At 63.9% G+C, this 48,682-nt stretch carries 50 protein-coding genes, 1 tRNA gene, 1 other RNA gene and 1 pseudogene; 22 read left to right on the top strand and 31 right to left on the bottom strand.

Annotated elements, in window-relative coordinates:
* Nucleotides 1-38: 38 nt before the first annotated feature.
* From A3840_RS19470 to A3840_RS13655, 8 genes are all read right to left on the bottom strand, one after another.
* Entirely contained in the window at nucleotides 39-533 is a 495-nt protein-coding gene (locus A3840_RS19470; RefSeq protein ID WP_131798329.1) for a hypothetical protein, read from the bottom strand.
* 35 nt (nucleotides 534-568) lie between these two features.
* Nucleotides 569-1,243 carry a hypothetical protein gene (locus tag A3840_RS13625; protein ID WP_131798330.1) on the bottom strand — a complete coding sequence of 225 codons (675 nt, stop codon included), beginning with the start codon at nucleotides 1,241-1,243 and terminating at the stop codon, nucleotides 569-571.
* 124 nt (nucleotides 1,244-1,367) lie between these two features.
* On the bottom strand, nucleotides 1,368-2,126 hold the full coding sequence (locus A3840_RS13630; RefSeq protein ID WP_067457778.1) for a metallophosphoesterase: 759 nt from the start codon (nucleotides 2,124-2,126) through the stop codon (nucleotides 1,368-1,370).
* Nucleotides 2,123-2,332, bottom strand: a complete 210-nt coding sequence (locus A3840_RS13635) for a DUF7695 domain-containing protein (RefSeq protein WP_067457783.1) — start codon at nucleotides 2,330-2,332, stop codon at nucleotides 2,123-2,125. The genes A3840_RS13630 and A3840_RS13635 overlap by 4 nt, the downstream gene beginning before the upstream one ends.
* Nucleotides 2,329-2,574, bottom strand: a complete 246-nt coding sequence (locus A3840_RS13640; protein WP_067457785.1) for a hypothetical protein — start codon at nucleotides 2,572-2,574, stop codon at nucleotides 2,329-2,331. Before A3840_RS13640 ends, A3840_RS13635 begins: the two co-directional genes overlap by 4 nt.
* Before the next feature lies 1 nt (nucleotide 2,575).
* A complete protein-coding gene (locus A3840_RS13645; protein ID WP_082903897.1) occupies nucleotides 2,576-4,177 on the bottom strand; it encodes an AAA family ATPase in 1,602 nt (533 codons plus the stop codon).
* Between the two features lie 264 nt (nucleotides 4,178-4,441).
* Nucleotides 4,442-4,517 (bottom strand) — tRNA-Lys (locus A3840_RS13650).
* 128 nt (nucleotides 4,518-4,645) lie between these two features.
* Nucleotides 4,646-4,843 (bottom strand): hypothetical protein, encoded by a 198-nt coding sequence (locus A3840_RS13655; RefSeq protein ID WP_067457796.1) that lies wholly within the window; start codon nucleotides 4,841-4,843, stop codon nucleotides 4,646-4,648.
* Nucleotides 4,844-5,174: 331 nt separating this feature from the next.
* Between A3840_RS13655 and A3840_RS13660 the strand changes: the two genes are divergently transcribed.
* Nucleotides 5,175-6,287, top strand: coding sequence for a pyridoxal phosphate-dependent aminotransferase (locus A3840_RS13660; RefSeq protein ID WP_425388853.1), 1,113 nt, complete (start codon nucleotides 5,175-5,177; stop codon nucleotides 6,285-6,287).
* Here A3840_RS13660 and A3840_RS13665 read toward each other — a convergent pair.
* From A3840_RS13665 to A3840_RS13705, 9 genes and pseudogenes are all read right to left on the bottom strand, one after another.
* Nucleotides 6,272-7,216, bottom strand: coding sequence for an endonuclease/exonuclease/phosphatase family protein (locus A3840_RS13665; RefSeq protein WP_131798331.1), 945 nt, complete (start codon nucleotides 7,214-7,216; stop codon nucleotides 6,272-6,274). The two genes, A3840_RS13660 and A3840_RS13665, sit on opposite strands and share 16 nt — an antisense overlap.
* Before the next feature lie 29 nt (nucleotides 7,217-7,245).
* Complete coding sequence (locus tag A3840_RS13670; RefSeq protein ID WP_067457803.1) at nucleotides 7,246-7,467, bottom strand: GNAT family N-acetyltransferase; 222 nt, start codon at nucleotides 7,465-7,467, stop codon at nucleotides 7,246-7,248.
* A 493-nt stretch (nucleotides 7,468-7,960) separates the two neighbouring features.
* Nucleotides 7,961-9,520, bottom strand: coding sequence for a 2-isopropylmalate synthase (locus A3840_RS13680; protein WP_067457812.1), 1,560 nt, complete (start codon nucleotides 9,518-9,520; stop codon nucleotides 7,961-7,963).
* Nucleotides 9,521-9,636: 116 nt separating this feature from the next.
* On the bottom strand, nucleotides 9,637-9,759 hold the full coding sequence (locus A3840_RS20165; protein WP_281180581.1) for a hypothetical protein: 123 nt from the start codon (nucleotides 9,757-9,759) through the stop codon (nucleotides 9,637-9,639).
* Between the two features lie 144 nt (nucleotides 9,760-9,903).
* Nucleotides 9,904-10,320: a PhzF family phenazine biosynthesis protein gene (locus tag A3840_RS20200; protein WP_342669899.1), complete on the bottom strand. Its 417-nt coding sequence runs from the start codon at nucleotides 10,318-10,320 to the stop codon at nucleotides 9,904-9,906.
* 37 nt (nucleotides 10,321-10,357) lie between these two features.
* Nucleotides 10,358-10,591: pseudogene (locus A3840_RS20205) on the bottom strand (PhzF family phenazine biosynthesis protein); the annotation flags it as partial.
* Nucleotides 10,588-11,085 carry a heme-degrading domain-containing protein gene (locus A3840_RS13695; protein ID WP_067457829.1) on the bottom strand — a complete coding sequence of 166 codons (498 nt, stop codon included), beginning with the start codon at nucleotides 11,083-11,085 and terminating at the stop codon, nucleotides 10,588-10,590. The pseudogene A3840_RS20205 and the gene A3840_RS13695, both read right to left, overlap by 4 nt.
* Nucleotides 11,086-11,511: 426 nt before the next feature.
* Entirely contained in the window at nucleotides 11,512-12,531 is a 1,020-nt protein-coding gene (gene ilvC, locus A3840_RS13700) for a ketol-acid reductoisomerase (RefSeq protein ID WP_067457831.1), read from the bottom strand.
* Between the two features lie 29 nt (nucleotides 12,532-12,560).
* Complete coding sequence (locus A3840_RS13705) at nucleotides 12,561-13,208, bottom strand: TetR/AcrR family transcriptional regulator (RefSeq protein ID WP_067457833.1); 648 nt, start codon at nucleotides 13,206-13,208, stop codon at nucleotides 12,561-12,563.
* A 152-nt stretch (nucleotides 13,209-13,360) separates the two neighbouring features.
* On the opposite strand from A3840_RS13705, the gene A3840_RS13710 reads away from it, so the two are divergent.
* The 4 genes from A3840_RS13710 (at nucleotide 13,361) to A3840_RS13725 (ending at nucleotide 16,814) form a co-directional block, all read left to right on the top strand.
* A complete protein-coding gene (locus A3840_RS13710) occupies nucleotides 13,361-14,449 on the top strand; it encodes a phosphatase PAP2 family protein (RefSeq protein WP_067457836.1) in 1,089 nt (362 codons plus the stop codon).
* Nucleotides 14,450-14,563: 114 nt separating this feature from the next.
* Nucleotides 14,564-14,764, top strand: a complete 201-nt coding sequence (locus A3840_RS13715; protein ID WP_067457838.1) for a hypothetical protein — start codon at nucleotides 14,564-14,566, stop codon at nucleotides 14,762-14,764.
* 427 nt (nucleotides 14,765-15,191) lie between these two features.
* Complete coding sequence (locus A3840_RS13720) at nucleotides 15,192-16,310, top strand: NADH:flavin oxidoreductase/NADH oxidase (protein ID WP_067457840.1); 1,119 nt, start codon at nucleotides 15,192-15,194, stop codon at nucleotides 16,308-16,310.
* 66 nt (nucleotides 16,311-16,376) lie between these two features.
* A complete protein-coding gene (locus A3840_RS13725; protein WP_082903899.1) occupies nucleotides 16,377-16,814 on the top strand; it encodes a hypothetical protein in 438 nt (145 codons plus the stop codon).
* Nucleotides 16,815-16,850: 36 nt separating this feature from the next.
* Here the strand turns inward: A3840_RS13725 and A3840_RS13730 are convergent, their stop codons facing one another.
* From A3840_RS13730 to A3840_RS13750, 5 genes are all read right to left on the bottom strand, one after another.
* Nucleotides 16,851-18,773, bottom strand: a complete 1,923-nt coding sequence (locus A3840_RS13730; protein WP_067457842.1) for a potassium transporter Kup — start codon at nucleotides 18,771-18,773, stop codon at nucleotides 16,851-16,853.
* 163 nt (nucleotides 18,774-18,936) lie between these two features.
* A complete protein-coding gene (locus tag A3840_RS13735) occupies nucleotides 18,937-19,548 on the bottom strand; it encodes an NADPH-dependent FMN reductase (RefSeq protein WP_067457844.1) in 612 nt (203 codons plus the stop codon).
* 241 nt (nucleotides 19,549-19,789) lie between these two features.
* Complete coding sequence (locus tag A3840_RS13740; protein WP_067457849.1) at nucleotides 19,790-20,533, bottom strand: pyridoxine 5'-phosphate synthase; 744 nt, start codon at nucleotides 20,531-20,533, stop codon at nucleotides 19,790-19,792.
* A gap of 89 nt (nucleotides 20,534-20,622) precedes the next feature.
* Nucleotides 20,623-21,177, bottom strand: coding sequence for an acetolactate synthase small subunit (gene ilvN, locus A3840_RS13745; protein ID WP_067457852.1), 555 nt, complete (start codon nucleotides 21,175-21,177; stop codon nucleotides 20,623-20,625).
* A gap of 89 nt (nucleotides 21,178-21,266) precedes the next feature.
* A complete protein-coding gene (locus tag A3840_RS13750) occupies nucleotides 21,267-23,036 on the bottom strand; it encodes an acetolactate synthase 3 large subunit (protein WP_067457853.1) in 1,770 nt (589 codons plus the stop codon).
* A gap of 382 nt (nucleotides 23,037-23,418) precedes the next feature.
* Here A3840_RS13750 and A3840_RS13755 point away from each other — a divergent pair, with 382 nt between their 5' ends.
* Entirely contained in the window at nucleotides 23,419-24,915 is a 1,497-nt protein-coding gene (locus A3840_RS13755) for an inorganic phosphate transporter (RefSeq protein WP_067457854.1), read from the top strand.
* Here A3840_RS13755 and A3840_RS13760 read toward each other — a convergent pair.
* The 4 genes from A3840_RS13760 to A3840_RS13775 all read right to left on the bottom strand — a co-directional run bounded on the left by A3840_RS13760 (nucleotide 24,908) and on the right by A3840_RS13775 (nucleotide 26,706).
* Nucleotides 24,908-25,375 carry an NUDIX hydrolase gene (locus A3840_RS13760; RefSeq protein WP_082903901.1) on the bottom strand — a complete coding sequence of 156 codons (468 nt, stop codon included), beginning with the start codon at nucleotides 25,373-25,375 and terminating at the stop codon, nucleotides 24,908-24,910. The genes A3840_RS13755 and A3840_RS13760 overlap by 8 nt on opposite strands.
* A gap of 133 nt (nucleotides 25,376-25,508) precedes the next feature.
* Nucleotides 25,509-25,724 carry a cold-shock protein gene (locus A3840_RS13765; RefSeq protein WP_035087182.1) on the bottom strand — a complete coding sequence of 72 codons (216 nt, stop codon included), beginning with the start codon at nucleotides 25,722-25,724 and terminating at the stop codon, nucleotides 25,509-25,511.
* 279 nt (nucleotides 25,725-26,003) lie between these two features.
* Nucleotides 26,004-26,279 (bottom strand): hypothetical protein, encoded by a 276-nt coding sequence (locus tag A3840_RS13770; protein WP_067457855.1) that lies wholly within the window; start codon nucleotides 26,277-26,279, stop codon nucleotides 26,004-26,006.
* A 67-nt stretch (nucleotides 26,280-26,346) separates the two neighbouring features.
* Nucleotides 26,347-26,706 carry a DUF423 domain-containing protein gene (locus A3840_RS13775; protein ID WP_067457923.1) on the bottom strand — a complete coding sequence of 120 codons (360 nt, stop codon included), beginning with the start codon at nucleotides 26,704-26,706 and terminating at the stop codon, nucleotides 26,347-26,349.
* 78 nt (nucleotides 26,707-26,784) lie between these two features.
* On the opposite strand from A3840_RS13775, the gene A3840_RS13780 reads away from it, so the two are divergent.
* Nucleotides 26,785-28,209 (top strand): MATE family efflux transporter, encoded by a 1,425-nt coding sequence (locus A3840_RS13780; RefSeq protein WP_067457858.1) that lies wholly within the window; start codon nucleotides 26,785-26,787, stop codon nucleotides 28,207-28,209.
* Here the strand turns inward: A3840_RS13780 and miaA are convergent.
* Nucleotides 28,206-29,099 carry a tRNA (adenosine(37)-N6)-dimethylallyltransferase MiaA gene (miaA, locus tag A3840_RS13785; protein WP_067457861.1) on the bottom strand — a complete coding sequence of 298 codons (894 nt, stop codon included), beginning with the start codon at nucleotides 29,097-29,099 and terminating at the stop codon, nucleotides 28,206-28,208. The genes A3840_RS13780 and miaA overlap by 4 nt on opposite strands.
* A 27-nt stretch (nucleotides 29,100-29,126) precedes the next feature.
* Between miaA and serB the strand changes: the two genes are divergently transcribed.
* Together serB and A3840_RS13795 are read left to right on the top strand one after the other, a co-directional pair.
* A complete protein-coding gene (serB, locus tag A3840_RS13790) occupies nucleotides 29,127-29,999 on the top strand; it encodes a phosphoserine phosphatase SerB (protein ID WP_067457864.1) in 873 nt (290 codons plus the stop codon).
* Between the two features lie 73 nt (nucleotides 30,000-30,072).
* Entirely contained in the window at nucleotides 30,073-30,624 is a 552-nt protein-coding gene (locus A3840_RS13795; RefSeq protein WP_131798332.1) for a YkgJ family cysteine cluster protein, read from the top strand.
* On the opposite strand, the gene A3840_RS13800 is transcribed toward A3840_RS13795, so the two are convergent.
* Nucleotides 30,621-30,860 (bottom strand): YdeI/OmpD-associated family protein, encoded by a 240-nt coding sequence (locus A3840_RS13800; RefSeq protein WP_067457868.1) that lies wholly within the window; start codon nucleotides 30,858-30,860, stop codon nucleotides 30,621-30,623. The genes A3840_RS13795 and A3840_RS13800 overlap by 4 nt on opposite strands.
* Nucleotides 30,861-31,009: 149 nt before the next feature.
* On the opposite strand from A3840_RS13800, the gene A3840_RS13805 reads away from it, so the two are divergent.
* The 11 genes from A3840_RS13805 to A3840_RS13855 all read left to right on the top strand — a co-directional run bounded on the left by A3840_RS13805 (nucleotide 31,010) and on the right by A3840_RS13855 (nucleotide 38,430).
* Nucleotides 31,010-31,594, top strand: a complete 585-nt coding sequence (locus tag A3840_RS13805; protein ID WP_067457871.1) for a DUF1003 domain-containing protein — start codon at nucleotides 31,010-31,012, stop codon at nucleotides 31,592-31,594.
* Between the two features lie 9 nt (nucleotides 31,595-31,603).
* Nucleotides 31,604-32,398 carry a thymidylate synthase gene (locus tag A3840_RS13810; protein WP_067457874.1) on the top strand — a complete coding sequence of 265 codons (795 nt, stop codon included), beginning with the start codon at nucleotides 31,604-31,606 and terminating at the stop codon, nucleotides 32,396-32,398.
* Nucleotides 32,395-32,715, top strand: coding sequence for a nucleoside triphosphate pyrophosphohydrolase family protein (locus tag A3840_RS13815; protein ID WP_067457877.1), 321 nt, complete (start codon nucleotides 32,395-32,397; stop codon nucleotides 32,713-32,715). Before A3840_RS13810 ends, A3840_RS13815 begins: the two co-directional genes overlap by 4 nt.
* A 61-nt stretch (nucleotides 32,716-32,776) precedes the next feature.
* Complete coding sequence (locus A3840_RS13820) at nucleotides 32,777-33,781, top strand: DUF4424 domain-containing protein (protein WP_067457880.1); 1,005 nt, start codon at nucleotides 32,777-32,779, stop codon at nucleotides 33,779-33,781.
* A 90-nt stretch (nucleotides 33,782-33,871) separates the two neighbouring features.
* A complete protein-coding gene (locus A3840_RS13825; RefSeq protein WP_067457883.1) occupies nucleotides 33,872-34,378 on the top strand; it encodes a GNAT family N-acetyltransferase in 507 nt (168 codons plus the stop codon).
* The gene (locus tag A3840_RS13830; protein WP_067457886.1) at nucleotides 34,375-34,893 is read left to right on the top strand and encodes a dihydrofolate reductase; all 519 of its coding nucleotides are present in this window, start codon (nucleotides 34,375-34,377) and stop codon (nucleotides 34,891-34,893) included. Before A3840_RS13825 ends, A3840_RS13830 begins: the two co-directional genes overlap by 4 nt.
* Before the next feature lie 63 nt (nucleotides 34,894-34,956).
* Nucleotides 34,957-36,057 carry an FtsH protease activity modulator HflK gene (gene hflK, locus A3840_RS13835; protein ID WP_067457889.1) on the top strand — a complete coding sequence of 367 codons (1,101 nt, stop codon included), beginning with the start codon at nucleotides 34,957-34,959 and terminating at the stop codon, nucleotides 36,055-36,057.
* Between the two features lie 2 nt (nucleotides 36,058-36,059).
* Nucleotides 36,060-37,169 carry a protease modulator HflC gene (gene hflC / locus A3840_RS13840; protein WP_067457892.1) on the top strand — a complete coding sequence of 370 codons (1,110 nt, stop codon included), beginning with the start codon at nucleotides 36,060-36,062 and terminating at the stop codon, nucleotides 37,167-37,169.
* 57 nt (nucleotides 37,170-37,226) lie between these two features.
* Nucleotides 37,227-37,581: a transfer-messenger RNA gene (ssrA, locus tag A3840_RS13845) on the top strand.
* A 108-nt stretch (nucleotides 37,582-37,689) separates the two neighbouring features.
* Nucleotides 37,690-38,175, top strand: a complete 486-nt coding sequence (locus tag A3840_RS13850; RefSeq protein WP_067457895.1) for an SspB family protein — start codon at nucleotides 37,690-37,692, stop codon at nucleotides 38,173-38,175.
* A 12-nt stretch (nucleotides 38,176-38,187) separates the two neighbouring features.
* On the top strand, nucleotides 38,188-38,430 hold the full coding sequence (locus A3840_RS13855) for a ribbon-helix-helix domain-containing protein (protein WP_067457901.1): 243 nt from the start codon (nucleotides 38,188-38,190) through the stop codon (nucleotides 38,428-38,430).
* Here A3840_RS13855 and A3840_RS13860 read toward each other — a convergent pair.
* Both A3840_RS13860 and A3840_RS13865 read right to left on the bottom strand, forming a co-directional pair.
* Nucleotides 38,396-42,019 carry an AsmA family protein gene (locus A3840_RS13860; protein WP_067457904.1) on the bottom strand — a complete coding sequence of 1,208 codons (3,624 nt, stop codon included), beginning with the start codon at nucleotides 42,017-42,019 and terminating at the stop codon, nucleotides 38,396-38,398. The two genes, A3840_RS13855 and A3840_RS13860, sit on opposite strands and share 35 nt — an antisense overlap.
* Before the next feature lie 137 nt (nucleotides 42,020-42,156).
* On the bottom strand, nucleotides 42,157-44,316 hold the full coding sequence (locus A3840_RS13865) for an esterase-like activity of phytase family protein (protein ID WP_067457908.1): 2,160 nt from the start codon (nucleotides 44,314-44,316) through the stop codon (nucleotides 42,157-42,159).
* Nucleotides 44,317-44,522: 206 nt separating this feature from the next.
* Here A3840_RS13865 and A3840_RS13870 point away from each other — a divergent pair, with 206 nt between their 5' ends.
* On the top strand, nucleotides 44,523-46,856 hold the full coding sequence (locus tag A3840_RS13870; protein WP_067457913.1) for an ATP-dependent helicase: 2,334 nt from the start codon (nucleotides 44,523-44,525) through the stop codon (nucleotides 46,854-46,856).
* 176 nt (nucleotides 46,857-47,032) lie between these two features.
* Here A3840_RS13870 and A3840_RS13875 read toward each other — a convergent pair whose 3' ends face one another.
* Nucleotides 47,033-47,323 (bottom strand): putative quinol monooxygenase, encoded by a 291-nt coding sequence (locus tag A3840_RS13875; RefSeq protein WP_067457916.1) that lies wholly within the window; start codon nucleotides 47,321-47,323, stop codon nucleotides 47,033-47,035.
* Between the two features lie 117 nt (nucleotides 47,324-47,440).
* Here A3840_RS13875 and A3840_RS13880 point away from each other — a divergent pair, with 117 nt between their 5' ends.
* On the top strand, nucleotides 47,441-48,310 hold the full coding sequence (locus tag A3840_RS13880; RefSeq protein WP_067457927.1) for a 50S ribosomal protein L11 methyltransferase: 870 nt from the start codon (nucleotides 47,441-47,443) through the stop codon (nucleotides 48,308-48,310).
* The last annotated feature ends 372 nt before the right edge of the window (nucleotides 48,311-48,682 follow it).

Here is a 48,682-nt window from a genome sequence, read left to right on the forward strand (position 1 = left end):
ATTGTCGCCAGCGTCTCATCCAGATTGCCGCGCTATAGTTATGCATACGTTCCGGCAGTCGAACCACCTCCCACAGATGCCTGGTCATGATCTTGTTGACCTCGACGTCGGCCTTCTGTCTCATCACCGCACCGTCCTCGAGTTTGGCGAATGTGAACCACATCGTTCGTAACATGTCTCGAACCTCGGCTTCCGGTGGCGTGCAGTAGATGTGCGACATAGACGACCAGCCTCCCGCAGGGCACGTGATTGTACCAGATTTGATAATGGCGCCCGTAATCCGGTCCATCGAACCCGAACTGGACTTTCGGCATTTCCTCGAACGAAAACGGCCCGCCGTGCATCATGATGTTGATGTGCTTCGCGAAAGGCCCGAAGTCGTCCCAGACGATCCGGTGCTCTGGACGGAGCAAGGCAGTGCCGTCCGCTTCCACCGACGCCGGCGGGTTGTGCTTTGGCTCTCGTCGGTCGCCCTTGCCGATGCCGTCAATGATGCTCTTGTATTCACGCTGCAGCTTGTTGCCGCCGAACATGCCTTCCCCCTACCCCTCAGAAAGACTTGCTATTATCACACGTCCTTCGCTCGATTTGCTGTGATGTCGGCACGGAACGAGAGCATCTGCAATTCGTGCGCCGTCTTCAAACGTTCTGCGAGCCTGACCAGGTCGTGCACCCATTCCCCAAGCTCCAAGCGTGTCACTACACCCGCATGGATTCGCTCCATATCGTGGGCGTAGGTCGTCGAGTACTCTATCGAAAGCAGTGTGTGCTGTTCTTCTGTCTGGAATGATGCTTGGCCATAGATGTCGCCTTGGAAATTGTTGCGTGTCCATTTCAAGACGTATGGCCTGCCCTCGATCGATAGCAGCAACCCAGTGTGCTCTGTGCCCTCGTCGGATCGTTTGTCCGCAGCTCTGATGACAACATCAACAGCCGGCGTCTTGTACTTCTCATCGATATGGATCCAAGAGGCGTGGTGCTTGAGTGCCTCAATGGCGTACGCTAGTGCATGCCGGACCCCCAACCTGTCTGCCGTCTCTTGCGCTCGCTGCAGGCGATCCTCATCGGCCGAGATGGACTGGTGCACGGGGTCGATCTGCTCGGCGGCTTCTCGCCTCAGTCCCTCTTTCAGCAACCGGACGCTCTCCTCCAGTAAATCCATCGCCGTGGGTTCCTCGGTCGGATCGGGCTCAGGCTGAGCGGCCAAAGGCTTCGCTATTTCTTGACGTTTCCAGAAGCTCATGGATTGCCCCCATTCGGCGACAATCTGGCCTGCCCACGACCTGCTGACAACCTGCCAGCAGATCGCCAGCAGGTCATTTCGAGCCAGCATCCTGAATTAGCTATCAAATTCAAAGCGCTACCACTCATACTTCGACGACAAAATCCTCGATAAAGTTGCTGTTCTCGCCCCAATCCGGCCCCTGATACCCGCGCGGGTTCGCAAGAACGCGTGTGTTTCCAACGCGGTAGTCGAGATGCTGGTGGACGTGCCCATGCACCCATAGGCTCGGCTGGTATTGATGGATCATCCCTTCGAGATCGGACGCGAACGCGGCGTCGGCCACGTCTACACCGCCGGCGATGGATCTGCGGCTGGGGGCGTGGTGGGTGACGATAACGGTCGGGCCGTCGTGCGGCTGCGACAGCACGGCCTCGATCGCGCTGCGGTGGCGAAGGTAGGCGTCGCGGGTGTCTGTCGGCCAGATCAGCTCGCCGTCCGGCCGGCGCACCTGCTGGTACTCGGGCATGTGGCGGGCTGCCCACGCTTCGCTGGCATAGACGTCGTCTGCCAGACCGAAGTCCGTCCACAACGTCGCGCCGACGAAGCGGACGCCGTCGATGACAACGGACTGGCCCGACGACAGCACGTGGATGCCGCGATCGAGAAGATCTTCATTTCCGCGATCCCAGGCATCGAGCGCGACGTCGTGGACGTCGTGATTGCCGGGCACGAAAACGATCGGCGCCGGCGACCATCGAGCCAGCATCAGCAGCGATTGCTCGGTCTCGGCAGCCGCTTTGTCGACGTCGCCAGCGATGATCATCGCATCATGCCCTGGGATGCGATTGGGGACCCAGAACAGACTGTCGGCGTGGAGATCGGAGACGATCCACAGCCTCATTTGCCATCCTCCCGCGGTTTTGTGATCGACGTGTCCTCCCAGCGCGCATCGGCTTTGTAGACGCGCCGCAGGTACTGATCGCCGCCGTCGACGGCGACGTTCCCGCAGCGGCAATACTTGAAATCGTGCCGGTGCACGCTCACGATCTCGTCGCGGCAATCGAGGCATCTGACGCTGTTGCGGATGATGATGTCGTCATAATTCATTCCTGTTCTCCTAAGACGTCCTCGGCACCGGCGACGCCGACCTGAGCCAGCGCTTCGAGCAGCAGCGGCAGCCATGGCTTGCCGGCGCCGGCAGTCAGCAGGGCGCGGACAGTGATCGGTGTCGGATGGTCCAGCGCCGCCTTGGCCAGATCGGCCACGATGAGGTCGCGCTGCGCGATCATGCCGACCGCGACGCGATATGCGCCGATAGCGAGTCGGCGATCGGACCCACGAATGACCATGTCAGCACCTCCCCATGATCAGCTCGCGCCCGTCGACGAGCGTCGTGATGATCCGCGTGAGCTGTCTCAGCGACCCCCCGGGCCACGCCTGCCGAACGAGGTCCATTTCGTCCTCGGCGAGATCCGCGAACCAGCGCCGATCTACGCCCCTCTCTCGGGCGATGCGATCAACGATCTGGCGCGACAGCACGCCTAAATGCGCCCACGTCGGCTCGGGCATGACCAAAATCCGCATGCGGTCGCGCAGCGGCGCCGGGATGCCGTCCAGGCTGTTGGCGGTGGCAAAATGGGAAACGAAGCTCAGATTGACTTCGGCCTCCAACGCGAGGTCGCGGAAGCGCTTGGCTTGATCGGCTTCGAGCAGAGGTAGCATCGCGTCCAAAGGGCTGCCATTTTGACTGCCTGTCGACGCCTTCTCGACTTCGTCCCAGACCACGGCCACGCTGGCGCTCTTTGCGCGCTTGATGACCTGCAGGGGTACGCATTCCCGTGCAGTGCTCCATTGAGCCGACGTGCCAACGAGTGAGCTATCAGCCATGCCGGCCAAGTTGTACAAGTCGTTCGGCAGCCCGATCTGGTCGCAGATCGCGCGCGCCAGCGAGCTCTTGCCGGAACCCGGAGGCCCAACGAATAGCGTCGGGCGAAACTTGACCTCCTCGCGGAGGGCAAGGTCGCCAAGTACAACGTCGATGACATCAGCGGCGTGCGGCCAACGGTCGACCAATGCCTCCCGATGAGCGGCCACGTCACCGCGCAAGACCACGGGCAGCGCCTGCCCGTCCATGCCGGCCCAGCCCTTCTGCAGATCCTTTCGGTGGCTGGTCCCGCCTTCGGGGAAGGCAGGCACGACAACGATTTCGCGGACATTCGGGGACCAAAATTCTACTCGGTCTTCGAGCACAGCACGGATGAAGTCTTCATCGGCAGGATCGACGCCGCGGACGGCAGCGAGCACCTCCAGCCGACTTTGGTCGACTGGCTCGGCGACCTTTGCCTTTGCTGCTGTCTCAGCTTCGACTGCGGCGAGACGTAGGTCTTCCAGCGCGGCAGCTCGCTTCGATAGCCAATCCCGTCCCCAGGCGTGATAATCCCTCATCGACGGGCGGCTGTAGCTGTGCAGCAGCCCAAGGGCCACGCAGTGCCGCTGCGCTTGCGTAAATGCGCTGTCGCGGTAGTGCTCATCACCAGCGATTAGGGAGAGCTCGCGCCGTGCCTGTTCGTCCCGCAAACATGAGCGGTAGACGAGCATGCGTGTGACCGCATCATCGTCCTGGACGGATCGCGCTGCCAATTCGACTGGCTTGATCGTTTGCAAACTGACGCTGGCGCGGAGAGCCCGCAGAGCTCGGCCAAAATTCACGGCGCACCCGGCAGCGCGAACCATGGACTGGTAGGCCCGCAGGTCGGCGGCGTTGGAGAGCATGTGCTCACACCAGCTGCGCGCGTCGATGCGAATGTCATCTGACATGAATGGCGCACCGACGAGCAGATCGTCGGTATCGGGCCGGCTGCCGGTGTTGAATGCGTGATGCGACTTTTGCCGAGCAGCGAAATGCTCGCGTGCGCCATCCGATGGCGCGGACTTGGAATCCTTTGATGTCATTGGTGGGATGGGTGTGGGCCGGTTCCCGACCCCCGCCCTATGGCACTCCACCGGGCGGTGGGCTGGGCCTAGGGATACGCGGTCGCAGCGAAGGCGACCTGCAGCAATAGCTAGCCTGGAATGCGGGCGCTGTCCGGGAGTTTTTTCGATGGCATTTTAAGGATCAGGGAAGCGGTTGCCGTCCCAATCCCGTCCCAGCGCCAGAAACAACAAAGGCGACCCGGAGGTCGCCTGTTGCAAGTCCTTGTCAAACAAGGGAGACTTTGGTGGGTGCACAAGGGCTCGAACCTTGGACCCGCTGATTAAGAGTCAGCTGCTCTACCATCTGAGCTATGCACCCGTCGGCGTTACCGCCCGGCACCAAAGTGGCGCCTCTCTAGCAAAGCGATTCCGACCTGTCCAGCGCTGGGCGCAACTTTGTTGGGATAAACTGCAATGCGCCCGGTCATCGAGACCGGGCGCCATTGGTCACGGGCGCAGATGCCGGTAATCGTTGATTTCCACGACATTGCTGGCCGGTGCAGATTGCTCTGGGCGAAAATCGTCCATGAGCCCGATTGTGCGTTCGATGATATGGCGCAACTGCCGAGAACGCTGGTCCGCCCCCTGGAGAATGGTGGCGGCGCGCTCGAGATGGTCACGCGCAAGCACATAGGTGGGAGGCACTTGGAACTCCTTCGGTACACGATAGCGCCGGGGCTTGGCGCGAGTTCAGCGTGGACCTGCTTAGTGTTCGAGACCTTGCCGGCTTGCCTGCAATTTTATCCAAATCTGCGGTGCCGACCCATCGCGGAAAAATTTCCCTGTGCGACGGGCATTTGCGTTTGGCGAAGTTTTTTTCTGCCTGTGCACAAAAGCGGGGACGCCCCCGTCCGCACCCGCGAAAGCCCCTCGAATCGGGCGGAAATGTGTCGAATCGCGCTTCCGCGCCGGTCTGGCGAGCGCCGGCTTTGCGGATAGAATAGGGATGCGGATTCGCCCAGGAAGGTCAGCTGTCGTGCCCCAACCGCCTTTTTCGCCCCTCGTCGCGCGCCTGCCCGAGACCGTGCCCTTTGTCGGGCCGGAAGCCCTGGCGCGCCGCTCCGGCATTCCGCTGCGGGCCCGGATCGGCGCCAATGAATCCGGCTTCGGTCCCAGCCCGAAGGTGGTTGCCGCCGTCGCGGCGGCCGCGCCGCAGAGCTGGGCCTATCCCGATCCGGAAAATCACGACCTGCGCGCCGCCCTCGCTGCGCATCTGGGCATCGGCATGGACGAAGTCGTCGCGGGCGAAGGCATAGATGGGCTGCTGGGCCTGGCCGTGCGGCTCTTCATTGCCCCCGGTGACGCCGTGATCACCTCGCTGGGCGCCTATCCCACCTTCAATTATCACGTGGCCGGCTTCGGCGGCGTCCTGCATGGAGTGCCCTATGCCGGCGCCCATGAAGACCTGTCCGCCCTGGCGGACCGGGCGCGCGAAACCGGGGCGCGCATGGTCTATCTCGCCAATCCGGACAATCCCATGGGCTCCCATTGGCCGGCCGAAGCCGTCGAGGCCTTCATCACCGCCCTGCCCGAGACCTGCCTGCTGATCCTCGACGAGGCCTATGGCGAAACGGCCCCGGCCGGCACATTGCCACCCATCGACACCGCCCGGCCCAACCTGCTGCGCTTCCGCACCTTTTCCAAGGCCTATGGGCTGGCGGGCCTGCGTATCGGCTATGCCTTCGGCAATTCCCGCCTCGTCGGCGGTTTCGAGCGCATCCGCAACCATTTCGGCCTCAACCGCCTGGGCCAGGTCGCGGCCCTGGCCGCCCTCGCCGATCACGACCATCTCGGCTGGGCCGTCGGCGCGATCGCCCGGGCGCGCGGGCGGATCGCGGACATTGCCCGTGAAAACGGCCTTGCGCCCCTGCCTTCGGCGACCAATTTCGTCACCATCGATTGCGGCGGCGACGGCGATTATGCCAGCCTCGTCCTGGCAGAGCTGGCCCAGCGCGGCGTCTTCATCCGCAAGCCGATGGCGCCCGGCCTCGACCGGCATATCCGCATCAGCGCCGCGCCGGATTCCGAGCTCGATATTCTCGCCGAAACGCTGCCCCAGGCCCTGCGCGCCGCCTATGGCGCCGGGTAGATCGCCACATCGGCCCAGAGCGGACGATGGTTGGAGCCGTAGCTCTCGCCCGCCTCCAGCGTCAAAAGCCGCACATTGCCGCGCGTGAACGCATTGTCGATGGGCACGCCCAGCGGCCCCAGCCGCACCGGCCAGGTGGCCGGCGCCCAGGGCCCCGGCGCCAATTGCTGCCGCTCGGCGAGCAGCGCGACCGGCTCGGTCCAGGGCGCCGCGTTGAAATCGCCCGCCAGCAGCAGCGGCCCCTCGATATCGGACAGGATCTCATTGATGTGGTGCAGTTCGATCCAGGAGGCCTGGTCGAAATAGGGCTTGGACAGATGCACCCCGGCAATGGTCAGCGCCTGCCCCTCGATCATCATCTGCCCGATCACCATGCGCTCATGCTCGAAGGGCGGCAATTGCCGCACCGACGCATTTTCGATGGGAAAGCGCGAATGCAGGGACGTGTCGCAGGTCTCGGTCCGCGCGCAGCCGACACTATAAGGAAAGACGTCCGCCAGCCGCTCCAGATAAGGCTCGATGCCCGGCGTCTCCATCACCAGCATAACATCGGGCGGATCGGCCAGCACGGCATCGACCAGCGCCTCCGCCTGCCTGTTGCCGGTCAGCACGTTGAAGCTCAGGAAACGGAATTGCGCCGCCGGCGGCGCGGCCATGGGCGTGCGCCGCGCGTAAAAATCCCAGACGAACAAGGCTCCATGCGCCAGGCTTGCCAGCACCACGAGCAGAACCAGCAGGCCGCGCCAGCGCGCCCCGAACACCATGGCCAGCAGCGCCAGGCCCAGCCCCACGGCGATGAGATGGAAGCGCAGGCTCTGCAGCAGCAATTCGCCCGGCAGGCCCGGCGACACCGAGACCACCAGCAATACCACGATAAGGATCGCCGAAACGGCCAATATCCCGCCGCGAAACTCCGCCTTGCTCAGCATGCCCGCCCCCCAGACCCTGGTGCAGGACGCTAGAGCAGCTTCCGCATCTGGATGCAAGCGCCGGCAATGTTCACAAGTTCGGCAGGGTCCCAGTCGAACCGTTCCCAGCCGGTCCGCTCGTAGAAGCCGACCGCCTCTGGCGCGGCATTGACCAGCAGCGTATCGACCCCGAAGCCGCGTGCCCGCTCCGCCACCATCTGCTCGAGCACCCGGCCATGTCCCCGGCCCTGCTCCGCCGCCTTGATCGCCACCAGCCGGCGCGCCCCTGCCCGAACAGGTCCAGCCGCGTCGTGCCCAAGGCCCGCCCATCCTGTTTCAGCAGATAGGGATGGGCGAAATCGGCATAATCGTCCGGATGCCGGTCGTTATAGATGCCGAACCGTCCCTTGGCCTCGAACAATTCGACGCGGCGGATGGCATGGAAATCCGCCCAGTCTCGAGCTTCGGTAACTTCTACAAGCTGATATGTCATGACGCCTCCTCTGAGCGCCTTACGCCGCCTTCGCCCCACCCCCCTTGAAGGCAGTGTTTACGTCGGGCGCTTCGGCTCGCACAGCAGGCTCGGCTCCTTCCCTCCCTCCCCCTTGAGGGGAGGGCCGGGGTGGGGGTTCTGTAGGTACAGCATGCTCACATGCTTGTGGGGATTGCTGATAGGTCCGAACCCCCACCCTCATTCCCTCCCCTCAAGGGGGAGGGAGGCGATCGAGCAGAGTGCTATGCAAGACGAAATGGCCGAAACACTCCCTACCCGGCCAGCGCGCCCTGGGCCGCCGCGCCGCGTTCGATCATCACGCGGTTGAGCGCATTGAGATAGGCGCGGGCCGAGGCCACCAGCGTATCGGGTTCCGCCGCATTGCCCGAGGCGATGCGACCATTCATTTCCAGCCGCACATGAGCCGAGGCCTGGGCGTCCGTGCCCCCGGTCACCCCGTCCACGGCATAGAGCACCAGGTGCGGGTCCTGTTCGGAAGCGGCCTTGATGGCGTTGAAAATAGCGTCCACCGATCCGGTGCCCTCATAGGACACGGCCTTTTCCGCGCCATCGATGGTCACCACCAGGTTGCACTTGTGCACGCCGCCGGTCTTGGAAACCACTTCCATGTCCACCAGCCTTATGCGGTCGCCCACCGAGCCGACCTCGTCGTCCACCAACGCCACGATATCGGCGTCATAGACGTGCTTCTTGCGGTCGGCCAGGTCCTTGAAGCGCACGAAGGCTTCCTGGAAGGCATTGTCGCCCAGCTCGTAGCCCAGCTCCTTGAGCTTGTCCTTGAAGGCGGCGCGGCCCGAATGCTTGCCCATGACCAGGGTGGTTTCCTTGATGCCGACACTGGCCGGGGTCATGATTTCATAGGTCTCGGCATTCTTGAGCATGCCGTCCTGGTGGATGCCGCTCTCATGGGCGAAGGCATTCTTGCCCACGATGGCCTTGTTGTACTGCACCGGGAAGTTCGAGGCCGCCGAGACGATCTTGCTGGCCCGGGCCAGATGCGTCGATTCCACCTCGGTATAGAACGGCATGGCGTCGCCGCGCGTGCGCAGCGCCATCACCACTTCTTCCAGCGCCGCATTGCCGGCGCGCTCACCCAACCCGTTGATCGTGCATTCGATCTGCCTGGCCCCCGCGGCCACGCCGGCCAGCGAGTTGGCGACGGCCAGGCCCAGATCGTCATGGCAATGCACCGAGAAGATCGCCTTGTCGGCGTCCGGCACGCCCTCGATAATGCTCTTGAACATGCGGAAATGCTCTTCGGGCACCGCATAGCCCACCGTATCGGGCAGGTTGATCGTGGTCGCGCCCGCCTTGATGGCGGTTTCCACGCATCGCTTGAGGAAGTCGATCGGCGTGCGGGTCGCGTCCATGCCCGACCATTCCACGTCGTCGATGAGATTGCGCGCCTGCGTCACCGTGCGGGCGATGATCTCGATCACCTCGTCCTCGGTCTTCTTCATCTGGTGCGCCAGATGGATGGGCGAAGTGGAAACGAAGGTATGGATACGGCCCTTTTTCGCGTGGCGCACGGCCTCGCCGGCCCGGTCGATATCGGCGGAGATGGCGCGGGCCAGCCCGGCCACGGTGGCATTCTTCACCTGCTTGGCCACGGCGACCACGGCCTCGAAATCGCCCACCGAGGCGATCGGAAAGCCCGCCTCGATGATATCGACGCCCATTTCGTCCAGCGCATCGGCCACCTGGAGCTTTTCCTCCAGCGTCATCGTCGCGCCGGGCGATTGCTCGCCATCGCGCAAAGTGGTGTCGAAGATGAAGACGCGTTCTTTATTGGAATTGGCGGAAGTCGACATATCAGGCTCTTTTCCTATCGGCCCCGAGGCAATGGCTCGCTGGACCGGACATTTTTACTGTTCGGTTGATGGCGCAATCCCCTGACGACCCGCTCGATTGTTCGAGCTGCCGGTGATCAGGGGCTGATAAGAAGGAGAAGAAGCGCGGGGAGCAGCAGCAATCCGGCCGCAATCGCCAGCCGGGTCATCAGGACCTGCTGTTGTGCGATGGCAATGGCTTTGGCCCGGCGGCGCTGCATACGGGTACGCTCTGGTACGCTTGTGTCTGTCCCCAAACAATGCGCCAGACCGGCAAGGGATGCAAGACCAAACAGCGCAAATGCGTTCGGTTCGCCCCCTTTGCCTCTATCACAAAGCCTGAGGTCTGCCCTCGGGCGCGAACCCTAATCCTCCAGGTCCAGCACGCCCTCGGCCACCACGACGGCCTCGCCGCCGATGGCGCCATGGGTCAGCGCGTCCCCTTCCTTGCGGAATTGCAGGTGGATGCGGCAGGGCCGACCCATTTCCACCCCCTGGCGCAAGACGCGGTCGAACTGGCCGATCGGGCCTTCCTGCTCGGCCAGCAGGCCGATCAGCGCCGCGGCGGCCGAGCCCGTGCCGGGATCCTCGCTCAGCCCCATGCCGAACATGCGCGCGGCAATGTCATTGTCCGCCTCATTGGGCGTCATGGTGAAGACATAGGCCGAGTGATGATCGTGGTGGAACACCTCGTTCCAGGCGGCGCGGTTGAGCGAAATGCGCCGCAAAACCTCACCATTGCGCACCGGGATGAGGTGGAAGGTGACCCCGGCCGAAAACACGGCGGGCTTGAAGGCCCCGCAGCCAATATCCTCGACTCGTGGGATGCCCGGCAAAGGGCAATTCCTCATAGGGCGTGAAAATCCGTACCGAAGCCGAATTGCGCTCGGTCTGCGGCTTGCACAGAAACACCGTCTCGCTGAGATTGAATTCCCGCGCAATGGCCTGCATTTCGCCGTCCAGCAGGCCGTCTGCCTTGGGCACCACGGCCAGCCCATTGCCTTGCAGCGGCGTGCCGGTAAAGACGTCGAGGATCAGATAGGGCAGTTTCAATTGGCCACCTCCGCCAGCGCATAATCGGCCCGCGCCTTGCCCAGGTGATCGCAGAGCGCATCCACCGCCACGCCGTGGTCGCTGCGCCCCGGCAGGCCGGAAATGGTCAGCGCCCCCACGATGCCCGCGCCCGTCACCCGGATGGGAAAGCCGCCGCCGGCAATGACGTAATCGGCCGGATCGGCGCCCGATTGCACGCTGAACGGCGCCTCGCCCCGCTCTAGCACCAGCCGATAGCTCGCCCGCTGGAAGCGACGCACCGAATTGACCTTGCGCCGCACCCATTCGGCATTGTCGGCGCTGGTGCCCGGCGTCGCGGCGAAGAACAATTGCCGGTCCCAGCTCCGGATATCCACCACCAGCGACAACCCCTCCGCCAGCGCCCGGCCGCGAATGGCCGACCCGATCTCGAACGCCACCGCCTCGTCGAAGACCGGCAGCACCAGCTCGGCCTCCTGCCGCTTCACGCGGGCGATATCGTCTTCAGCATTCATGGCGCGGCTCCGAAAAATCCATCGATACAAGAGGATTAGTCCAGCGCAGCCCCGCCGGGTAGAGGCAGCGCCCCCGAAACCGCAACTTTATCCCCGCCCTGCGCCACAATGGGAAAATCCGCGAAGAAACCGGAACGCGGAACCATTCCCAGCCATACAGACCCCACCCTCCATCTCCTCTGGCGCGCGGCCGCATTGCGCCATTTGGCTGGATCGCAGCCCTTCTGCTACCCTCTCCCTAAGAGGAGGCTTGAGGAAGGGGGCCAGCAGAGGGCAACGAACCATCCCCACCCACCGCTCGTCACCCTCGGGTTCGACCCGAGGGCGTTTGCGATACAGCCAAAAACGAAGAACCCTCGGGTCAGGCCCGAGGGTGACGATCCGGACTGGGTTAGAACGGGGGCCGAAGCCCCCGTTCCGTATGCCTTAGTTCTTCGCCTTGTCGACCAGGGCGCCGGCCTTGATCCAGGGCATCATGTCGCGCAGCTTGGCGCCCACTTCCTCGATGGGATGCTCGTCGGCCAGGCGACGGGTCGCCTTGAAGCGCGAAGCGCCGCCCTTGTATTCCTGCATCCAGTCCGAGGTGAACTTGCCCGACTGGATGTCGTGCAGCACGCGCTTCATCTCGGCCTTGGTCTCCGAGGTGATGATGCGCGGGCCGGTGACATATTCACCCCATTCGGCCGTGTTCGAGATCGAGTAGTTCATGTTGGCGATGCCGCCCTGGTAGATCAGGTCGACGATCAGCTTCACTTCGTGCAGGCATTCGAAATAGGCCATTTCCGGCGCATAGCCGGCTTCCACCAGCGTTTCGAAACCGGCGCGGATCAGCTCGACCAGGCCACCGCAGAGCACGGCCTGCTCGCCGAACAGGTCGGTTTCGCATTCCTCGCGGAAATTGGTCTCGATGACGCCCGAACGGCCGCCGCCAACGCCCGAAGCATAGGCCAGGGCGATGTCATGGGCATTGCCCGAGGCGTCCTGGTGCACGGCGATCAGGCACGGCACGCCGCCACCCTTCTGGTATTCGCCGCGCACGGTGTGGCCCGGGCCCTTCGGCGCGATCATGATCACGTCGACGGTCGACTTGGGCTCGATCAGGTTGAAATGCACGTTGAGGCCATGGGCGAAAGCCAGGGCGGCGCCGTCGCGGATATTGGGCTCGATATGCTCGCGATAGATATCGGCCTGCAATTCGTCCGGGGTCAGCAGCATGATGACATCGGCCCAGGCGGAGGCCTCGGCCACGCTCATCACCTTGAGGCCTTCGCCTTCCGCCTTCTTGGCGGAGGCGGAACCGGGACGCAGGCCCACGGCGACATTGGTGACGCCCGAATCGCGCAGGTTCAGCACATGGGCATGGCCCTGGCTGCCATAGCCGATAATGGCGACCTTCTTGGATTTGATGATATTGAGATCGGCATCACGATCGTAATAGACGCGCATTGGGATTCTCCCTCGAAACTGCGATTTGGTTAATTGTTGGCCTTGGCCCCATAGAGGGCCAGGAACTGGTCCGTGGCGATCTTCACATCGGCTTCGATGTTGGATTCGACATTGGATTGGGTGAGGCCCTTGTCGCCGAGCAGCAGGCGGATCTGCACATCGCGCACGACGAGGCCGAAAAAGGTGCGATAGGCTTCCTCGCTCGAGGTGAAGCGCAACAGCCGCGCATCGCGGGCCGCCTCAAGGATCGGCTTGAGCCGGCGGCGAATGGCCATGGGGCCGTTTTCCAGCACGATATTGCCCAAATCGTCCTTTTCCTGCGCCGCATGGGTAATGGCCGTGCGGTTGAGGGTAATGGACACTTCCCCGATAATGGTGGTCAAAAGGTCCCGGGCGAATTGCTCCAGGCTCCCGCGCAGCGCCTTGATGCTGAGATGGCTGCGATCGACATAGGGCATGCGCACCTTGGCCGCCTGCCATTGCACCGTGGCGGTCAACAAGCCGTCCCGGTCGCCGAACCACTTGTAGAGCGTTTCCTTCGAGCACGACGCCCGCCGCGCCACCGCCGTCATCGTCAGCCCGTCGCCATTCTCCACCAGCAGGTCAAGAGCAGCCGTCAGCACGGCCTGCTGGCGCGGGGTGAACGTCTCTTCATTGACCTTGATGGCCAGGGCCACGGATTGCCTCCTTGCGGGAAAGGGCGGCCTTCCCGGCCGCTTTCCGCACAGCCGTACCGTACGGTACGGTTCGATGCAAGCCCTTTCTGAGGCCGCCCGCAACGCATTTTTAAGCCGGATTGGCTAGCAAAGACCTGTCTGGGGGGACGAACATGTCGCATCTGCGCAATTATGCCGGCGCCTTTGTTCAGGCGATGCGCGCCGATATCCCGATCTATATTGTCGTGGGCCTGTATCTGGCGACCTGTTTCTGGCTGCTCGGGCGCAACGATATCCGCCCCTTCGCCCTGCTCGATCATTACTTCTTCGCCTGGGCCATCAATTTCGGCGTCATCGGCACCTATGTGGTCAATGCGCTGGGCCTGTTCCACGTCGTCCACCGCCTGCCGCGCCGCCGGCGCCTGGGCTTCCGCCGCATGATCGCGCCCCGCCGGGTCGCGCGCTACCTGGCCGGGCTCGTGCTCCTGCTGCTCACCCTGGTGCTGTTCAGCGACATGTTCGCGGCCATCAAGTCCAGCTTCCCGCTCGGCCGCGGCTTTCTCCACGACGTGGTTCAGGCCGATATCGACAAGGCCCTGCATTTCGGCACCGATCCCTATCGCCTGCTCTATGGAATAGCCATGCATCCCTGGGTGCTGCGGGTCGTCGAGGTCAATTACAATGTCGGCTGGTTCCTGATCTGCTATTTCACGCTGTTCTGGGTGGTCACCTCGCCCCGCGCCGAGGGGATAAGGCTCCGCTTCACCCTCACCTGGTTCTCCTCCTGGGTAATCGTCGGCAATCTCGTCGCCGGCGCCTTCCTGTCCGCCGGCCCCGTCTATTACGGCAAGGTCACCGGAGACACTCTCCGTTTCGCCGACCAGCTCGCCTTCCTCGCCACCAGCGCCGGCGAAGTCGGCTCGGCCCACACCTTCCAGGCCTATCTCTGGTCCCTGCATGAATTGGGCCTGTCGGGCCTGGGCTCCGGCATCTCGGCCTTCCCCTCCATGCACGTGGCCCTGGTGACGCTCATCGCCCTCTTCGCCGCCGAACGCTCCCGCCGCCTCGGCATCATCCTCTGGCTCTATGTCGGCTTCGTCGTGCTCAGCTCGGTCTATCTCGGCTGGCATTATGCCATAGACGGCTATGCCTCCATCCTCCTGGTCACCGCCATCTACTGGGCCCTGCGCAAGGGCCTGCCCTGGCTCGCCACCCTCTCCTGGCGCCGGCCCAGCCCCGCCCTTGTCACCGAAAACACCTAGGGCATAGCGGCAAATCCGCCCCGCGCGCGGCGGCGAAAGCCCCCAATTCCGCCACACTCCTGCGCCCAAACCCGCTATACCCACCCCGAACACCCGCGACGGAGCGCCAGGCCGATGCCCACCGATTCCACCACCCTGATCGGCCTTGCCATCGGCGCCGTCATCCTCGCCTGGCTGGTCTTCTCCGTGCTCCGGAAACTTTTCGGCCTCGCCTTCATCGCCGCCCTCGTCCTCGCCATCACCGTGCTCTGGTTCAATCCCGGCCTCGCCAGCCAGCTCTGGTCACAGGTCCAGATGCTGCTCGGCACGCGCTAGAGCAGTCCACTTTGAGCTGACATCACGGCTCCATCGCCTCCCTCCCCCTTGAGGGGAGGGAATGAGGGTGGGGGTCCATCAGTGGATCACCGCACCACCCCCACCCCGGCCCTCCCCTCAAGGGGGAGGGGGCAAAGAACCGGGGCCTGTCGCGCAAGCCGCACCACCCTCACCCCCAGATCGTCACCCTCGGGTCAAGCCCGAGGGCGTTTGCGATACATCCAGAAACAAAGAACCCTCGGGTCAGGCCCGAGGGTGACGATCGGGATTGGGCTGGATGCCAGGGCCGATCCGGAGCCCATCGCCACGGCCCATCTTCCCATCTTCCGACCTCTGCAAGGCAGCTTCCATTCATCGGCACTTGCCGATGAATGACAAAGAGGGCATGTAGGAGGTCAAGTCATCCGCCCTCCGGCCAAGGAAATCCATGTCCAAGCTCATGTCCCCCATCGCCCTGCGCGGCCTCACTCTGCGCAATCGCACCGTGGTCGCCCCCATGTGCCAATATTCGGCCATCGACGGCTTTGCCAATGATTGGCACATGGTTCATCTCGGCCGGTTCGGCATGGGCGGCTTTGGCCTGGTGATCCTGGAGGCCACCGGCATCCTGCCGGAGGCGCGCATTTCCTATGGCGATCTGGGCCTGTGGAAGGACGAGCATATCTCGCCCCTCGCCCGCATCGTCGATTTCCTGCATGGCCAGGGCGCCGCCGCCGGCATCCAGCTCGCCCATGCCGGGCGCAAGGCGTCCACGCCCGTCTCCTGGCATGGCCCCCAGGACCTCGCCACCGAGGAGCAGCGCCGCGCCGTGGGCTATGAGCATTGGCAGCCGGTCGCGCCCAGCGCCGAGTCGCATGATCCCGACAATCCCGATTACCAGGTGCCCGCCGCGCTCGACCGCGACGGCATTCGCCGCGTGATCGACGGCTTCGTCGCCGCCGCCCGGCGGGCGCAGACTGCCGGCTTCGACGTGGTGGAAATTCACGCCGCCCACGGCTATCTCCTCAATCAATTCCTCTCCCCCCTCGCCAATCATCGCACCGACGAATATGGCGGCAGCCGCGAGAACCGCATGCGGCTGGTGCTGGAAGTGGCCGAGGCCGTCCGCGCCGTCTGGCCGGAAGACAAGCCGCTGCTGGCCCGCCTGTCGGTCAGCGACAATGCCGAAGGCGGCTGGACAATCGAGGACAGCGTGGCGCTGGCGCGCGAATTGAAGGCGCGCGGCGTCGATGCCATCGATTGCTCCAGCGGCGGCCTCGCCCAGGGCCGCATCAAGTCCGCGCGCGCCTATCAGGTTCCCTTCGCCGAGGCGGTCAAGGCCGGCGCCGGCATCCCCACCATGGCCGTGGGCGTGCTCGGCGATATCCAGGTCGCCGAAACCATTCTCGAGAACGGCCAGGCCGATTTCATCGCCCTTGCCCGCGGCGCGCTCGACGATCCCAATTGGCCGCTCCACGCCAATCGGGAACTGGGCGGCGACTACACCCTCTGGCCCGTACAGACCCGGCGCGTCGCCGAATATGACCGGGTCATGGCCCAGGGCTGACCACTGACCACCCCAATTTCGCCCAAGTGCCGGCGTCACCTCGCAGCCATTGCAAGGAGACCCGCCATGGACAAGAAGGCTGCAATTCTCGCCCTGATGACCGCCTGGGGAGTGGGCACTTGTGCCCTCCCCGCCATGGCGCAGGATGCCGGCGCGCCCGCCACCGAAGCAGCCGGCGCCGAAGCGGATGGCGACAATCCGCTCCTCAACCGCGTCTGGGTGCGCTCCGGCGACGATTCGGGCCTGCCGGGCGCCATGCAGATTTTCCTCGCCGACGGCACCCTGGTGTCCGATTCCTGCTGGGAGACCTATCGGCTCTCCAAGTGGCAGCAGGTGTCGGAGACAGAAATTTCGTGGGAGGAGGACGGCATGACCATCAATGCCGATATCACCGCTCTCACCGCCGATGAGCTGGTTCTCAATCTGAAACTGGTGGACGGCGTCGAGGAACAGCGCTTCGCACCCGCCGAAACGCCCTATCTCTGTCCCGATATGCCGAAGTGAGGCGGTCGGCGTTAACAATCTGCTGCCGAATTCGCCTCAGATGATAACCTGAGTGCCGATCTCCACCACCCGCCCCGTGGGGATATGGAAATATTCGGTGGCGTCGCTGGCATTGCGGGCCAGGCGGATGAAAAGCCTGTCCTGCCAGAACCTTAACAGGCCCGTCTTCTGCCCGAGCTTCAGCGAGCGCCGCGACAGGAAGAAGGAGGTCGACATGATGTCGAACTTCCACCCCAGCTTGCGCGCCAATGCCAAGGCCTTGGGAATATTGGGACTTTCCATGAACCCGAAGGTCACCACCACCCGGAAGAACAGCTCGTTATAGGCATCGATCGTCACCTTCTCATCGTCCGGCACCCGCGGCGATGTCGAAGTCCGCACCGTCAGGATGACGTTCTGCTCGTGTAACACCTTGTAATGTTTGAGAGAATGCAGCAGCGCGGTCGGGGCACCCTCCACATCCGAAGTCAGGAAAATCGCCGTTCCCGGCACGGTATTCGGCTTCTTCTTGGCCAGGTTATTGACCAGGAATTCCAGCGGCACCTCATCCCGTCGCGTCTTCTCCGACAGCCGCCGCCGCCCCGCCATCCAGCTCCACATCACGGTCGCCACCACCAGCGCAACCACCGCGGGAACCCAGCCGCCCTGGAACAGCTTGGCCGCATTGGCGGCGAAGAATGCGCCATCGATGACCAGGAAAACCAGTCCGAAGGCCAGAACCGCCGCCGGATGCCACTTCCAGTTCCGCCACATCACCACCACCAGCAACGCCAGCGTGACGATCATCACCCCGGACACCGCGATCCCGTAAGCGTTTGAAAGCGAAGCGGAACTCCCGAACGCGGCAACCAGGACCAGCACGCCAAGCATCAGCATCGTGTTGATCTGCGGCATATAAATCTGCCCGCTCTGCGTCGCCGAAGTGTGTTGCACCACCATGCGCGGCAGCATGTTCAGGGCGATGGCCTGCTGGGTCAGGCTATAGGTGCCGGTAATGACCGCCTGGCTGGCGATGATCGTCGCCATGGTCGCCAGGATCACGAAAGGCAGAAGCGCCCATTCCGGCTGCATCTGGAAAAAAGGGCTGGCCACATTCTCGATGCCGACCGACAGCACGAAGGCGCCCTGCCCGAAATAATTGAGCAGCAGGCAGGGAAAAACCAGCGCGAACCACGCCAGCACGATCGGCTTGCGCCCGAAATGGCCCAGGTCCACGTAAAGCGCCTCGGCGCCGGTAACCGCCAGGAAAATGGCCCCCATGACCACAAAGGCGATGCCGAAATGGGTGAACAGAAAACCCAATCCCAGAAAGGGGTTAAGGGCGGCAAGCACCGCCGGATAGGCGATGATGTGAACGAGGCCCGAAAAGCCCAGGACCAGGAACCACAGGGCCGTGATGGGCCCGAAGACGATGGAAACCTTGGCCGTGCCGAAGCGCTGCACGGCAAAGACGCCGATGATGATCAGCATGGTGATCGGCACCACCCAGCGGGTCATGCCCGGCGCCACCAGTTCCACGCCTTCCACCGCCGAAAGCACTGAAATTGCCGGGGTCAGCAGCGCATCGCCATAGAACATGGCCGCGCCCACCACGCCCAGCACGGTGATCCAGATCGGCGGATTGGTGAAGGTCTTGCGCGCCAGCGCCATCAGGCTCAGCGTGCCGCCCTCCCCGTTATTGTCGGCCCGGGTGACGAAGAACACATATTTCACCGCCACGGTCAGCGTCAGCGCCCAGACGATGAGCGAGAGCAGCCCGAGAATCTCGATATCGCTCGACGCCGCGCCGGGCCGCACATGCGTCGCCTGCCGGAAGGCATAGATCGGGCTGGTGCCGATATCCCCATAGACGACACCGATCGCGCCCAGGGTCAGGAGGGGCAAACTGCTTTTGTCGTGGCTGGCCTGGGAGGTCGCTACGTCGCCGGCCTGCTGGTCGGCTTTATCCGTATGCGTCATGAGCTTTGGGGCTCTCGCTGTTTCAGGGCGGGCGCCGCTATACACCCGCCGCCCGACACACACAACACCCACCATGACGATTGGTTCAGAAACCAGCAGGGGCCGCTCCTTACGGAACGGCCCCTGCCAGGTAAGCGGAGACTTGGAGGTCTTCGCGATGCGATTATTCGGCGGCCTTGGCGACAGCCTCGTTTTCGCGGGCGGCCTTGGCGGCCTCGCCCCACCAGACCAGCTGGTCCAGCATGTCATTGGCGGAATTGCCGATCGCGCCTTCGATATCGGCCAGCGTCTTGGTGCCGCCGTAGCCGGGATGCACCGACATGAAATCGGCGCCGGCGATATGGACGGCCGAGCGGGTGGAGACCATCTGCAGCTCCACGCCGATGGTGCGCAGGTTTTCGATGGCGCGGGCACCGCCCACCGAGCCATAGCCCACGGCGCCGAAGGCCTTCTTGTTCCAGTTGGTATAGGCCTGATCGATGGCGTTCTTCAGCGCGCCGGTGATGGCGCGGTTATATTCGGCGACGACGAAGATATAGCCGTCATATTCGGAAACCTTGTTCTGCCAGCGCACGGCTTCCGCATTCTGGCTCGGCGCCCAGGCGTTGGAGGCCACTTCATCGAAGAACGGGAGATTGAAATCGCGCAGATCAACGATCTCGGCATCGATCTCGGGGCGTTCATTCGCCCGGTCCAGGATCCACTTTGCGGGGATTTCGCCGAAGCGGCTCGGACGGGTGGAGGAGATGATAACGGCAATCTTGAGCTTGGACATTGTGGTGCCCTCCTTAGTAACAAAACGTAACTGAGGCGATATATGTGCCTGTGGTCGAAATGCTCAAGAAGGCACCTTCCTGTCATCCGGGGACACCAAGGTGCCCCGGTTACATCCATGTAAGTATTTGTTACAAAAGGCTTTGCGCCGAATCGGCGGCAGCAGTGCCGCTGCCAGGCCATGATCGGTGCGCCCGAGCAAACGCATTGTTCTTCGGGCGTGAACGACGCAAGCCGGCGCCTTAGGCGGAGAGCACCGTGATATAGCGCCGAGTCGCCTCGGCGAACCCCATGAGCAAGGCATCGGCGGTGAGGCCATGCCCGATGGAAACCTCCGCTATTCCCGGAACGGCGGCCTGGAACGCCGGCAGATTGTCCAGCGTCAGATCATGCCCGGCATTGACGCCAAGCCCTTGGGCCAGCGCCGCACGGCAGGTTTCGGCCAGGGTCGTCAGTTCACGTTCGGCCTGGTCGGCATCGTCGTAGCAGGCGCCATAGGGGCCGGTGAACAATTCCACCCGGTCCGCCCCTGTGGCCCTGGCCGCGCCCACGCCATCCTCGCCCGCATCCGGGTCGCAGAACAAAGAGATTCGCCGGTCGGGGCGCTTCAGCCGCTGCACGACCGAGGTGAGGAAATTGCCCTTGCCGGTAAAATCCCAGCCATGATCGGAGGTCGCCTGGGCCGGATCGTCCGGCACCAGCGTCACCTGCTGCGGATTCACCGTCTCGATCAGCGCCAGAAAATCCGCGCTGGGATAACCCTCGATATTGAATTCGGCCTTGGGATAGTCTTCCCGCAGCATGGCGGAAAGCGCGAAAACGTCGGTCCGCCGGATATGCCGCTCGTCCGGCCGGGGATGCACGGTGATGCCGCTGGCGCCGGCATCCAGCACCACGCGGGCAATTCCCGTCACGCTGGGCCAGGGCAGGTCGCGCCGGTTGCGGAGCTGGGCGACGGCGTTGAGATTGACGGAAAGAAGGGTCATGGCAGGACTCGAACTATTCAAGCCCTGCCATACACCAGACTTGGCGCGCAGCCCAATCGAACCTTGTGATGAGTCCGATCAGCGCCGCCTTACATCCCTTCAGGTCCCCGCCCGATCGCGGCAAGGCCCGTCCGCACCACTTCCACCAGCCCCAGCGGCGCCATCAGCGCGATGAAGCTGTCGACCTTTTCAGGCTTGCCGGTCACCTCGAACACGAAGCTCTCGACCGTCGCATCCACGATATGCGCGCGGAAAGCGTCGGCCAGCCGCAGGGTTTCGGCGCGATGCTCGCCCGACCCCTTGACCTTGATGAGCGCCAGTTCCCGCTCCAGATAGGCGCCTTCCGCGGTCAGGTCGTGCACCTTGTGCACCGGAACCAGGCGCTCGAGCTGGGTCTTGATCTGCACCAGCACCTTGGGCGTGGCGACCACGACGACGGTGATGCGACTAAGTCGCTTGTCGTGTTCGGTCTCGCTGACGGTCAGGCTTTCGATATTGTAGCCCCGGGCCGAAAACAGCCCGACCACCCGGGCGAGGATACCCGGTTCGTTGTCGACCAGCACCGAAAGCGTATGCCGCTCGGTCTGCTGGGTTTCCTGGGTGAGAAAATAGGCCGAACCGGTCGGCTGCAAATGTGCGTTCATTTTTTTGTCCTCAAGCCTTTAGCAAATTGCCTCAGCCACCTCGGCGTCATTCCGGCGCAGGCCGGGGCGACAGGGTGATGTGGCAGCAATCACACCAAGGCCCGCCCTTTCTCGTCGATGATGTCGCCGATATCGGCCGTATCGGGCAGGATGATTTCGTTGTGCGGCTTGCCCGAGGGGATCATGGGCAGGCAGTTCTCGTCCTTTTCGACCAGCACGTCGAACAGCACCGGGCCGTCATAATCGATCATCTCGGCAATGGCCGCATCGAGGTCGGCCGGCGTGTCGCACTTGATGCCCTTGGCCCCATAGGCCTCGGCCAACTTGACGAAATCGGGCAGCGATTCCGAATAGGAATGCGCGTAGCGCGAGCCGTGCAACAGGTCCTGCCACTGGCGCACCATGCCCATGCGTTCATTGTTGAGGATGAACACCTTGATCGGCAGGCGATATTGCACCGCGGTCGAGAGCTCCTGCATCGTCATCTGCACCGAGGCTTCCCCGGCAATGTCGATCACCAGCGCATCGGGGTGGGCGACCTGCACGCCGACGGCGGCCGGCAGCCCGTAGCCCATCGTGCCCAGGCCACCCGAGGTCATCCAATGGTTCGGCTTGTCGAAATGGAAGTGCTGGGCGGCCCACATCTGGTGCTGCCCGACCTCGGTGGTGATGTACACGTCCTTGGATTGCGCCTTCGTCGCTTCGTAAAGGCGCTGGATTGCCCATTGCGGCTTGATGATAGTGTCGGAATTCTTGAAGTTGAGCGAGCCGACGGCGCGCCATTTTTCGATCTGCTTCCACCACGGCGCGATGGCCTCGGTGCGCGGCTGATTGGTACGGCTGCGCCAGATGCGGATCATCTCTTCCAGCACGCGGTTGCAGTCGCCCACGATCGGCACGTCGACCCGGATGATCTTGTTGATCGAGCTCGGATCGATATCGACATGAATCTTGCGGCTATTGGGCGAGAAGGCATCGATCCGCCCGGTGATGCGGTCGTCGAAGCGGGCGCCGATATTGATCATGACGTCGCAATCATGCATCGCCATATTCGCTTCGTAGGTGCCGTGCATGCCCAGCATGCCCATCCATTGCGGTTCCGATGCCGGATAGGCGCCCAGGCCCATCAGCGTCGACGTCACAGGGAAACCGGTGAGTTCGGCCAGTTCGCGCAGGTTTTCCGAAGCCTCGGGGCCTGCATTGATGACGCCGCCACCCGTGTAGAAGATCGGCCGCTCCGCCTTCAGCATCAGGTCCACCGCTGCTTCGATGGCCGCCAGATCGCCATCCATCTTGGGGCGATAGGATTGATGCCTCAGCGTTTCCGTTTCCGGCTTGTAATAATCGCCGACGGCAAACTGCACATCCTTGGGAATGTCGATGACGACGGGGCCCGGGCGGCCGGTCGTGGCGATATGGAAGGCCTCATGCAGCACACGCGGCAGGTCGGCGACGTTCTTGACCAGGTAATTGTGCTTGGTGCAGGAGCGGGTGATGCCGACCGTATCGCATTCCTGGAAGCCGTCGGTCCCGATCAGCGTGGTCGGCACCTGCGCGGTGATGCAAACCAGCGGGATCGAATCCATCAGCGCGTCGGTCAGGCCGGTCACCGCATTGGTGGCGCCAGGGCCCGAGGTCACCAGGACCACGCCGGGCTTGCCGGTGGAGCGGGCATAGCCCTCGGCCATATGCGTCGCGCCCTGCTCATGCCGCACCAGGATGTGCTTGACGAAATCCTGCTGGAACATGGCGTCGTAGATCGGCAGAGCCGCCCCGCCGGGATAGCCGAAGATATGTTCGACTCCCTGGTCGGTCAGCGCCTGGATCACCATTTCCGCGCCGGTCATTTTCTCGGCCATTGTCAGCCCTTCCTAAAACTTTTGCCCCTGCAGGAGCCTTGTTCGTCGTTCCGCCTCTCCCCGCGCGGCGGAAAAAAGGCAATAAAAAAGGCCCCGTTCGGGACCTGTTTTCGGCGCACCAGCTATCGCGCGGGGTTTTACCCCACGTTGCCGATGCGCCCGCATACTACGAGAATGAGTGCCCGCACAGGACCGCTCCAAAATTCTAGACGCGGCATTGATAAGAGCAATGCGGCGGACGAGTCAAGCCAATGCAGCCATCCGCGGCCGGCGCCGTTCCCCAACAGATGGGGACAGCGCCATTCCAGCGCGAATTAAGGGATTGCAGGGCGGGCAAGGGATGCTAAAGCCCAGCCAACGCCATTTATGACAGTTTGATGACATGAGCAAAAGCGCGCTGGACAAGGACTTGCAGCGGGTCTCCGGCCTCGAGACCGCGACCCACGACCTGGGCCGCATGCTGGCCGCACCGGGCATCGCGCTCGTCTTCCTGCTGGTCGCTGCGCTCTGGGCCAGCTTCGCCGTCGAACAGGGGCCTTCGACCTATATCGTCGTCATCGGCGCCGCCATTGCCGGATACATGGCGCTCAATGTCGGCGCCAACGACGTCGCCAACAATATGGGGCCCGCCGTGGGCTCGCGCGCCCTCACCATGGTCGGCGCCCTGGTCATCGCTGCCATATTCGAGGCGGCCGGCGCCCTGCTGGCCGGCGGCGACGTGGTCAATACCGTCGCCCGGGACCTGCTTCTGGCCCCCGAGATCGAGCCCACCAGGTTCATTCTCGTCATGATGGCGGCCTTGCTGGCCTCGGCGCTCTGGGTGAACCTCGCCACCTATATCGGCGCCCCGGTTTCGACCACCCATGCCGTGGTCGGGGGCGTGGTCGGCTCCGGCATCGCCTCGGCCGGCTTTGCGGTGGTCAACTGGCCGATGATCGGCGCCATCGCCACCAGTTGGGTGATTTCCCCGGTCCTGGGCGGTATTTTTGCCGCCGCTTTCCTGCTCGTCATCCAGGCCACCATCACCAATCGGCTGGACAAGATTTCCGCCGCCCGCCTCTGGGTACCGATTTTCGTGGCCGCCATGACCGGCATCTTCGCCATGTATCTGGCGACCAAAGGACTAAGCCGCATCTGGAAGCCGGACATGGTCACCACGGCGCTGCTCGGCGTCGTCTTTGCCGGCCTTGGATGGTTCCTCGCCATGCCCTGGGTACGGTCGCAGTCGCGGCACCTGGAAAACCGCAAGAAACATGTGGCCACCCTGTTCCGCCTGCCCCTGATCGTGGCCGCGGCGCTGCTGTCCTTCGCCCATGGCGCCAATGACGTCGCCAATGCCATCGGCCCCTTCGCTGCCATCGTCACGGCCGTGCAGACCGGCCATGGCGAAGTCGCCAATATCTCCCTGCCCTTCTGGGTCCTGGCCATCGGCGCCATCGGCATTTCGCTCGGCCTGGCCCTGTTCGGGCCGCGCCTCATCCGCACCGTCGGCGAGCAGATCACCAAGCTCAACGAAATCCGTGCCTATTGCGCCGCGCTTTCCGCCGCCATCACCGTGCTCGTCGCCTCGGCGCTCGGCATGCCCGTCTCATCCACCCATATCGCGGTGGGTGCCGTCTTCGGCGTCGGTTTCCTGCGTGAATACATGTCCCGCCGCGAAGCCCATGGCAGCGCTGTTCCGGTCAATGCGCGCTTCGTCGATGCCAGCCAGCTCAATGCCACGCCCGAAGACGCGCTGGCCAATGCCCGGCAGGTGGAAAGCCGCCTGCTGGTCCGCCGCCAGCATGTCTACAGCATCTTCGCGGCCTGGGTAGTGACCGTGCCGGCCTCGGCCATATTGTCCGGCCTGCTCTATCTGGGCCTTGATCTGATCATCTAGCCTTATCGACATGGCGCGCATGCAATTGCGCCGCCAGCCGCGCCAGCGAACGATCGGCGAGAAGCCGCCGTGCTTCGGGCAAGGTCGCCCAATGGCGCAGCCGCTGCTGGTCCTCGCGCCAGGAATCATGCTGCTGGGTGACCAGGAGCGGATAGAGATCGACATCGACCAGTACCGTTCCGTCATTGCCGATGCTGGCTCGGTAGCTGCCCACCGGCACCTGCTCGATCTCGCCGGAGACGCCGGCTTCCTCCAGCGCCTCGTTCGCCGCGCTGTCCCAGGGCGTATAGCCGGGCTCGATGGCGCCCTTGGGGAAAATCCATTTGCCGCTGCGCCGCGAGGTGATGAGCAGGAAGGTCATGCGACCATCGACCAGCGCATAGGGCAAGGCGCCCGCCTGCCGCAGACCGTCGGGGGTCTCCACCTTGGGGCTCCAGTTCTTGAGAAATTCGCGCATCATGTCACCGCAGGGTCGTCGTTCGACCGCCGTGTGGCATAGCCGCACCGCAAGAGTCCACAGCCACAACGAGAATGGGCCCCGCAGGGCCCATCCAAAATTCCATCGATCGATGCGGCACCAGCGTGCCGGCCGCTTAGCTCAGCAGCGTCAGCTCGGTGGCCGAAACCTTGCCGTCGCGGCCGGTCTGCAGCTCAAAGCTGACCTTGTCGCCTTCATAAAGCCCCTGCAGGCCCGAGCGCTGCACCGCGGAAATATGGACAAACGCATCCTTCTCGCCGTTATCGGGAGAGATGAAGCCATAGCCCTTGGTGGTGTTGAAGAATTTCACGGTCCCGGTAATGGCGGCCATGCTGAAAACCTCTTGGTCTGTTGTGCCGCAACGTGCGGCGGAAGGGTTATCCGGATGAACCGGACTTACGATTCACGAGATCAGGAGGTAGCCTAGTTTCCGGCGAGCCGGTCGTTCAGATAGCGCAAGACAAGTGGCACGTAAGATTATTATCTCTTGGCGTTTCGACTTTTTCAAGATCGATAACGAGACATGGAAACACCCGGCTGGGGGGCCAACCGGGTGTCTGGCGCCTGGGGGCGCTACGCCGCAGGGGGCGCTACGGCATGGGAGCCCGGCTTAGCCGCGCGGGCAGGTGTCGATATAACGGCTGCCATCCGGACGCTGGTAAACACAGCGGTCGCGGCTGGTGCCATGATAGCCCAGCAGCTCGCCGGCGGCCGCGCCGGCCACTGCGCCGACACCGGCGCCGACAGCCGTGCCGAGCAGGCTGCCACCGGTTGCGGCAGCGCCAATAACGCCGCCGCCAACGGCGCCAACGGTTGCACCCTGCTGGGTGGTGGTGCAGGCGGCAAGCGACAGAGCCGTCGCGGCGATGATCAGGATCTTATGCATTGGGTTCCTCCAACAGGATGCTCGCAGGCAAGAATGCACGGTCTCGTGAAAAGGTTCCGGTGCATTTTTAATCTTTCTTGAATGAACGATCCGGCCGCAAGCCCCCAAGGGCGATACCGAGCCAGGCCAGGATCATGGCGCCACCGCCCAGAGGCGCAGCGCCGGGAAAAAGGCCATGCCCCGCCCATTCCCGCATCGCCAGGTCGGCGGCGAACAGAATGGTGCCCGCAGCCAGCGCGCAGCCGGCGAGCGTCAGGCTCCGCCAGCGGGTCTGCAACCCCAGGGCCAGAAGGGCCGGTCCATGCGACAGGAAAACGGCCGCAATCGCCGCCAGATTGCGCGATTCCGCCATATGCGACGCCGCCGCAGCAGCGGCCACACCCATTGCGCCGATCAGGCCGGCGGCGACCAGCACTATTCTCTGCATGTCGACCTTCTTCCTCCCGCCGCTTCCCGACAGGGCCGCTTTCGAATAGAGCATGACCCCGCGAGTGTGAGAATGACAATGAGTGACAAAGCCGCGCCGACCGAACCGACGCTCCTCGATCCGTCCGCCACGTCCGGCTGGCGCCAGGAACTGCGCGCCACCTTCGCGCTGGCCTGGCCGCTGGTCATTGCCCAGCTGGCGCAGAACGCATTGCATACCACCGACGTCATCCTGCTCGGCTGGCTCGGCCCCGCCTATCTTGCCGCCGGTACCCTGGGCACGACCTTCTTCATGCCGTTTCTCCTGTTCGGCGTCGGCGTCGTCGGCGCGGTGGCGCCGCTGGTCGCCCAGGCGCGGGGCGAGCGCAATATCAAGGCCATCCGGCGTATCGTCCGCCAGGGATTCTGGGTGGCCATCGTGCTGGCCACGCTGCTGTTGCCGCTCGTCCTCCAAATCCGGCCCATCTATCAAATGCTCGGCCAGGACCCGATGGCGACGGAAATGGCCGAGCAATTCGTCCAGATCGTCGCCTGGTCGCTGTTCCCGGCAATCGGCATCATCGCGCTGCGTTCCTTCCTTTCGGCCTTCGACGCGACGCGGGCTATATTGGTCATCACCGTTCTGGGCGTGGTGGTGAACGCGCTCATCGCCTATGCGCTCATCTTCGGCAATTTCGGCCTGCCACGGCTGGAACTACGCGGTGCCGGCATCGCCACGCTCACCACCAATATCGTCATGTTCGTTGTCATGCTCATCTATGTGGTGCGCCACCGACGCTTCCGGCGCTTCAATATCCTGATGCGCTTCTGGAAGCCGGATTGGGGCTATTTCCGGTCCATCTTCGCCATCGGCACCCCGATAGCGCTGACCGTGCTCGCCGAGGTCGGCATGTTCACCGCCGCGGCGCTGCTGATGGGGCGGATCGGCACCGACGAGGTCGCGGCCCATGCCATCGCCCTGCAATGCGCCTCCATGGCCTTCATGGTGCCGCTCGGCCTCGGCATCGCGGCCACCGTACGCGTCGGTGTCGCCTATGGCCGCCGCGACCGGGAAGGCATCCGCAAGGCCGGCTGGATGGCCTTCATGCTCGGCACGGGCTTCATGCTGATTTCCTGTCTGGCTTTCCTGCTCTTCAGCCGGCCCATCGTGTCGATCTTTCTCGATCCCTCGGTGCCGGCCAATGCCAATGCAGTGAACCTGGCCGTGTCCTTCCTCGCCATTGCCGGTATTTTCCAACTGGTCGATGGCGCCCAGGTGACCGCCGCCCATGCCCTGCGGGGCCTGAGCGACACCAAGATTCCAATGGTCCTTGCCATATTGGGCTATTGGATGGTGGGCCTGCCGACCAGTTATGTCCTGGGCTTCGTCTTCGACTGGCGCGGCGTCGGCATCTGGACGGGCCTGGCGGTCGGCCTCACCTTCGTGTCCATCGTGCTGCTTGCCCGCTTCGCCCTGCGCGAACGCCTCGGACTGCTGGAGAAGATCGGCGTGGCGCGCGGCTAGGACGCAGCCCCACCGGGATCGGACCGGGGCCAGTCCCCCATGCGGTTGCGGAACCATGTCCGCTGCCGCTTGGCATATTGGCGGGTGGCAATGATGGCGCGCTCCATCGCCTCCGCGCGGCTGAGACGTCCGGCCAGCCAGCCGGAAATCTCCGGCACCCCGATCGCCTTCATGGCCGGCAGCGACGGATCGGGCCTCTGCGCCAGCAACGCTTCCACTTCTTCGACGGCCCCGGATTCGAACATGGCTTCGAACCGTTCCCCGATCCGGGTTCGCAACAGCTCGCGATCCGGCCACAGCAATAGGCGCTCGATTTCCCAACCGCCCAGCACGCCCGGCTGCTGGTCCTCCTGGAAGCTCGAAAGCGCCCTGCCCGTCGCCCGTTTGACCGCCAATGCCCGGATCACCCGCTGCGGGTCGGCCACTTTCAGCCGGCCGGCGGTTTCGGGATCTTCCGCCGATAGCAGCCTCATGCGTTCACTCTCGTCCAGCGCCTGAATCTCTTGTTGAACTTCAAGCACCACATGGTCCGGAATGCCGGGCACATCGGCGAATCCATTTATCAGCGCATCGAAATAGAGCCCTGTTCCGCCAACGAAAATCAGCGGCCGAGCCGGATCGCTGGTCGCCACGACGTCTTGCACCGCGCGAAGCCATTGCCCCGTCGAAAATCGCTGGGCCGCCGGCACCGATCCATAAAGCACATGCTCGGCCCGACTCTCATCTTCGATGCTTGGCCGCGCCGTCACCACGCGCAACGTGTCGTAAAGCTGCATGGAATCGGCGTTGACGATGATGCCATCCGAAGCAATGGCGCGCGTGATGGCCAGCGCCGACTTGCCGCTGGCAGTCGGACCCGCTATCAGCACAGCGCGTCTCTGGCCCGTCAAATCCCGCCTCCGAAAGTTGCTGCCGCCATGCCGGTCCTCTCTCTCATCGCCAATCCTGCCGACCCTGAACTCGACACGGCCCTCGCGGCCGCTGTGGTCGCAAAAACCGGCGGCGAACTCAACTGGCTCAATCACGGCGTCGCCTGCGACATCATCGAGCCGGCGGCGCCGGATGCCTTGGATAGCGCCAGGGATATCCTGGCCGGCAAGGCCGTGGATGCCAATGTCGTGCCGACCGAGGGTCGCCGCAAGCTGCTGCTGGTCGCCGACATGGATTCCACCATGATCGAGCAGGAATGCATCGACGAACTGGCGGCCGCGCTCGATCTCAAGCCACAGGTCGCCGAAATCACCGACCGGGCCATGCGCGGCGAACTGGATTTCGCCCAGGCGCTGGATACCCGTGTCGCGCTGCTCAAGGGCTTGGAACGCAAGGTGATCGAGGAGGTGCGGCGCGAGGCGATTACGCTGGCGCCCGGCGGCCGTGCCCTGGTCCAGACCATGAAGGCTTACGGCGCCTATACGTCCCTGGTCTCGGGCGGCTTCACCCTCTTCGCCGATTATTTCGCCAAGCGCATCGGCTTCGACGAGGCCATCGCCAATCTCCTGGAATTCGACGGCGACCGGCTGACCGGCACCGTGGCGAAACCCATTGTCGACAAGAGCACCAAGCGCGAGCGGCTCCTGGCCCTCGTCGATGAACGCGGTCTGAGCACAAGCCAGACCCTGGCCGTCGGCGACGGCGCCAACGATCTCGACATGATCGGGGTCGCCGGGTTCGGCGTCGCGCTCCATGCCAAGCCGGCCGTGGCGGAAGCCGCCGGTATCCGCATCGACCATGGCGACCTCACCGCCCTGCTCTATCTGCAGGGTTACGAGGAACACGAATTCGTCCGCTGATCCGGCGACTGGACAAGTCCCATCCTTTCCCGCTTAGCTGGATGCGGGAGAGACGCGACGGGAGGAGCGTCACGTGTCGATGACTTTGATCGAGGGCAGAAACTGCGGCACCTGCACCGCATGCTGTTCCTTCGCGCCCATCCGCGTCGAAACGCTCCGGAAGCCCGCCAATACGCTCTGTGCCCATTGCGCGGAAGGCCAGGGCTGCACGGTCTATGAGGTTCGGCCCCAGGTCTGCCGCGGCTTCTATTGCGGCTGGTTCTTCCTGCCCGAACTGGGGCCAGCCTGGCATCCGGAGCGAAGCGGCGTCGTCATCCGTTCGGAATCCTTCGACAACGACACCATCACCATTCTGGTCCTGCGCTTCTCGGAATTCCTGGTCTCCGAGGACTTCGCCGGCCTGGTCGGCGCATGGATCGAGGCCGGCATTTCGGTGGAGTTCGAGCGGGTCGGTCCGGAAGGCCACCTGCCGGCCAAGATGCGGGTCAACGAATTGCTCGAAGCGGCCGTGGCCGCGCGCGACCTGCGGGAAATGCAGACGATTTTCGCCTGGTCGCTGGCCCATATCGACCAGTCACACACCTGGGAGCGCGACGAGACCGAATTCTACAGCGCGCTGGCCTAGCCGTTCCATTTCATCCGCATGTAAACGCCGCCGCCTTCCAGTTCCTCCAGCATCTGCGCCAGCCGCTTCTGCTTGGTCTCTTCCCGCTGCGCCTTGTTGATCCAGAGCAGATAATCATTGCGCTGATAGGGCGGCCGCGCTTCGTATTGCGCTATCAACCCATGGGCTTCCAGAGCCTCAAGCACGAAGTCCGGCATGGTTTCGCGGGGACGAAGCGGGCGCAATTTCGGGCTCATGACAATTCACTCCTGATACCGACACCAGACTGGCAGACGCCATTGACACCTGCTGACAGGGATCGCGCTGGTATTAGCATACCGCATTGGGGCTCGCGCGGCTCTGCGCTAGTCTGGCGCCGATCCAGATCAGTGCAAGTGAGCCCAGGATGCCGAACGACAATATTGCCAAACTGATCCATGCCGCCGACCGCTATCTCGGCAAGAGCGAAGATGCGCTCACCAGCCAAGAACGCGCCATTCTCGAACAGGCGATCGGCAAGCGCGCCCTTTCCCGCGATCCGGCGGCCGAGTTCGACGAAAAGCTCACCCTGGGCCAGCGTCTGGCCGATGGCGTGGCTGCCTTTGGCGGCTCGTGGAATTTCATTATCGGCTTCGCAATCGCCCTGGCATTGTGGACCGGCGCCAACCTGCTGCTCGCGGGCCGCGCCTTCGACCCCTATCCCTTCATCTTCCTCAACCTGATGCTCTCCATGCTCGCCGCCATCCAGGCGCCGGTCATCATGATGAGCCAGAACCGCCAGGCCGCCAAGGATCGGGAGGTCTCGGCCCATGACTACGAGGTCAACCTCAAGGCCGAAATAGAGATCATGGCCCTGCACGAAAAGCTCGATCGGTTGCGCGAAGAGGACATCCGCACCCTCATCATCCAGCAGCAGGACCAGATCGAGCGGCTGACTCGGCTGGTGGAGAAGCATGTGGGGACAGGCGCAGGCAAAGGCGAATCGGCGTAATCTCCCCACATGCAGCCCTATCTCCAGCTTCTTTCCGATATTCTCGAAAACGGCGCCGACAAGTCGGACCGCACGGGAACCGGCACGCGGTCGATCTTCGGCTACCAGATGCGCTTCGATCTCTCGAAGGGCTTTCCGCTGGTCACCACCAAGCAATTGCATCGCAAGTCGATCATCTACGAATTGCTCTGGTTCATTCGCGGCGAAACCAATGTGCGCTGGCTGCAGGAACGCGGCGTCACGATCTGGGACGAATGGGCCGATGAGAACGGCGATCTCGGCCCGGTCTATGGCAGCCAGTGGCGGAGCTGGCCGGCACCGGATGGCCGCCATATCGACCAGCTCGCCAACGTCATCGAATCCATCCGCAATCGTCCCGACAGCCGCCGCCACATCGTCTCGGCGTGGAACCCGGCCGAGGTGGACAAGATGGCGCTGCCGCCCTGCCATTGCCTCTTCCAGTTCTATGTCGCCAACGGCAAACTGAGCTGCCAGCTCTATCAGCGCTCGGCCGACTCTTTCCTCGGCGTGCCGTTCAACATTGCGTCCTATGCGCTGCTGACGCATATGATCGCGCAGGTCACCGGGCTCGAGGTCGGCGATTTCGTCCATACGCTGGGCGATGCCCACCTCTACAGCAATCATTTCGAACAGGCCCGGCTGCAACTCAGCCGCGAGCCGCGTCCATTGCCCAAGCTGGTCATCAACCCCGAGCGCAAGCGGATCGAGGATTTCGTTTTCGAGGATTTCACCTTCGAAGGCTATGATCCGCACCCGCGCATCCAGGCGCCGATCGCGGTATGAGCCGGTCGCTGGGCGAACTCACGGCCCTGGTGGCGGAGGTGGCCGACACCTATGCCTCGCGCAATGCCATTGCCCGGGACGATGATTGGTATCTGCTCAAGGTCCAGGAGGAACTGGGCGAGCTGGTCGCCGAATATCTCAAGACCACGGCGCGGGGCCGCCACAAGGGCGCGGACGCAGTGGCGATCCGCCAGGCGCTCGAAGACGAAACCGCCGACGTCCTGGCCATGGTGCTGCTGTTCGCCCGGCACAACAGCATCGATCTCAATGCGGCGCTGGAGCGCAAATGGTTCCAATATCTGGGCCGCGCGCCATAAGGATTTCAGCTCGGGCCGGCCATGCCAAGCTGACCGCGAGCGAGATAATTGGGAGTTTGCCATGAGAGCCGCCATATGCGCCGCCATCCTGTTCGTCACGGCCCCCGCCCTGGCCAATGACACGGCCGCCGTGCTCACCACCGGCGGGCTGGAATTCGTCAGCCATGGCGAAATCGCCATGGAGAGCGAGGACCTCTACATCTCCAGCGACGAAATCCGCGTCACCTATGTTTTCCGCAATGACGGCGACGAAGACATCGACCTGCTCGTCGCTTTCCCCATGCCCGATATCGTGCCGGATCATTTCTCGCCGGTCGCCTTCCCGACGGGACCGTCCGACAATCTGTTCGAGTTTGAAACGACCTTCAATGGAACCCCGGTCGATGCGACCCTGCACGAATATGCCTATGCCGCGGGCGTCGATCGCACCGACTTCCTGCGCGGGCTCGACCTGCCGCTGGTGCCCATAAGCAGTGAAGCGCTGAATGCCGTGGATGAGCTGGACGACGACATGATCCGGCAATTGCTGCATATGGACCTGGCCATCCCCGACGAATTCGACGCCGGCGCAGGCTGGGAAACCCATCACTGGCCCAATTGGACCTATCGCGCCACCTATACCTGGGAGGCCACCTTCCCGGCCGGCGAGCGGGTGACCGTCGAGCACCGCTACAAGCCCAGCGTCGGCGGCACGGTCGGCGTTTCCTTCCTGTCCGAGCCCTATGAGGATTACGACCCGGCCAGCGCGTACAGGCAGAAATATTGCACCGACGACACCTTCATCAACGCCGTCCGCAAGACCCTGACCGATCCCGACGAGCCCTGGTCGGCCCCCTTCTCGGAAACCTGGATTTCCTACATCCTCACCACCGGCGGCAATTGGGCCGGCAACGGCATCGAGAAATTCCGCCTGGTCATCGACAAGGGCAGCGAGAAGAACCTGGTGTCCTTCTGCGGCGAGGGGGTGAAGAAGATCGGCCCGACCACGTTCGAAATGGTCAAGGAGAACTACTGGCCCCAACAGGAACTGGAAATCCTGATCCTGCAAAGGCATGGGGACCAGTAGGTTTCGCCTCGCCAACCTTGGGGGCATGCCCGCGACAGCGGGAGCCCTGTCTGCTTAAAACGGAGGTCCCCGCCTCGCGGGGATGACAGTGTGACATCAGCGAGTACAGGCAATAGCCTCACTATCCGTCCGGCCATTGCCGAGGACGCCGCCACAATCATCGGCTTCATCCGCGCGCTCGCCGAATATGAAAAGCTCGCCCATGAAGTGGTCGCCACCGAAGCGGACATCGCCCGCGACCTGTTCGGGGCCGATCCCAAGGTGTATTGCGAAATCGCCGAATGGGAGGGCGCGCCTGTCGGCTTCACCCTCTGGTTCTATACCTATTCCACCTTCCAGGGCCGGCATGGGATATGGCTGGAGGATCTTTATGTAGACCCCGCCATGCGCGGTAAGGGCATCGGCAAGGCGCTTCTGGTCGATCTCGCGCAACGCTGCGTTCGCGAGGGATTGGGCCGTTTCGAATGGTGGGTGCTGGATTGGAACGCACCGAGCATCGATTTCTACAAGAGCCAGGGCGGCGTCATGCAGGACGAATGGACCAAGGTTCGCGTGGAGGGCGAGGCGCTGGCGAAGCTGGGGCAAGTCGGATCATGATCGTTTCCCTCATCGCCGCTGTGGCGCGCAACAATGTCATCGGCGCCGACCAGACCATTCCCTGGCGCATTCCCTCCGACTTCGCCTGGTTCAAGCAGACCACGATGGGCAAGCCCATGGTCATGGGTCGCAAGCAGTTCGAGACCTTCCCCAAGCCCCTGGCCGGCCGCCCCCATATCGTGGTGACCCGCCAGCGCGATTATGCGCCCTCAGGCGTCACCGTGCGGCACAGCCTGGCCGAGGCGCTGGAAACCGCCCGCGCATTGGCGGCGGCCTCCGGGACGGACGAAATCATGGTGATCGGTGGCGGCGACATTTACGCGCAGGCTCTGCCCCTGGCCGACCGGCTCTACATCACCCATGTCGATCTCGCCCCAAAGGGCGAGGTTTATTTTCCGCCCATCGACCGCGCGATCTGGCGGATTGTCGCCGAGCCGGAGGTGCCGCGTTCCGAAAGGGATGGCGCCGCTTATGCGATCCGCATCTATGAGCGCCTTCACGGCTCCGCGCATTGATCGCGCGGCCGCCTTGCTTATATATGGCAGCACAGTTTTCTCTTAGACACCGAAAGGAATGCGATGCCTTGGGAGAATAATGGAGGCGGAGGTGGCCGCAACACAGGCGGCCCCTGGGGCCAGGCTCCGGGAGGGGGCGGGGGCGGCCCACGCCGTCCAGGCGGGAACAATACTCCCAATCTCGAAGACATCCTCAATCGCGGCCGTGACCAGTTCAAGGGCGGTGTCCCCGGTGGTCGCTGGGCGATCGTCGGCGGCGTGATCGCGCTGCTTGCCTTCTGGGGCGTCAATTCGGTCTACCAGATCAGCCCGCAGGAAGTCGGTGTCGAGCTGCGCTTCGGCAAGCCCAAGCCCGAGCTGTCCGGCCCGGGCCTGCATTTCATGCTTTGGCCCGTCGATACGGTCGAGCGCGTGGTCACCACCGTCAACCAGACCCAGATCGGCGTGCAGAATGCCAGCGGCTCGCGCGCCAGCGCCAGCGACGGCCTGATGCTGTCGGGCGACCAGAACATCGTCAATGTCCAGTTCTCGGTCTTCTGGTTCATCAGCGACCCCACCGCTTACCTGTTCAATGTCCGCGACCAGGATTCCCTGGTTCGCTACGCAGCCGAAAGCGCCATGCGCGAAGTGGTCGGCCGTCGCCCGGCCCAGGAAGTCTATTCGGACGACCGCGCCGGTATTCAGGCCGACGTGCTGCGCATCACCCAGTCGACATTGCAGGCCTATGGCCTGGGCGTGACGGTCAGCCAGATCCTGATCGAGAACGCGAGCCCGCCGGCCGAAGTCATCGACGCCTTCAACGAAGTGCAGCGCGCCCGGCAGGACGAAACCCGCCTGCAGGAAGAAGCCCGTTCCTACGCCAATACCCTTCTGGGTAATGCCCGTGGTAATGCCGCCGCACTCCGCGAAGAAGCGGCCGCCTACACCAACCGCGTGGTGCAGGAGGCAACCGGTGAGGCCGAGCGCTTCAATTCCATCTATGCCGAATATGTCAATTCGCCGGACGTGACCCGCAAACGCCTGTTCCTGGAAACCATGGAAGAGGTGCTGGGCGGATCGGAAAAAGTCCTGATCGAGAATGGCGCACAGAATGGCCAGGGCGTCGTGCCCTATCTGCCGCTGCCTGAACTGCGTTCGCGCGCAACCAGCTCGACGGGGAACTGACCATGACGAATCGTCTCTTCATCATTGGTGCCGTCATCGTCGGTGCGCTCTACGTCCTGTTCTCCTCGATCTATATCGTGGACGAGCGCGAACAGGCCATCGTCATGCGCTTCGGCCAGATCACCGATATCCGCACCGAACCGGGCCTCTATTTCAAGATCCCGACCGATATCGTGGACAGCGTGCAGATCGTCGATGACCGCCTGCTCCGCTACGACATCGCCAATATGCGCGTGCAGGTCTCGGGCAACGCCTTCTACCAGGTCGATGCCTTCCTGACCTATCGCATCGCCGATGCACGGCTGTTCCGCGAGCGCGCCACCGGCCAGCTCTCGGTGGCCGAGGCCCGTATCGGCGCCAGCCTCGATGCGGCTTTGCGCCAGGTCTATGGTCTGCGTGAGTTCACGGACGCCCTCTCCGACCAGCGCGCCCAGATGATGCAGGAAACCCGCGACCTGATCCGTCCGGATCTGGCGGAACTGGGCCTCGACATCGTGGATGTCCGCATCCTGCGCACCGACCTCGACTCCGACGTCTCGGCCACGACCTTCGAGCGTATGCGCGCCGAACGTCTCGCCGAGGCCGCCCTGCTCCGCGCCCGCGGCCAGGAACAGGCGCAAAGCCTGCGCGCCATCGCCGATCGTCAGGCCGTGGAAATCGTCGCTGCCGCGACCCGCGATGCCGAAATCATCCGCGGTCAGGGTGACGCCGAGCGGAACCGCATCTATGCGGCCGCCTATGGACAGGACGCCGAATTCTTCGAGTTCTACCGCTCGATGGAAGCCTATCGCCTGGCCCTGCCCAATTCCGGCACCACCATGGTCCTGTCGCCCGAAAGCGCCTTCTTCCGCTATTTCGGTTCGGACGGCGAATTGCCGGCGGCCAGCACCACCTTCAGCACGCCGCTGCCGCCCGCCTCGACGGTCGAAGTTCCGACGACCACCGACCAGCCGGCCCTGGACGGTCTCGGCATCGAGGAAACGGTGGCGCCGAGCATGACCCTGGAAGACGGCTCCCAGCTCGAGCCGACCCAGGGCACCGAGGCTCCGGCCCCGGTCGAGGACACTCCGCCCGCACCGGCGCCCGAGCCGGCACCGGCTCCGGCCCAGTAAGCGGCCGATCACGAACAGAGGGCCGGCGCCTGGCGCCGGCCCTTTTCTTTCGCCGATGCATTTGCATCCCGGCCGGGGCTCACCTATATAGGGAATGCCCGCAAGGGCTATGGCGATAAACGGTCATTGTAATAAACCCATCGGACCCGGGGGCAGTACCCGGCGTCTCCACCATCTTCCCCTCCGGGGAAGCCAATGGGGACGAAACAGGATCGACGAGGGCGTAAAGAGTGTGCTTTTGCCCGGTGAGGTACCACCGTTATCGGTCCGAAACTTATAGTTGCTAATGACAACAATAAGGCTCCGGTCGCTCTCGCCGCGTAAGCGGTGCTAGCACTGGGAATTAAAGTCCTCCGCTCCTAGCCGGGCGGCAGGCGGGGTTCGCAGGCACCTGGCAACAGAAGCCTGCACTTCATTTCCATTCTTGTTCGCCCCTGGCGCCTTTCTCCTTGAATTCTCATGGAACGTAGGGCTGATATGGGCCGTTCGGATTCTCGGGATATACGGAGCAGCTTGCATCATGGCCGAAGACCACATGCGATACGACATTCTCGCCCAGGAAGCCCTGCGCGGCGTCGTGCGCAAGGTTCTGGCCGAGGTTTCGCGCACCGGACTGCCCGGCGAGCACCATTTCTTCATCTCCTTCGCCACGCGGGCGCCGGGGGTGCGGATTTCCGAAGAATTGCTCAAGCAGTACGACAAGGAAATGACCATCGTGCTGCAGAACCAATATTGGGATCTCAAGGTCTCCGAAACCGGCTTCGAAGTCGGCCTGAGCTTCAATGGCCAGCCGGAAATTCTCGTCATTCCCTTCGCCGCCATCAAGGGCTTCTTCGATCCCTCGGTGCAGTTCGGGCTGCAATTCGACCCCGCCACCGCACCGCGCGAAGACGAGACTATCGAAGCCCAGGCCGATGCGGCCACAGAAGCCGTCGCTGAAGGCGCCGAGCCCGAGACCCAGGGCGAGAAGGTCATCAGCCTCGATGCCTTCCGCAAAAAGCCCTGATCCGGACCACAGATGGAAAAGCGCTCCTTTTCCATAGCGGGACACCGCACCTCCATCGCCCTCGAGCCGGACTTCTGGCAAGGCCTGGAAGCCATGGCCCAGGCCCGCGCCCTGAGCCTGGCCGGCATTGTTCGTGAAATCGACGAGACCCGCGAGACGACCAATTTGTCGTCGGCCGTGCGGCTCGCCGTTCTGGCCTGGTATCGGGACCGGCCCGAAATCAGTTCGGCGGCAGAAGCTGGATCGGCTGGTTGACGCCGCTGCCGAAAGGCTGGTTCACCCCAGGCTGAAAGCCCAGATCGAGCGGCGCTGACGGAGCCGGCTCCGGCGCGACGTTCTCTTCGAGCAGACGCCGCTCCTCCTCCAGCCGCCGCGCCTCTTCCTCCGCCGCCCGCCGCGCTGCCTCCTCGGCCGCCTGCCGGCGCTGTTCCTCGGCCAACCGGTTTCGCGCCTCGGCCGCCGCGCGCTGCCGCGCTTCGTCCTCCAGCCGCAACCTGTCCAACCGCTCCAGTTCGAGCTCATTGGCCCGCACCTGGATGGCCGCGACCATCTCGGCCAGATCGAGCGTGACCAGGGGCGCCAGCAGCGTCCCGCCGATCCGGGCGACGATGCGGGCCGTTTCGGGCTCGATCAGCCCATCGGGATCGCGATAGTTCCGCGGCGTCAGCACGAAATTGCCATCGAGCCCCAGGCGCGCCAGGGCCAGATTGAGGCTACCGGCCAGCCGCCCGCCCTCTCCCTCGATGATCAGATTGGCGATGCGCGCCGCGCCACCGGCAATGGTGAAGGCCCCCCGCGCCTCGTCGGCGGCGAATGCGCCCTGCGACAGGGCCAGGCCCATCAGCGTTTCCAGCGCGTCTGCATCGATGTTCAGCGGGTCCTCGATACCGGCCAAGGTGGGGAAGATCGTGGGCGTCAGTCCGCTGGCCTCGAAATCGGCAATGGCGAAATTGCCCTCACCGGTCATGCCGCGCATGATTTCGGCCAGGCTTTGCCCGCTGCCCTCGAACTGCAGCCCGGCATTGAGCCGGCCGCCAAGCCCCTGCCCCGGATTGGCCGGCGCCAGCGCATCGATATCGACGCCGGCAATCGAGACGCGCCCCGAGAGGCTCCGCTCGGCCAAGGGCCCCGAACAGCATTGCACCAGGCTCAGTTCCAGCGAACCATCACCCACCTGGGCCTTCAACCGGTCGATGGCGATATTTTCCGGCGTCCAGGAATAGTTGAACTGCATCTCGCCCAGCAGCCTTTGGCCATTGGCGATGACGGCATCGGCATTGATCGCGATATCGCCGCGCGACGGGCGCGGCGCGCCAGTGCCGGCCAAGGGACCTTCGGGCCACAGATCATCGCCCGGAATGGCGACGGCGGCCTCGCCGAACAGGGCCATGGCCAGGGCTGTGGCGTCGACGGCCTCCGTTTTGAGCGCGCCGGTGAAAGCCGGCAATTGGCCCAGCATCTGCATCGACAGCGCGCCGGAGAAAACCGTGTCGCCGCTGACCCCGGCGATATTGGTGAAGGAGAAAGCGCGGCGGCCGGAAAAATCCAGTGCGGCGGAAGCGTCCAGTCCCGGCAATCGCGCGCCTTCCAGGCCCGCCAGCGCCGCCAGGCCGCCGGCATCGTCGAGCAGCATGTCCAGGCTGCCCTGGCCGCTGACCTCGCCATTCGCCGCGATCCTGACGTCACCGAAATAACTGATCGACTGCCCGCCCTGGCTGATGGAGGCCCGGCCATTGAAACCGTCCGGCCCGCGCCCCTCCAGGAACAGGCTGCCCAGAACGGCTCCGTCACCGGCGAGCACGGGCGCATCCCTGAGCCCGAACCGCTCCTGGGCGGCAATACCGTCCTCCGCTTCCAGCGAAGCGACCAGCCGCAGATCGTCCCTGGCCAGACCCGCCAGGCCGCCCGCCATTTCCGCGCGCAGGTCGAGCGCCGCCCCGCCCAGCGTGCCGCCCAGAGTCAGCACCTGCCCGCCTGTCGCGGCATCCGAGAGGATGAATTGGAGATCACCCGGCCATACCCCCGCAAGCCCCTCCTGCCAGGCATAGGGCATCCCGGCCATTTCGTAGATCGCGGCCAGCCCCTCCGCCTCGGCGGAGCCGACGGCCAGTTCGCCAGAGCCGGTGACCAGCGGTTCGGCCAGATTGCCGGCCAGCCGCAGCGCGCCATTGAGCGACACCCCGCCCCAATCGCGCATCGACACCTTGGCCAGGCGCAGATCACCCGGCGACCACTGCCCCTCGAGCGCGACGTCGCTGCCGGCCAGGCCCAGCACGTCCAGCGCCTGGGCCGTCAGCGAAAAGCTGCCATGGGGAAAGCTGGCGCCAAAGCTACCATCATTGGCGCCGTCGGGCAGCAGCGCCAGCAGACGCGCCGTTTGTGTCGCGTCCAGCGCCCCCAGATGCAGCACGCTGTCCAGCCGCCGTTCGGCGCCGAAGCCGAGGCGAATTTCGACGCCGTGCGATTGCCCGGCAAAGTCGAAGCGGCCATTGCTGAGCCCGAACGCATCCCCCGCCAGCATGAGCCGCCCCGTGAGCGCCCCCGGCGTATTGAACAGCACATTGCTTTCCGCCGGACGGCGCCAGAGTTGCGCCAGGGCGTCGAGCCGCTGCGCTTCCAAGGAAAAATCGCCCCTGAAGGCGGCGCGGCCTCCTTCATTGGTCACCCGGCCCGAGAGGCGCAGTTCGCTATCGCCGGGCAGATGCGCCACGGCCTGCTCGATCTGCCAGCCCTCCCCATCGGTGGTGGCATCCAACCGCAGGTCCCGCAGCGAAAAGCCGCGCAAACCGATCTCGGCCAGGTCGATATCCAGCGTGCCCGGCAGGGGCGGCACCGGCGGCGGCGGCAATTCGGCGAGCAGGCGAACCAGTTCATAGGGCAGTTCGGCCGGCACTTCGGTGGCCGGGCGCGGCGGCAGCGAGAAAACACCCCCCGACATCAGCGCATCGAAACCGGGCCGGGCCCCGAGCTGAATATTGGCCGAGCCCGTCAGCCGCATGCCTGCCCGGTTCTCGTCGGGATGCAGGGTATAGCCCGAGAGCACCACCCTGTCGGTCGATAGCGCGACGTCGCTTTCCAGCACCAGCGCACCCCTTATATCGTCGGCGGCCTCGGCTTCCGGCGGGGTCTGGCGATAGACGATCTTGCCCTCGAATTTCGGCGCCATGCCGGCGCTCAGCATGCCTTCGGCGGTCAGCGAATAGGCGCCGCCCGCTTCCCGCAGAAAGGCCGAGACGCGATTGGCGCCCGTTGCATCGCTGGCCGCCGCGTTGAAGCGGATCTCGTAGCGGCCGCCGTCATAATCGGCACCGCCCTGAAACTGGAAGGGGCCGGAAAAACTGGAAAGCCGCAAATCGCCATCGATGCCAGTGGCCACGAACATGTCGTCGGCGCGCAGATCGGTCAGCCTTATGCTGCCATCGGCGACCCGGGCATGCCCCAGAACCACGCTGCCGCCCGCGCCCGACAGGTCGACGCCGCTGCTGAACAGGCCGTTCTCGTCCAGCACCAGATCGATCACCGGCCGTACGAGGCGCAACGCGGTGACGTTGTAATTGTCGCGCAGGAAATCGAACAGCGCGAACTCCGCCTCCACCGAGCCCACCCGCGCCGATGGCGATTCAATATCGCCCACCACGACATCGGAAAATTCGAGGCGTGGCCTGGGCAGGAGCGAAAAGGCGATATCGCCCCGAATGGTCACATCGGCGCCCAGCACATTGCTCGCCAACACCTCCATACGGTCGCGATAATCGCTCCACTGGATGAAGAGCGGCGCGATGAAGGCGCCGGCCAGCACCACGATGGCGAAAATGCCGACCACGATATAGATGCGATTGAGCACTGTGCGCGTTCTGTTCCGGCTGAAAGTGCGGTGAGTGTAGGCACTTGCGGCCTGCGCGCAAGTCGGATGAGGCGGATTTGAGCAGACGAAACGGCCGGGCTCGCGCCCGGCCGCACCAAGGATCGAGGAACGAGGCCTTAAAGCGAACCGATGCTCCAGAAGAAGGTTTCACCCGAGCTGTCGTCCACCCCGTCATTGTCGGTGATGACATAGCCCACGCCGTCGGCGTCGATGGCGAAGCTTTCCACCTTGTCCAGCACATAGCCATTATTGGCGGCGAGGTCGGGGATGAAATCGCGGACCAGTTCCTTGCTCACCAATGGCAGCTCGCCACCGAGCTCGGCCGGCACCAGTTCGGCCAGCGGCACACGGTACAGGGCCTTGAGCTGCGCCTTGTCGCCGATCTGGTTGTCGCGCTCGACGATATAGGCGTAATCGCCATGAATGGTGATTTCGCTGAGGCCGACCCAGGCGCCCTCGGCGGGCGTTTCGAGCGGATAGGCCACCGCGCCCCAGGTCTTGGAGGCGGGCTTATAGGCCAGCAGCTTCACTTGCCCGGCGGGGTCGTCGCCCCATTCGCGCTGCATCGCGATCCACAGGGTTTCGTCCTCGCCTTCACCGGTCCGGGCAATGCCTTCGGCACCGAAGCGCTTTTCGTCGGCCAGCAGCGCCGCCGGGAACGGCACCTCGGCCAGAATCTTGCCATCGGCATCGACACGATAGAGCGCGTGCGGGGTCAGCTTGGCGCTGTCGCCTTCCGAGGCCAGCCAGAAGCCGCCCGCGCCATCCAGCGTGATGCCTTCCAGATCGAGCTTCTGCGCCGCATCCCCGCCACGGGTCACGATGGTCTTGGCAATGATGCGGGCCGGCTTTGCCGTGGCGTCGATCGTATAGATCGCCGGCTCGGCGGACAGCACGCTGTCGCTGACGGCATAGAGCAGGCCCGGCTGCTCCGCATCGGCCACGGCGCCGGAAATGGCGGCCCAGCCCAGCGGCCGGCCATCTGCGTCGAGATCGGAGACGAGCTGCGGATAATTCGGTTCGCCTTCGGCCAGTTCATAGACCATCACATGCGAGCCCACGCCGCCATCTGCACGCAAATCCACCTCATTGGCAGTGGCGAGCAGGTTGCGGGCAGGAATGGCGACCAGGCCTTCGGGCGAGATGCCGGAGGGCAGCGCCTGCACGAATTCGGGCTCGGCGCCGGTATCGCGATAGACGGCGATCAGCGAGGAGCGTTCCTCGGCGACGAAGATATAGCGTTCCTCTCCGAAGGTCGCGACCTCGAGGCCCTCGGGCTCCACGCCCTTCTTGTTACGGTGATCGGGATAATGACCGAGCCGGGCCGCGACATGGTCGAGCTCGTTGCCGCTGTCGAACAGCACTTCGCCCGATTTCGACAGGATCGAGAAGCCACGCGAGCCGCCGTTCCAGTCGCCCTCATTGGCGATGACCAGGCGATCGTTGTCGAGCCATTTCACCGAATCCGGCTCGCGCGGCACATCGCTCTGGCTGCCGGTGAAGCGCAGGGCGCCGTCCTTCTTGGTGTCGACGTCGCTGACCGAAGCCAGGCCCGCCGAGAAATGGCCGGTGACCGTGCCGCTCTTGCCGTCGATGATGACGATGTAATTGTTTTCCTGCAGCGTCAGCGCGATTTCGTCATTGTCGTTGAAATCGACGAATTCGGGCTCCGGGTCCTCGCCGAACACATCGGCCAGCCCGGTGACATCGACCGTCTTGAGGCTTTGTGCCGCCACGTCGAAAATCACGAGAAAGCCGGCCGGCATCTGCGGCAGGCCGCCATCACCGGCATCTTCGTCGCGCTCATTCTCGATGGCGACGGCGATCAGCGTTCCGGCCTTGTTGCGCGCCACCGAATCCGGCTGGCCGCCCAGATCGTATTCGGCTTCTGCCGTGCGGCTGGCAATGTCCACCACCACCAGCTTGCCCGAGGGATCGGTGTAGCTTTCGGAGGTATTGACGCCCACATAGGCCTTGTCGCCGATGATTGCCACCGAGGTCGGCTCGCCCTCGATCGCCAGGTAGCCGGCCGCCTTGGGGGCCTTGGGATCGGTGATATCGACAAAGCCGATGCCGCCACCGGGGCTGTCGGAATAGATCAGCGTCATGCCGTCTTCGCTGGCGGTGATGATCTCGGACGAGGACGCCTCGGCGTCGAGCGCATTGAGCGCGACCGGAAAGCTGGCAATGCGGTTGAAGCTCTCGGCGGCGAAGGCGCCGGCCGTCGACAGAAGCAGCGCGGCGCTGAGCGCGGCGAGGCGTTTGCTGGCAATCATCTGGTGTTCCCCTGGAAAGATGCCGCCTCCGCTTAGGGGGCGATCAAAACGCTTCGATGACGCTTGCGTGACGCCTATGTGACACCCGCCGCTTCTGTACAGGAGCGGACGCGATCCCTATATTGCGCAGGAGAACAAAATAAGATTCGTCAAGCCTGGCCGCCGGGAAGCCCCTTTCCCGGCATGGCCCGAAACATAAAGCACGCATGGCCGATACCGCCCCTCTTCCCCGCCCCCAAGGCGGGCCGATCACCAGCCAGCTTCATCGGCGCGAACCCGACTATCTCGCCGGGCTCAACCCCGAGCAGCGCGATGCCGTGCTGACCACGGAAGGGCCGCTGCTGGTGCTGGCCGGCGCGGGCACCGGCAAGACGCGCGTATTGACGACCCGCATCGCCCATATGCTCAACCAGCGCCTGGCCTGGGGCAGCCAGATCCTGGCGGTGACCTTTACCAACAAGGCCGCCAGCGAGATGAAAAAGCGCATTCACGAGCAGGTGCCCAGCCTGGACGGCCTGCCCTGGATGGGCACGTTCCACTCCATTTCGGCGCGCATCCTGCGCCAGCATGCCGAACTGGTGGATTTGAAACCCACCTTCACCATCCTGGATACCGACGACCAGATCCGCCTCATCAAGCAGCTTCTGGAGGCCGAGAATATCGACGAGAAGCGCTGGCCGGCCCGCCAGTTCGCCGGCATGCTCGACGCCTGGAAGAACCGCGGCCTGCTGCCCAAGGACGTGCCCGCAGCGGACAGCGGCTATTTCGCCAATGGCAAGGGCGGCAAGCTCTATTACGATTATCAGGCGCGGCTGAAAGTACTCAACGCCGCCGATTTCGGCGACCTGCTGCTGGAATGCATCCGGCTGTTCCGGGAAAATCCCGAAGTGCTGGCCGAATATCACCGCAAATTCAAATATATGCTGGTGGACGAATACCAGGACAGCAATACCGCCCAATATCTGTGGCTGCGCCTGCTGGCCCAGGGCAAACCCGCCTCAGAGGCCAATATCTGCGTGGTCGGGGACGACGATCAATCCATCTATGGCTGGCGCGGCGCCGAAGTGGACAACATCCTGCGCTTCGAGAGCGATTTCCCCGGCGCCAAGGTGATCAAGCTGGAGCGCAATTATCGCTCCACCGCCAATATCCTCAAGGCCGCCTCCACCGTCATCGCCTTCAACGAGGGGCGGCTGGGCAAGACGCTGTTCACCGATGTGGCCGATGCGGGCGAACCGATCTCCTTCACCCAGGTCTATGACAGCGAGGAAGAAGCGCGCCTGGTCGGCGAGGAAATCGAGCAATATCAGCGCCAGGGCGAGTCCCTCAATTCCATGGCCATCCTGGTTCGCGCCTCGTTCCAGATGCGCGAACTGGAAGAGCGCTTCATCACGCTCGGCCTCAATTACCGGGTGGTCGGCGGCCCCCGCTTTTATGAGCGCAAGGAAATCCGCGACGCGCTGGCCTATCTGCGCCTCGTGGCGCAGCCGGCCGACGATCTTGCCTTCGAGCGCATCATCAATGTGCCCAAGCGCGGCCTGGGCGATTCCACGGTCAACATGCTGACAGCGACGGCCCGGCACCAGCAGGTGCCGCTGCTCAGCGCCACCCGCCTGATGGTGGAGACCGAGGACCTCAAGCCCAAGCAGCGCACCACGTTGCGCAACCTCGTCGCCCAGTTCGACAATTGGGCTCATCGCGCCGAAAGCCTGCCGCCATACCAGCTCGTCGAGCAGATTCTCGAAGAAAGCGGCTATATGGACATGCTGGCGGCCGACAAATCCGTCGAGTCCCAGGGGCGCAAGGAAAACCTCAAGGAACTCAGCCGCGCCATGGAGGAGTTCGAAACGCTGGGCGGCTTTCTCGAACATATTTCCCTGGTCATGGACCGCGACAATGCCGACGCCAGCGATGCCGTGACCATCATGACGCTGCATTCGGCCAAGGGGCTGGAATTCAACACGGTCTTCCTGACCGGCTGGGAAGACGGCACCTTTCCCAGCCAGCGCTCCATGGACGAGAGCGGACGCGCCGGCCTCGAGGAGGAACGGCGCCTTGCCTATGTGGGGATCACCCGGGGCCGCAAGCGCGTGCGCATCTCGGCCGCGCAGAACCGCCGCATTCACGGCCTCTGGCAATCGGCCATTCCCTCGCGCTTCATCGACGAATTACCGCCCGACGCGGTGGAGGTGACCGATCGCGGCTCGGCCTATGGCGGCTATGGCTATGGCGGTGGCGCCGCCAGCCGCTTCAACAAGGCCGATCCGTTCGAGAGCGTCTACGAAACCCCCGGCTGGCAGCGCGCCCGCGCCAACCAGGCCAACCGGCGGGGCTCGGGCCCGCTGACCATCGAAGGCGACCTCGTGGCCCGTTCGGTCGATCTCGGCAACCAGTCCAGCAGCTACGCCCTGGGCGACCGCGTCTTCCACCTCAAATTCGGCTATGGCGAGATCATGAGCATCGAGGGCAACAAGCTGACCATCGATTTCGAGAAGGCCGGCACCAAGAAGGTGCTGGAGAGCTTCATCAGCAAGGGGTGAGGGTGCGGAGCATCTGGCGCTAAAGCGGTTCAGGTTTGCTCCGGAACTGGTGTTCAGAAGACCTCATGGTGAGCCTGTCGAACCACGAGGTCGGGCGGGCCGGGGATTGGCGTGCCACGCCCTCGTCCTTCGACAAGCTCAGGATGAGGTCTACTGATGTTTCTGAGCGAAATCCGCTAAATCCCCACGCCGCCCATCGGTTCGGTTTCGAACCTCTGGTCGAAGCCGGCGATCAATGGCCTGGCCCTGGCAATCGTCGCCTGTACATGCGGCAGGTGCAGCGAGGCGGCGTGCTGCTCCTGGCTGTCCCAGACTTCGGTGATCCAGATACCGTCTTCGCTGGCCGGGTCGCGCGCGATGACATAGGAGCGGCAGCCCGGCATGGCTGCATTCCCCTCCAGCATGATGCGCAGCAGGTCCTCGCGCTTGCCCTCTGCCGCCAGCATGCGCCCGATCAATCCATACATTGCCGCCTCCTCCTTTCGAACAAATGATGAACAGTGCCAAGGTGCGCGTCAAGGCCCGCCATTGACTTGCCCTGCCCTGGTGCAGCAATGAAGGCCGAACGCAGCAGAGGCCCGCCCATGTCCGTCGATCAGCTTTCCGTTTCCCTCACCAAGGAGCAGGCCTATGCCCTGGTCGATGCCGTTTCCGAGCGCGACGAGCTGGCCCTGACCGCCTCGGCGCATGAAAACGAGGAGACTGGCGAATGGGTGTTCGAAGCCACCTGCGACAGCCCGCCCGATCTCGCCGCCTTTTCCGAACTGGCGCGGCAGGTCCTCGGGGGCGAGGTGACGTTCTCGGTCGAAACCATCGACCCCGAGGTCAATTGGGTGGCCAAATCGCTCGAGGGCCTCGCCCCGGTCATTGCCGGCGGCTTCTATGTCTATGGCAGCCACGCCACCGAGCCGGTGCCCGAACACCTGACCCCGATGCGGATCGAGGCGGCCCAGGCCTTCGGCACCGGTCATCACGAGACGACCACGGGGTGCCTGGAAGCCATCGAAATGGTGCTGCGCAAGCGCACGCCCAGCCGCATGATCGATATCGGCACCGGCACCGGCGTTCTGGCCATTGCCCTGGCCAAGCGGGTGGACGCGAAAATCCTCGCCACCGATATCGACCCGATCGCCGTGACCACCACGATCGACAATGCCAATGACAATGGGGTCGGCGCGCAGATCGACACGATCGAAGCCACCGGGCTCGACCATCCGGAAATCGCCGGGCGCGCGCCCTATGACCTGATCGTCGCCAATATCCTGGCCGGGCCGCTGACCGAACTGGCCCCCGGCATGGGCCGGATCGCCCAGCCTGGCGGCCATGCCATTTTGTCCGGTATCCTCAATACGCAGGCCGATGGCGTCATCGCCGCCTATGAGGCCGCCGGCTTCGCGCTGGTGGACCACCTCAAGCGCAAGGACTGGACGACGCTGGTTCTGCGGAAGGGGTAGAGCAGTTTATCCGTAGCGGAGTTGGTGCTCCCTGCCCCTTTCTCGGGGCGGAGCTATCGCATATGGGCCGACAAGATCGAGGGGGCCATCCCCCCTTCCCATCCCTCCCCGCAAGGGGGAGGGTGACGGGCCGGCGTATGAGACGCAAATGCTGCCCCACACTGGATGCGACACCTCCCCCTTGACGGGGGAGGATGGGAGGGGGTGCCGGCCCGCACGAGGCACCCGGCTACACTCCCCATTCCGGACATGCCTATGCGCCGCCCGGCCTTTCGGCTTGCGGTTTCACGGTAACGAACGGCCATTGGCCCTATCGAAACACAACAGAACGAGCCAATGGCCGTTCGTCACGAAACCGGATTTTCCCACGGG

The sequence above is a fragment of the Devosia elaeis genome (genome assembly GCF_001650025.1).
GTDB classification, from domain to species: Bacteria; Pseudomonadota; Alphaproteobacteria; order Rhizobiales; family Devosiaceae; genus Devosia; species Devosia elaeis.

Excerpts from the sequence above, each read along its gene's own strand:
- A3840_RS19470 (WP_131798329.1), bottom strand. The coding sequence starts at position 533 with ATGTTCGGCGGCAACAAGCTGCAGCGTGAATACAAGAGCATCATTGAC.
- A3840_RS13625 (WP_131798330.1), bottom strand. The coding sequence starts at position 1,243 with ATGAGCTTCTGGAAACGTCAAGAAATAGCGAAGCCTTTGGCCGCTCAG.
- A3840_RS13630 (WP_067457778.1), bottom strand. The coding sequence starts at position 2,126 with ATGAGGCTGTGGATCGTCTCCGATCTCCACGCCGACAGTCTGTTCTGG.
- A3840_RS13635 (WP_067457783.1), bottom strand. The coding sequence starts at position 2,332 with ATGAATTATGACGACATCATCATCCGCAACAGCGTCAGATGCCTCGAT.
- A3840_RS13640 (WP_067457785.1), bottom strand. The coding sequence starts at position 2,574 with ATGGTCATTCGTGGGTCCGATCGCCGACTCGCTATCGGCGCATATCGC.
- A3840_RS13645 (WP_082903897.1), bottom strand. The coding sequence starts at position 4,177 with ATGACATCAAAGGATTCCAAGTCCGCGCCATCGGATGGCGCACGCGAG.
- A3840_RS13665 (WP_131798331.1), bottom strand. The coding sequence starts at position 7,216 with ATGCTGAGCAAGGCGGAGTTTCGCGGCGGGATATTGGCCGTTTCGGCG.
- A3840_RS13680 (WP_067457812.1), bottom strand. The coding sequence starts at position 9,520 with ATGTCGACTTCCGCCAATTCCAATAAAGAACGCGTCTTCATCTTCGAC.
- A3840_RS20165 (WP_281180581.1), bottom strand. The coding sequence starts at position 9,759 with ATGCAGCGCCGCCGGGCCAAAGCCATTGCCATCGCACAACAGCAGGTC.
- A3840_RS13695 (WP_067457829.1), bottom strand. The coding sequence starts at position 11,085 with ATGAATGCTGAAGACGATATCGCCCGCGTGAAGCGGCAGGAGGCCGAG.
- ilvC (WP_067457831.1), bottom strand. The coding sequence starts at position 12,531 with ATGCGCGTCTATTACGATCGTGATGCCGATCTCAATATCATCAAATCC.
- A3840_RS13710 (WP_067457836.1), top strand. The coding sequence starts at position 13,361 with ATGTCGCATCTGCGCAATTATGCCGGCGCCTTTGTTCAGGCGATGCGC.
- A3840_RS13715 (WP_067457838.1), top strand. The coding sequence starts at position 14,564 with ATGCCCACCGATTCCACCACCCTGATCGGCCTTGCCATCGGCGCCGTC.
- A3840_RS13720 (WP_067457840.1), top strand. The coding sequence starts at position 15,192 with ATGTCCAAGCTCATGTCCCCCATCGCCCTGCGCGGCCTCACTCTGCGC.
- A3840_RS13725 (WP_082903899.1), top strand. The coding sequence starts at position 16,377 with ATGGACAAGAAGGCTGCAATTCTCGCCCTGATGACCGCCTGGGGAGTG.
- A3840_RS13730 (WP_067457842.1), bottom strand. The coding sequence starts at position 18,773 with ATGACGCATACGGATAAAGCCGACCAGCAGGCCGGCGACGTAGCGACC.
- A3840_RS13735 (WP_067457844.1), bottom strand. The coding sequence starts at position 19,548 with ATGTCCAAGCTCAAGATTGCCGTTATCATCTCCTCCACCCGTCCGAGC.
- A3840_RS13740 (WP_067457849.1), bottom strand. The coding sequence starts at position 20,533 with ATGACCCTTCTTTCCGTCAATCTCAACGCCGTCGCCCAGCTCCGCAAC.
- ilvN (WP_067457852.1), bottom strand. The coding sequence starts at position 21,177 with ATGAACGCACATTTGCAGCCGACCGGTTCGGCCTATTTTCTCACCCAG.
- A3840_RS13750 (WP_067457853.1), bottom strand. The coding sequence starts at position 23,036 with ATGGCCGAGAAAATGACCGGCGCGGAAATGGTGATCCAGGCGCTGACC.
- A3840_RS13755 (WP_067457854.1), top strand. The coding sequence starts at position 23,419 with ATGAGCAAAAGCGCGCTGGACAAGGACTTGCAGCGGGTCTCCGGCCTC.
- A3840_RS13760 (WP_082903901.1), bottom strand. The coding sequence starts at position 25,375 with ATGATGCGCGAATTTCTCAAGAACTGGAGCCCCAAGGTGGAGACCCCC.
- A3840_RS13765 (WP_035087182.1), bottom strand. The coding sequence starts at position 25,724 with ATGGCCGCCATTACCGGGACCGTGAAATTCTTCAACACCACCAAGGGC.
- A3840_RS13770 (WP_067457855.1), bottom strand. The coding sequence starts at position 26,279 with ATGCATAAGATCCTGATCATCGCCGCGACGGCTCTGTCGCTTGCCGCC.
- A3840_RS13775 (WP_067457923.1), bottom strand. The coding sequence starts at position 26,706 with ATGCAGAGAATAGTGCTGGTCGCCGCCGGCCTGATCGGCGCAATGGGT.
- A3840_RS13780 (WP_067457858.1), top strand. The coding sequence starts at position 26,785 with ATGAGTGACAAAGCCGCGCCGACCGAACCGACGCTCCTCGATCCGTCC.
- serB (WP_067457864.1), top strand. The coding sequence starts at position 29,127 with ATGCCGGTCCTCTCTCTCATCGCCAATCCTGCCGACCCTGAACTCGAC.
- A3840_RS13800 (WP_067457868.1), bottom strand. The coding sequence starts at position 30,860 with ATGAGCCCGAAATTGCGCCCGCTTCGTCCCCGCGAAACCATGCCGGAC.
- A3840_RS13805 (WP_067457871.1), top strand. The coding sequence starts at position 31,010 with ATGCCGAACGACAATATTGCCAAACTGATCCATGCCGCCGACCGCTAT.
- A3840_RS13810 (WP_067457874.1), top strand. The coding sequence starts at position 31,604 with ATGCAGCCCTATCTCCAGCTTCTTTCCGATATTCTCGAAAACGGCGCC.
- A3840_RS13815 (WP_067457877.1), top strand. The coding sequence starts at position 32,395 with ATGAGCCGGTCGCTGGGCGAACTCACGGCCCTGGTGGCGGAGGTGGCC.
- A3840_RS13820 (WP_067457880.1), top strand. The coding sequence starts at position 32,777 with ATGAGAGCCGCCATATGCGCCGCCATCCTGTTCGTCACGGCCCCCGCC.
- A3840_RS13830 (WP_067457886.1), top strand. The coding sequence starts at position 34,375 with ATGATCGTTTCCCTCATCGCCGCTGTGGCGCGCAACAATGTCATCGGC.
- hflK (WP_067457889.1), top strand. The coding sequence starts at position 34,957 with ATGCCTTGGGAGAATAATGGAGGCGGAGGTGGCCGCAACACAGGCGGC.
- hflC (WP_067457892.1), top strand. The coding sequence starts at position 36,060 with ATGACGAATCGTCTCTTCATCATTGGTGCCGTCATCGTCGGTGCGCTC.
- A3840_RS13850 (WP_067457895.1), top strand. The coding sequence starts at position 37,690 with ATGGCCGAAGACCACATGCGATACGACATTCTCGCCCAGGAAGCCCTG.
- A3840_RS13855 (WP_067457901.1), top strand. The coding sequence starts at position 38,188 with ATGGAAAAGCGCTCCTTTTCCATAGCGGGACACCGCACCTCCATCGCC.
- A3840_RS13865 (WP_067457908.1), bottom strand. The coding sequence starts at position 44,316 with ATGATTGCCAGCAAACGCCTCGCCGCGCTCAGCGCCGCGCTGCTTCTG.
- A3840_RS13870 (WP_067457913.1), top strand. The coding sequence starts at position 44,523 with ATGGCCGATACCGCCCCTCTTCCCCGCCCCCAAGGCGGGCCGATCACC.
- A3840_RS13875 (WP_067457916.1), bottom strand. The coding sequence starts at position 47,323 with ATGTATGGATTGATCGGGCGCATGCTGGCGGCAGAGGGCAAGCGCGAG.
- A3840_RS13880 (WP_067457927.1), top strand. The coding sequence starts at position 47,441 with ATGTCCGTCGATCAGCTTTCCGTTTCCCTCACCAAGGAGCAGGCCTAT.